This window comes from Colwellia polaris (assembly GCF_002104515.1).
Classification (GTDB): domain Bacteria; phylum Pseudomonadota; class Gammaproteobacteria; order Enterobacterales; family Alteromonadaceae; genus Cognaticolwellia; species Cognaticolwellia polaris.
This window is the reverse complement of sequence record NZ_NBOE01000001.1, coordinates 922742-980412: the sequence shown is the minus strand read 5'-3', so window position 1 is coordinate 980412 and position 57671 is coordinate 922742. Positions and strand designations below refer to the sequence as shown.

General features: G+C 37.6%; 52 protein-coding genes (2 of these 52 running past the window's edge). 18 read left to right on the top strand and 34 right to left on the bottom strand.

What is annotated here, in order from left to right; translation table 11 throughout:
* From B6A32_RS04420 to B6A32_RS04405, 4 genes are all read left to right on the top strand, one after another.
* Nucleotides 1-964, top strand: partial view of a CmpA/NrtA family ABC transporter substrate-binding protein gene (locus B6A32_RS04420; RefSeq protein WP_085301483.1) — the 3' portion only. Its footprint begins 434 nt before the window's first position; 964 of the gene's 1398 nt are visible here — the last part of the coding sequence; its start codon lies off the left edge, out of view; it ends in the stop codon at nt 962-964.
* Nucleotides 965-1090: 126 nt separating this feature from the next.
* Nucleotides 1091-2038 carry an ABC transporter permease gene (locus B6A32_RS04415; protein WP_101685907.1) on the top strand — a complete coding sequence of 316 codons (948 nt, stop codon included), beginning with the start codon at nt 1091-1093 and terminating at the stop codon, nt 2036-2038.
* 7 nt (nt 2039-2045) lie between these two features.
* Nucleotides 2046-2915, top strand: coding sequence for an ABC transporter ATP-binding protein (locus tag B6A32_RS04410; protein ID WP_233131316.1), 870 nt, complete (start codon nt 2046-2048; stop codon nt 2913-2915).
* Nucleotides 2916-2974: 59 nt separating this feature from the next.
* A complete protein-coding gene (locus B6A32_RS04405) occupies nt 2975-4165 on the top strand; it encodes an alginate export family protein (RefSeq protein WP_085301480.1) in 1191 nt (396 codons plus the stop codon).
* A gap of 428 nt (nt 4166-4593) precedes the next feature.
* Here B6A32_RS04405 and B6A32_RS19245 read toward each other — a convergent pair whose 3' ends face one another.
* Nucleotides 4594-4737: a hypothetical protein gene (locus B6A32_RS19245; RefSeq protein WP_158088447.1), complete on the bottom strand. Its 144-nt coding sequence runs from the start codon at nt 4735-4737 to the stop codon at nt 4594-4596.
* Nucleotides 4738-4979: 242 nt separating this feature from the next.
* Between B6A32_RS19245 and B6A32_RS04400 the strand changes: the two genes are divergently transcribed.
* From B6A32_RS04400 to B6A32_RS04380, 5 genes are all read left to right on the top strand, one after another.
* A complete protein-coding gene (locus B6A32_RS04400) occupies nt 4980-6395 on the top strand; it encodes a coniferyl aldehyde dehydrogenase (RefSeq protein WP_085301479.1) in 1416 nt (471 codons plus the stop codon).
* A gap of 68 nt (nt 6396-6463) precedes the next feature.
* Entirely contained in the window at nt 6464-8092 is a 1629-nt protein-coding gene (locus B6A32_RS04395; RefSeq protein ID WP_085301478.1) for an AMP-binding protein, read from the top strand.
* 1329 nt (nt 8093-9421) lie between these two features.
* Nucleotides 9422-10294 carry a LysR family transcriptional regulator gene (locus tag B6A32_RS04390; RefSeq protein ID WP_101685906.1) on the top strand — a complete coding sequence of 291 codons (873 nt, stop codon included), beginning with the start codon at nt 9422-9424 and terminating at the stop codon, nt 10292-10294.
* Between the two features lie 523 nt (nt 10295-10817).
* Nucleotides 10818-11168 (top strand): hypothetical protein, encoded by a 351-nt coding sequence (locus B6A32_RS04385; protein ID WP_198946864.1) that lies wholly within the window; start codon nt 10818-10820, stop codon nt 11166-11168.
* Between the two features lie 385 nt (nt 11169-11553).
* Nucleotides 11554-12054: a hypothetical protein gene (locus tag B6A32_RS04380; protein ID WP_085301476.1), complete on the top strand. Its 501-nt coding sequence runs from the start codon at nt 11554-11556 to the stop codon at nt 12052-12054.
* A 70-nt stretch (nt 12055-12124) separates the two neighbouring features.
* On the opposite strand, the gene B6A32_RS04375 is transcribed toward B6A32_RS04380, so the two are convergent.
* A complete protein-coding gene (locus B6A32_RS04375) occupies nt 12125-13024 on the bottom strand; it encodes a histone deacetylase family protein (protein WP_085301475.1) in 900 nt (299 codons plus the stop codon).
* A gap of 394 nt (nt 13025-13418) precedes the next feature.
* Between B6A32_RS04375 and B6A32_RS04370 the strand changes: the two genes are divergently transcribed.
* Both B6A32_RS04370 and glsB read left to right on the top strand, forming a co-directional pair.
* Nucleotides 13419-13934, top strand: a complete 516-nt coding sequence (locus tag B6A32_RS04370) for a tetratricopeptide repeat protein (RefSeq protein WP_085301474.1) — start codon at nt 13419-13421, stop codon at nt 13932-13934.
* Nucleotides 13935-14386: 452 nt separating this feature from the next.
* Entirely contained in the window at nt 14387-15319 is a 933-nt protein-coding gene (gene glsB / locus B6A32_RS04365) for a glutaminase B (RefSeq protein ID WP_085301473.1), read from the top strand.
* A 179-nt stretch (nt 15320-15498) separates the two neighbouring features.
* Here glsB and B6A32_RS04360 read toward each other — a convergent pair whose 3' ends face one another.
* Nucleotides 15499-17139: a M28 family metallopeptidase gene (locus B6A32_RS04360; RefSeq protein WP_085301472.1), complete on the bottom strand. Its 1641-nt coding sequence runs from the start codon at nt 17137-17139 to the stop codon at nt 15499-15501.
* 50 nt (nt 17140-17189) lie between these two features.
* Nucleotides 17190-17837: a dienelactone hydrolase family protein gene (locus B6A32_RS04355; RefSeq protein WP_158088446.1), complete on the bottom strand. Its 648-nt coding sequence runs from the start codon at nt 17835-17837 to the stop codon at nt 17190-17192.
* 154 nt (nt 17838-17991) lie between these two features.
* Between B6A32_RS04355 and B6A32_RS04350 the strand changes: the two genes are divergently transcribed.
* Together B6A32_RS04350 and ltaE are read left to right on the top strand one after the other, a co-directional pair.
* Nucleotides 17992-18720 (top strand): YebC/PmpR family DNA-binding transcriptional regulator, encoded by a 729-nt coding sequence (locus B6A32_RS04350; protein WP_085301470.1) that lies wholly within the window; start codon nt 17992-17994, stop codon nt 18718-18720.
* Between the two features lie 152 nt (nt 18721-18872).
* Complete coding sequence (ltaE, locus tag B6A32_RS04345; protein ID WP_085301469.1) at nt 18873-19889, top strand: low-specificity L-threonine aldolase; 1017 nt, start codon at nt 18873-18875, stop codon at nt 19887-19889.
* Nucleotides 19890-20029: 140 nt separating this feature from the next.
* Here the strand turns inward: ltaE and B6A32_RS04340 are convergent, their stop codons facing one another.
* The 4 genes from B6A32_RS04340 to rlmD are packed head-to-tail and all read right to left on the bottom strand — an operon-like array spanning nt 20030 to nt 25241.
* The gene (locus B6A32_RS04340) at nt 20030-20830 is read right to left on the bottom strand and encodes an enoyl-CoA hydratase-related protein (RefSeq protein WP_085301468.1); all 801 of its coding nucleotides are present in this window, start codon (nt 20828-20830) and stop codon (nt 20030-20032) included.
* A 32-nt stretch (nt 20831-20862) separates the two neighbouring features.
* A complete protein-coding gene (gene mazG, locus B6A32_RS04335) occupies nt 20863-21669 on the bottom strand; it encodes a nucleoside triphosphate pyrophosphohydrolase (RefSeq protein WP_085301467.1) in 807 nt (268 codons plus the stop codon).
* Between the two features lie 17 nt (nt 21670-21686).
* Complete coding sequence (gene relA, locus B6A32_RS04330) at nt 21687-23888, bottom strand: GTP diphosphokinase (RefSeq protein WP_085301466.1); 2202 nt, start codon at nt 23886-23888, stop codon at nt 21687-21689.
* A 36-nt stretch (nt 23889-23924) separates the two neighbouring features.
* Nucleotides 23925-25241 (bottom strand): 23S rRNA (uracil(1939)-C(5))-methyltransferase RlmD, encoded by a 1317-nt coding sequence (rlmD, locus tag B6A32_RS04325; RefSeq protein ID WP_085301465.1) that lies wholly within the window; start codon nt 25239-25241, stop codon nt 23925-23927.
* A 21-nt stretch (nt 25242-25262) separates the two neighbouring features.
* Between rlmD and barA the strand changes: the two genes are divergently transcribed.
* A complete protein-coding gene (gene barA / locus B6A32_RS04320; RefSeq protein ID WP_233131315.1) occupies nt 25263-28157 on the top strand; it encodes a two-component sensor histidine kinase BarA in 2895 nt (964 codons plus the stop codon).
* A gap of 51 nt (nt 28158-28208) precedes the next feature.
* Here the strand turns inward: barA and B6A32_RS04315 are convergent, their stop codons facing one another.
* The 12 genes from B6A32_RS04315 to rpoE form a co-directional block, all read right to left on the bottom strand.
* Complete coding sequence (locus B6A32_RS04315; RefSeq protein ID WP_085301464.1) at nt 28209-28454, bottom strand: hypothetical protein; 246 nt, start codon at nt 28452-28454, stop codon at nt 28209-28211.
* A 300-nt stretch (nt 28455-28754) separates the two neighbouring features.
* The gene (acpS, locus tag B6A32_RS04310; RefSeq protein ID WP_085301463.1) at nt 28755-29135 is read right to left on the bottom strand and encodes a holo-ACP synthase; all 381 of its coding nucleotides are present in this window, start codon (nt 29133-29135) and stop codon (nt 28755-28757) included.
* Nucleotides 29136-29159: 24 nt separating this feature from the next.
* Nucleotides 29160-29897, bottom strand: coding sequence for a pyridoxine 5'-phosphate synthase (gene pdxJ, locus B6A32_RS04305; RefSeq protein ID WP_085301462.1), 738 nt, complete (start codon nt 29895-29897; stop codon nt 29160-29162).
* Between the two features lie 124 nt (nt 29898-30021).
* Complete coding sequence (recO, locus tag B6A32_RS04300; protein WP_085301461.1) at nt 30022-30723, bottom strand: DNA repair protein RecO; 702 nt, start codon at nt 30721-30723, stop codon at nt 30022-30024.
* Nucleotides 30724-30894: 171 nt separating this feature from the next.
* On the bottom strand, nt 30895-31806 hold the full coding sequence (era, locus tag B6A32_RS04295; protein ID WP_085301460.1) for a GTPase Era: 912 nt from the start codon (nt 31804-31806) through the stop codon (nt 30895-30897).
* Nucleotides 31807-31837: 31 nt separating this feature from the next.
* The gene (gene rnc, locus B6A32_RS04290) at nt 31838-32527 is read right to left on the bottom strand and encodes a ribonuclease III (protein WP_101685883.1); all 690 of its coding nucleotides are present in this window, start codon (nt 32525-32527) and stop codon (nt 31838-31840) included.
* Nucleotides 32528-32529: 2 nt separating this feature from the next.
* Complete coding sequence (gene lepB, locus B6A32_RS04285) at nt 32530-33450, bottom strand: signal peptidase I (RefSeq protein ID WP_085301459.1); 921 nt, start codon at nt 33448-33450, stop codon at nt 32530-32532.
* Nucleotides 33451-33571: 121 nt separating this feature from the next.
* Nucleotides 33572-35362: a translation elongation factor 4 gene (gene lepA, locus B6A32_RS04280; protein WP_085301458.1), complete on the bottom strand. Its 1791-nt coding sequence runs from the start codon at nt 35360-35362 to the stop codon at nt 33572-33574.
* A gap of 88 nt (nt 35363-35450) precedes the next feature.
* Nucleotides 35451-35927, bottom strand: a complete 477-nt coding sequence (locus B6A32_RS04275) for a SoxR reducing system RseC family protein (protein ID WP_085301457.1) — start codon at nt 35925-35927, stop codon at nt 35451-35453.
* Nucleotides 35924-36886: a MucB/RseB C-terminal domain-containing protein gene (locus B6A32_RS04270; RefSeq protein ID WP_085301456.1), complete on the bottom strand. Its 963-nt coding sequence runs from the start codon at nt 36884-36886 to the stop codon at nt 35924-35926. Before B6A32_RS04270 ends, B6A32_RS04275 begins: the two co-directional genes overlap by 4 nt.
* The gene (locus B6A32_RS04265; protein WP_085301455.1) at nt 36883-37476 is read right to left on the bottom strand and encodes a sigma-E factor negative regulatory protein; all 594 of its coding nucleotides are present in this window, start codon (nt 37474-37476) and stop codon (nt 36883-36885) included. The genes B6A32_RS04270 and B6A32_RS04265 overlap by 4 nt, the downstream gene beginning before the upstream one ends.
* 75 nt (nt 37477-37551) lie before the next feature.
* A complete protein-coding gene (gene rpoE / locus B6A32_RS04260) occupies nt 37552-38130 on the bottom strand; it encodes an RNA polymerase sigma factor RpoE (protein WP_085301454.1) in 579 nt (192 codons plus the stop codon).
* 220 nt (nt 38131-38350) lie between these two features.
* Between rpoE and nadB the strand changes: the two genes are divergently transcribed.
* On the top strand, nt 38351-39949 hold the full coding sequence (nadB, locus tag B6A32_RS04255; RefSeq protein ID WP_085301453.1) for an L-aspartate oxidase: 1599 nt from the start codon (nt 38351-38353) through the stop codon (nt 39947-39949).
* A 137-nt stretch (nt 39950-40086) separates the two neighbouring features.
* Here nadB and B6A32_RS04250 read toward each other — a convergent pair whose 3' ends face one another.
* Nucleotides 40087-40341: a hypothetical protein gene (locus B6A32_RS04250; RefSeq protein WP_085301452.1), complete on the bottom strand. Its 255-nt coding sequence runs from the start codon at nt 40339-40341 to the stop codon at nt 40087-40089.
* 187 nt (nt 40342-40528) lie between these two features.
* Nucleotides 40529-40780, bottom strand: coding sequence for an FAD assembly factor SdhE (locus B6A32_RS04245; RefSeq protein ID WP_085301451.1), 252 nt, complete (start codon nt 40778-40780; stop codon nt 40529-40531).
* A 196-nt stretch (nt 40781-40976) separates the two neighbouring features.
* On the opposite strand from B6A32_RS04245, the gene ygfZ reads away from it, so the two are divergent.
* Together ygfZ and B6A32_RS04235 are read left to right on the top strand one after the other, a co-directional pair.
* A complete protein-coding gene (gene ygfZ, locus B6A32_RS04240; protein WP_233131314.1) occupies nt 40977-41942 on the top strand; it encodes a tRNA-modifying protein YgfZ in 966 nt (321 codons plus the stop codon).
* Between the two features lie 8 nt (nt 41943-41950).
* Nucleotides 41951-42439 carry an FKBP-type peptidyl-prolyl cis-trans isomerase gene (locus B6A32_RS04235; RefSeq protein ID WP_085301449.1) on the top strand — a complete coding sequence of 163 codons (489 nt, stop codon included), beginning with the start codon at nt 41951-41953 and terminating at the stop codon, nt 42437-42439.
* 214 nt (nt 42440-42653) lie between these two features.
* On the opposite strand, the gene B6A32_RS04230 is transcribed toward B6A32_RS04235, so the two are convergent.
* The 7 genes from B6A32_RS04230 to guaB all read right to left on the bottom strand — a co-directional run bounded on the left by B6A32_RS04230 (nt 42654) and on the right by guaB (nt 51104).
* Complete coding sequence (locus tag B6A32_RS04230) at nt 42654-44609, bottom strand: RecQ family ATP-dependent DNA helicase (protein ID WP_085301448.1); 1956 nt, start codon at nt 44607-44609, stop codon at nt 42654-42656.
* A gap of 165 nt (nt 44610-44774) precedes the next feature.
* A complete protein-coding gene (locus B6A32_RS04225; RefSeq protein WP_085301447.1) occupies nt 44775-45386 on the bottom strand; it encodes a DVUA0089 family protein in 612 nt (203 codons plus the stop codon).
* A gap of 385 nt (nt 45387-45771) precedes the next feature.
* Nucleotides 45772-46122 carry a RidA family protein gene (locus B6A32_RS04220; RefSeq protein ID WP_085301446.1) on the bottom strand — a complete coding sequence of 117 codons (351 nt, stop codon included), beginning with the start codon at nt 46120-46122 and terminating at the stop codon, nt 45772-45774.
* Nucleotides 46123-46192: 70 nt separating this feature from the next.
* The gene (locus tag B6A32_RS04215) at nt 46193-46738 is read right to left on the bottom strand and encodes a hypothetical protein (RefSeq protein WP_233131313.1); all 546 of its coding nucleotides are present in this window, start codon (nt 46736-46738) and stop codon (nt 46193-46195) included.
* A gap of 12 nt (nt 46739-46750) precedes the next feature.
* On the bottom strand, nt 46751-47326 hold the full coding sequence (locus B6A32_RS04210; RefSeq protein ID WP_085301444.1) for a hypothetical protein: 576 nt from the start codon (nt 47324-47326) through the stop codon (nt 46751-46753).
* A 489-nt stretch (nt 47327-47815) separates the two neighbouring features.
* On the bottom strand, nt 47816-49393 hold the full coding sequence (gene guaA, locus B6A32_RS04205; protein WP_085301443.1) for a glutamine-hydrolyzing GMP synthase: 1578 nt from the start codon (nt 49391-49393) through the stop codon (nt 47816-47818).
* A gap of 238 nt (nt 49394-49631) precedes the next feature.
* Nucleotides 49632-51104: an IMP dehydrogenase gene (gene guaB, locus B6A32_RS04200; protein ID WP_085301442.1), complete on the bottom strand. Its 1473-nt coding sequence runs from the start codon at nt 51102-51104 to the stop codon at nt 49632-49634.
* A gap of 189 nt (nt 51105-51293) precedes the next feature.
* Between guaB and xseA the strand changes: the two genes are divergently transcribed.
* Nucleotides 51294-52631, top strand: a complete 1338-nt coding sequence (xseA, locus tag B6A32_RS04195; protein ID WP_085301552.1) for an exodeoxyribonuclease VII large subunit — start codon at nt 51294-51296, stop codon at nt 52629-52631.
* On the opposite strand, the gene B6A32_RS04190 is transcribed toward xseA, so the two are convergent.
* The 5 genes from B6A32_RS04190 to hisS all read right to left on the bottom strand — a co-directional run.
* Entirely contained in the window at nt 52628-53311 is a 684-nt protein-coding gene (locus B6A32_RS04190) for a flagellar brake domain-containing protein (protein WP_085301441.1), read from the bottom strand. The genes xseA and B6A32_RS04190 overlap by 4 nt on opposite strands.
* A 182-nt stretch (nt 53312-53493) precedes the next feature.
* The gene (gene der / locus B6A32_RS04185) at nt 53494-54969 is read right to left on the bottom strand and encodes a ribosome biogenesis GTPase Der (protein WP_085301440.1); all 1476 of its coding nucleotides are present in this window, start codon (nt 54967-54969) and stop codon (nt 53494-53496) included.
* 144 nt (nt 54970-55113) lie between these two features.
* Nucleotides 55114-56316, bottom strand: coding sequence for an outer membrane protein assembly factor BamB (bamB, locus tag B6A32_RS04180; RefSeq protein WP_233131312.1), 1203 nt, complete (start codon nt 56314-56316; stop codon nt 55114-55116).
* A gap of 18 nt (nt 56317-56334) precedes the next feature.
* Nucleotides 56335-56973, bottom strand: coding sequence for a YfgM family protein (locus tag B6A32_RS04175; RefSeq protein WP_085301438.1), 639 nt, complete (start codon nt 56971-56973; stop codon nt 56335-56337).
* Nucleotides 56974-56982: 9 nt separating this feature from the next.
* Nucleotides 56983-57671: the 3' portion of a histidine--tRNA ligase gene (gene hisS, locus B6A32_RS04170; protein ID WP_085301437.1), read on the bottom strand. The gene runs 586 nt beyond the window's last position; only the last 689 of its 1275 coding nucleotides appear in the window; its start codon lies beyond the right edge, outside the window — the gene reads right to left on this strand; it ends in the stop codon at nt 56983-56985.

Below are 57671 nucleotides of genomic sequence, written 5' to 3'. Positions count from 1 at the left end.
TAAAATGGCTGATGGTAGACCTGTTCACCCAATTAAAGCTGATTCATTAGTGCCGGTTATTGAAGCACTTAAAGATGATGGTAAACCATTCAAAATGGGGATGGTATTTCCGGTTTCTACCCATAACTATGAATTACGTTATTGGTTAGCTGCTGGTGGCATCCACCCTGGTTACTACGCACCTCATAAAGGTGACACATCAGGCCAAATTGATGCACAAGCATTGCTTTCTGTAACACCGCCACCGCAAATGCCATCAACCATGGAAGCCGGTACTATTCATGGTTACTGTGTGGGTGAACCTTGGAACCAACAAGCTGTTTTCAAAAATATCGGCGTACCTGTTGTTACAGATTATGAGATCTGGAAAGACAACCCAGAAAAAGTATTTGGTATTACTGAAAAATTCGCTGAAAAATACCCCAATACCACTATTCGCTTAACCCGTGCACTTATACGAGCGGCTAAATGGTTAGATGATAACAGCAATGCTAACCGCCCTGCTGCCGTAAAAATATTATCTCAATCTAACTATGTTGGTGCAGATTATGATGTTATTGCTAACTCAATGACAGGTACTTTCGAATATGAAAAAGGCGACAAACGTGCCGTGCCTGACTTTAACGTGTTCTTTCGTTACAACGCAACTTACCCATACTATTCAGATGCCATTTGGTACTTAACGCAAATGCGTCGTTGGGGACAAATTAGCGATGATAAAAGTGACCAATGGTACAAAGACCTTGCTGCAAAAGTTTACCGTCCCGACATTTATGAAAAAGCGGCTAAATCTTTAATTGCTGAGAAAATAATTCCTGCCAATGAGTTTCCTAACTTCGCTACCGAAACAGGTTTTAAGCCACCTCAACAACACTTTATTGATGACATTGTATATGACGGTAACAAGCCAAATGCTTACTTAGAAAAATTTAAAATTGGTCTTAAGCAAGGTGACAAGCTTTAAGTCATTTGTGTGCTAACCCTGATTAAACTCATGGTTAGCATCAACACTTAACGTAGGTATTTAGAGGAATTAAACATGAGTTTAACAACCGCAACCATCAATCGTTTAACGGTCAATGAGAAAATAATGAAAACCTTAAAAGGCGTACTTAACACAGTATCAAACGCACTACTTTTACCCGCTGTCGGTATTGCTATATTTTTAGCATTATGGTCTATAACAGCGCAAAGTATCCATACATCTTTAGGGGAATTCCCAGGCCCAAATGCCGTTGTTAAACAATTTTCTACACTGTACGACGAACATATTGCTGAAAGAAAAAAAGCTGAAGCTTTCTATGAAAGACAAGAAAAACGCAACGCGAAAAAACTTGAAAAAAACCCAGATGCTGTTGTAAAAATCAGAGCATACACAGGTAAAGAAACATTTGTTGACCAAATATTTACCAGTTTAGTTACCGTAACCAGTGGTTTTTTAGTTGCTGCAATTATTGCCATACCGCTAGGTATATGGATGGGACTCAGTGCCAAATTAAACTCTGCCATGAACCCTATAGTACAAATATTTAAACCGGTTTCACCACTAGCCTGGTTACCGCTGGTCACTATGGTTGTCAGTGCGCTTTATGTCTCAGACGACCCTTTAGTATCTAAATCATTTCTAACCTCATTAATCACCGTTAGCTTATGTAGTTTATGGCCCATGGTAATTAATACCTCGATCGGTGTTTCTTCAATCGACAGTGATCTACTTAATGTCAGTAAGGTTTTACGTCTACCGACATTAACGCACATTAAAAAAATAGTATTACCTGCTTCAGTGCCCATGATTTTTACCGGCATGAGATTGTCTTTTGGTGTGGCTTGGATGGTATTAATTGCGGCAGAAATGCTCGCACAAAATCCTGGTTTGGGTAAATTTGTTTGGGATGAATTCCAAAATGGCAGCTCAAATTCACTAGCACGCATTATGGCCGCAGTAATCGTTATTGGCTTTATCGGCTTCTTGTTAGACCGAATTATGCTGATGCTACAACGCAAAGTATCTTGGGATAAATCAAGCGCAACGGTTTAAGGAAATTATGATGACTACAACACACAATTCAGAAGAACATTTTTTAAATATTAGCCGTATTGATATGGAATTTCCGACACCAAGCGGTAGTTTTACTGCCTTAAAAGATGTTGATATTCAAATTAAACAAGGCGAGTTTATTTCACTAATTGGCCATTCAGGCTGCGGTAAATCTACCGTTTTAAATATTGTTGCTGGTATTCACCAAGCCACTAAAGGCGGAGTATTACTGAAAAATAAAGAAGTGAATGAACCGGGCCCTGAACGTGCCGTCGTGTTTCAAAACCATTCATTATTGCCATGGTTAACATCTTATCAAAACGTTGAGCTAGCCGTTGACCAAGTTTTTCGTAAAACCATGACAAAGGCTGAGAAGAAAGATTGGATTGAACACAATTTAAAATTAGTGCACATGGATCACGCCATGCATAAACGTCCAGATGAAATATCAGGAGGCATGAAACAACGTGTTGGTATTGCGAGAGCATTAGCAATGCAACCTGAAGTATTACTGATGGATGAACCCTTTGGTGCTCTTGATGCGCTTACCCGTGCACACATGCAAGATTCGTTAATGGAAATTCAAAAGGAATTAAACAATACCGTAATTATGATCACCCATGACGTAGATGAAGCCGTTTTATTATCTGACCGCATTGTGATGATGACCAACGGACCAGAGGCAACCATAGGTGAAATTTTAGAGGTTAATTTACCGCACCCAAGAAACCGTTTAGCACTAGCCGAAAACCCTGAATATAACCGACTTCGCTCCGCCGTTTTAAAATTCTTATATGAAAAACAACGCAAAGTTGAAGTAATACCGACAACTACAACAGCCGAAGAAGACCAAGAAAAAACACCCAATGTTGCGTAGACAACAGCAAAATAAAAAATAATAAACCAATTTAAAAATAAAATATTAAGGGATAAACCATGCAATCAGCAGATAAACTTTCAAAAATTAGCCTATTAATTTTATTGGCAAGCACCAGCATTTCGGCTAACGCAAATAGCGAGACTGAAACCGAAGCCAACACTAGCCTAGATTTAAACTTACGCTATGAAGCCGTTGATCAAGACAATGCATTAAAAGACGCTTCCGCATTAACATTAAGAACGCGTTTAACCCACACCACTGCTAGCTACAATGGCTTTACCGGTGTTGTAGAGTTTGAAGATTCACGCCAAGTTTTTGGTGTAGACAACTATAACGATGCCACTGGCAATAATACCCAATACTCAGTCGTTGCCGATCCAGAAACCACTGAATTAGATCAAGCCTATATTCAGTATAAACAAGGTAAAGTAACCGCTAAAGTGGGTCGCCAAGTAATCACCCTAGACAATCACCGTTATGTCGGTCATGTAGGATGGCGTCAAGATAGACAAACTTTTGATGCAGCAACCATAGTTTATAAGGCATCAAAGCATTTAAAAGCTAGCTACAGTTACCTCACTAAACGTAATCGTATTTTTGGCGAAGTTAAAGATATAGATTCAAAAGATCATTTACTAAACCTTTCTTATAAAACAGATCTCGGACAATTAACGGCATACAGCTACTTATTGGAAGTTGATAATGGCACCTCAAACAGCTTAGACACTTTTGGTGCTAACTTTAAAGGCAAAAAAGATAAATTCTCATACTACGCTGAAATTGCTACGCAAAATGCTGACAGTAGCACAACAGACTATTCTGCAACCTATATGGCGCTTGAAGGCGGCTACAGCTTTGATGCAGTAACCGTTAAATTAGGTGCTGAAATACTGGGCAGTGATGATGCAATGTTCGGTTTTTCAACACCTCTAGCGACTTTGCATAAATTCAATGGTTGGTCAGATCAATTTTTAGGCACACCAAAAGAGGGTTTAGTCGATTTATATGCCTCAATTTCAGGCAAAGCATTTGGTGGCGGCTGGACAATTGCCGTACATGATTTTTCTGCTGACGAGGCAACAGAAAATGTTGATGATTTAGGCACCGAAATTAATGCGGTTTACGCGAAGAAGTTTGCGAAAAAATATAGTGCAGGTATAAAGTACGCCGCATATTCTGCAGGAGACTCAACCGCAGGTAAAGTTGATACAGATAAAGTTTGGCTTTGGGTAGGTGCTAAGTTTTAATCAAAGAGTAAAGCATTAATCTAGCCTCAGTTTACTGTGTTATATAAAAAGGGGTTTTGAGGCGCTAAAAAAAGCATATTGCTTAATTAATTATCTGGAATTTAGTAACCGATAAATAATAACCCGCAGTTTACCAATATATGCTGTTTTGATATTTTTTTTAGCAATGCTAATCTAGCGCCATTTAAACGTTAGATTAGCATAACTAACTTAGCTTATTGATTTAACGCCTAATATTACAAAAATTTAGTTTGTATACGAAGCGCATTTCTTATACCTCAACCCCCTTAATTGAATGCCAAAATATATCTGATCATTTCAAATTATTTTTAAACGCTTTAATATAAAAACAGCAAAACATCTCTCAATATGCATAAAGTTATAACAGCTAAATATTATATTTGAGCTATATCGGCAATCTTTCCTCGCTAAGTACAGTAACTAATACCAATACAGAAACAGCCAATAAAATCGCCGTTAAAAGTACCTGCCTCTAAAATACTTTCGCTGAGATATATTCCATTGTTATTAATTACTTGAAAACTTTTAGAAATAACCGCATTGTTATTCATATCAACACCACATGTATTTGAAATATGACTATAAAAGTTTGTATAGATTTTAAGTGCGAGGTAAATATCTCCAATACTGCGCTAACAGCGCTTAAGCATGAATGACATTATTTGAATTTATAGTTCAGTTAAGAAGATATTTAGGCGGGAAAATTCGTAATACCTAACAAAATGTTAGGCTCGATAACACTTATAGCTAATACATAACTAGTCAAAACAAGTGCTAAACAGGATAAAAAGTAATGACCGAAATAATAACAAAAACAGCGTTTACAGATACTTTTTTACAACAAAAAGAATACTTTGCCAGTAATACTTACCCAAGCTACCAAACTCGCATTAGCGACTTAAAAAAATTAAAAGCACTACTGATAAATAACCAAGAGGCTTTTATTGAAGCCATGAGCCAAGACTTTGGTCATCGCAGCGCCACAGACTCAAGAATAGGCGATATTCTTACCACGGTAATGGGTATTAACTATGCGATTAAAAAACTCAAAAAATGGATGAAGCCCGAGAAAAAACATATCGGTATTTTATTTCAGCCCGCTAAAGGTGAAGTAGTTTATCAACCTAAAGGCGTTATCGGCATTATTGCGCCGTGGAACTATCCTATTTTTCTTACCTTAGGGCCATTAACCACAGCACTTGCCGCAGGTAATACGGCAATGATAAAAATGAGTGAATATACCCCAAAAACCAATACGTTATTAGCCACCTTATTGGCTGAGGTTTTTCCCCAACATAAGGTCGCTATTGTGTGTGGCGAAGCTGATATGGCGGCGACTTTTTCAAGTACCTGTTTTGATCACATTTTTTTCACCGGTTCTACGGGCGTAGGCAAATTAGTGATGAAAGCCGCGGCTGAAAACTTAGTACCGGTTACTTTAGAATTAGGCGGTAAATCACCAACAATTATTGATAACGACATTGATATAAAAACCGCTGTTAACCGTTTAATATTAGGAAAAGTATTAAACGCAGGACAAACCTGTGTGGCACCTGATTATATTTTCTGCCCAGAAAACAAGGTCGATGAACTAAGCGAAGCTTTTAAAACCGCTTACCAAAGCATGTACCCAAACATTGCCGAAAACGACGATTACAGCTGCATAATCAATGACGGTCAAAAGTCACGTTTAGATAGCTTATTAGCTGACGCTAAAGCACAAGGGGCAAAGGTTATGCCTTTAGCTACAAACACAAATGACAAAATGCCCCGAAAAATGCCTTTAACGCTAATGACTGATGTTAATGACGATATGACCGTAATGCAGCAAGAAATATTTGGTCCGCTATTACCGATCATAAGCTATAAAGACCTTGACGAAGTGATTAGTTATATCAATAGCAAACCACGTCCACTGGCTTTATATATTTGTAGTTTTAATAAGTCTGTTCAACAAAAAATATTATTGAATACCCATGCTGGTGGGGTTTGTATTAACGAAGCAGCGTTTCATGTTGCCGTAGACGACTTACCTTTTGGTGGCATAGGTGCATCAGGCATGGGGCAGTATCATGGTGATGAAGGTTTTAAAACGTTCTCACATGGCAAGTCGGTATTTTCACGCGGAAAGATAAGCTTAGGGTCATTATTATTCCCACCATTTGGTAATAAAATTCACCAGCTTTTATTTAAACTATTTATTCGTTAATTAACTTACTTTGCTTGTTTAACTTTAGTTTTCAAGCCTAAATGCAACCCGTTGCGAAAGGAAATAACATGACTAAACCTTGGATGGAAAATTATCCAGAAAACGTAGCGCATGAAATCGATTTATCGCGTTACGATTCTTTATTAGACTTATTTCATAAAACAACCACTAAGTATGATCAGCAAACCGCCTACAGTAACTTTGGCACTGAGCTTACCTTCAAGCAAGTTGACGAACTTTCACGTAATTTTGCCGCCTACTTGCAAAATAAATTAGCTATTGCCAAAGGTGAACGTGTCGCTCTAATGTGTCCGAACACACTATGTTTCCCCATTGCTATGTGGGGCATAATACGCATTGGTGCGGTGCAAGTTAACGTAAACCCTTTATACACGGCTAGAGAGTTAACACATCAACTTAACGATGCCCAAGTTGATACGATAATTATATTTTCTCAATCAAGCAAAATGTTAGCTGACATACTTGATCAAACCCAAGTGAACAACGTTATAACGATAAATTTAGATGATTTAGTTGATAAATGTTTACCTTGTGCTCCGCTCGACGAACGCTTAACCAATACCATTAAATTCACTGACGCCTTAACACAAGGTGAACAACTTGAATTGACAGCGCCAGCAATAACACATAGTGACTTACTATTCCTTCAGTACACTGGAGGAACCACAGGGCTTTCTAAAGGCGCTATGCTTAGTCATGGCAATTTAATTGCCAACATTTTGCAATATCAAGAGTTTACTAAAAAACATATCGACCATGGTAATGACATTGTTATTACCGCGATCCCGATGTATCACATCTTCGCGTTGATGGCGAACACACTCGCTTACTTCTGTTTTGGGGCTAAAAATGTACTCGTTACTAACCCTCGCGATATGGAAAGTTTTGTTGAAATTTGGAAAAACACCCGAGCGACAACCTTTACAGGCGTAAATACTTTATTTAACGGTTTGCTACATACCCCAGGGTTTGATCAAGTCGATTTTTCAGCCTTAAAAGTGTGCGTAGGTGGCGGTGCTGCAGTTCAACAAGCCGTAGCAGATAAGTGGCAAGAAGTTACTGGCGCTAGACTATATGAAGGCTATGGCTTATCTGAAACCTCACCAGTGCTCACCTTAAACTTTGGCAATAGTGATCAAAGTCAATATATTTCAGGTATTGGTGTGCCGATGCCCAATACTGACATTTCGATTCGAGATGACAACGGTAATATCGTCGCCGATGGCGAGTCAGGTGAATTATGCGCTAAAGGTCCACAGGTAATGCAAGGTTATTGGAATAACCCCACTGCAACTGCCGAATGTATGACAGCCGATGGTTACTTTAAAACCGGCGATGTTGCCATGCTTGATGATGACGGTTTCTTTCACATTGTTGATCGTAAAAAAGACATGATTAATGTTTCTGGTTTTAATGTTTACCCAAATGAAATTGAAGCTGAGGTTGCCAAAATGCCCGGCGTGTTAGAGTCTGCTTGTATTGGCGTACCTGATGAAAGAACAGGTGAAGCCGTTAAGCTTTTTGTCGTAAAAGCGGAAAAAAAAATAACTGAAGAGGATATTATTGCGCATTGTCGTCAAAGTCTTACCGCTTATAAAATACCAAAGCATGTAATATTTATTGACGAAATACCAAAGTCTACCGTCGGTAAATTATTACGAAGAGAGTTAAGGTAAAGCGTTTTAAAACAAAGATTAAAGATGAAAATTAAAGGGAGTTTTTATTTTTAATTAGATGAATTTTTTTCACCTGTCAAATGAATTTATCTCGTTTGCCGCTTGAAATAAATCACTCTAAGATGAACTTGTTTTTGGATCTTCCCCGATTCGACACAACGTTTTTACATAGTTAATTTGTTTCATTTCAAGGACACCGTTTGGTGTCCTTTTTTTATGCTTTTTTTTAACGTTCCCACACAAAAAAATAACCAATTAAATTCAATAGATAAATCACCAAAAAACTTATCTGTTTAATTTTCCCTAAATAAACAAAGCAAAAAGTAACGTAAAAACAATATCGTATGATTTATCGACAAATTAATTTAATTCATCTATAAGATGAAATTATCTCGTTTGCCGAGCCGGGAAAGTGCCCTTAAGATGAACTTGTTTTTGAGTCTCCCCCGATTCTACAAAACGCACTTTACATAGTTAATTTTGTTTCATTTTAAGGACATCGTTTGATGTCCTTTTTTTTTATGTATTTTTTATATGTTTACCAAAAAAAATCACCATTTAAATTCAATAAGTAAATCACAAAAAAGAAACTTATCCGCTTTCCGCTCATATAGAAAAAAGCAAAAATTAACGTAAAAACAATATCGTATGATTTATCGACAAATTAATTTAATTCATCTATGAGATGAAATTATCTCGTTTGCCGAGCAGGGAAAGTGCCCTTAAGATGAACTTGTTTTTGAGTCTCCCCCGATTCTACAAAACGCACTTTACATAGTTAATTTTGTTTCATTTTAAGGACATCGTTTGATGTCCTTTTTTTTTATGTATTTTTTATATGTTTACCAAAAAAAATCACCATTTAAATTCAATAAGTAAATCACAAAAAAGAAACTTATTCGCTTTCCGTTCATATAGAAAAAAGCAAAAAGTAACGTAAAAACAATATCGTATGATTTATCGACAAATTAATTTAATTCACCTATGAGATGAAATTATCTCGTTTGCCGAGAACGAGAAGTGCCCTTAAGATGAACTTGTTTTTGAGTCTCCCCCGATTCTACAAAACGCAATTTACATAGTTAATTTTGTTTCATTTTAAGGACATCGTTTGATGTCCTTTTTTTTATTCTTTTTGTAAGTTAAATTAAAGTATTTAATTCAATCGCTATTACACCTTCATTTTGGTGCAAGCACACTATTATGGTGCACCCTAAAGCTTCAAAAAGGCACAACAATAAAATAAAACCCTTAAAAACAGCAAGTTAAAAGTCGGCTTGAGTTTTGCAATTGTATTCATGTCTTCATTAAAAAATATTAACTATGTCTATCCAAACTCCTATACGTGGCCTTCGCTCTTTTTGCGTAGCATCAAAATGCTTAAGCTTTAAACATGCCGCATCACAATTATTTTTAACGCCTTCAGCTGTTAGTCATCAAATAAAACAACTCGAAACACAGTTAGGTATCGTGTTATTCAATCGAGGTACACGCACCATTGAGCTTACCAGTGCAGGAAAGCAATTTTACCAATCTATTCAACCCATTATTACCCAGTTAGAATCGACTATAACTGAGTTCACCCAAAAGCAACAAAACCAAACTATTGTGATTAGTTTGCCGGAATTTTTTGCTAGTGAATTATTTATTCCTCGGTTATCACAATGGTCTGAAGAAAACCCCACCATTAACTTACAGCTAGAAACGGTAAAATCAGGCAGCGAGCCTTCACAGTCGGCAGACTTATCTATCGTACTTGCTAATGGCAAACCTAACGCGAAAATAGTGGAAGAGCTATTCCCTATTCGATATGCCCCTGCTTGTAATAAAAAACTGTATAAAAAATTAAAGAACTCTGGTTTTGACGCCTTAAAAACTACACCATTAATTTTACATAGATCTCGCCCATGGTCTTGGCATCAGTGGGCTGATAAAAATAATATTGATGATTTTGATCCTAAGCAGATCATTCAGTTTGATAGCATGTTTGGTGTTGCAAGAGCTGCACAACAAGGCATGGGTATAGCACTCGTTCCTTTACCAATGAGTAAAGCCTGGTTCAGTGAAGAGCTATTAGTAAAATTGTTTGACGAAGAATTAAATACCAATGACAAGTATTACCTTATTCAACATGAAAATATGGACAACCATGCTGAACTCACCTTATTCGCCAAGTGGGTAAAAGAAAGCTTTTCGATTTAATTTTTACGCCTATTCTCAATTCAGTAACTAACTACTGAACGCCATAAATAAAGAGAGACGGGTCAGCGATCGGGTAATTTAACGCATTAGTTACTGTTTGAGACTCGTCTAAAAGTTTAATAATCTGTTTTGCTATCTAAGCGATTCTTCATCATTAAATGAATAATGCTAGCTTTATGCGTAATGTAAAATTTGCTTGAAATTTTTATCCTATATTTTCTCATGAATTTTGCGTGTCATATTACTGAGCAGTCTTAATAAAACGAATCGACCAGTAAAACACTTACTTTAAATGATTGAAATTTAAGTAATTAGCATGACATTTCTATTAGGATAGAAATGTAGCTACTCAGTAATATCCAAATTCTAATAAAAGTAAGTTTTTTTAGTTTATAAAGCGCTGAAGTTATGGAATATTATGTAAATTAAACAAATTTTATGGGACTTACGTTATTAAAAACGTGCCATAATATGCTGTTATATAAATAAGTCTGGCAGCACTATCTCTTAGGGCGCAATGTGAATGAATAAATCAGAAGCATTATCAAAAATAAAGTCTTCGCTAAAAGGAGATGCTCAAGTCATCACGCCTAAGGGCGAGACGTACGAAGATTATGTCGAAAGACTATCAATAAAATTATTGGAAAATGTTATAGATCCCCTAGAAGCAAAAGTAGTATCTACGTGCGCAAAGAATGGCGATTTTGAAAAGTATAAAAATTGTAAGGTTTGGGCAATTGCTAAAAATAAAAATAGCTGGCTTCTAACTTTAGATAACAAAAATGAGTTTGCTTTAGGCTTTGGTGATGATCCTAATCAAATTATGATGCATGGCTTTTCTTCTTCAGATGTACTAGGAGAGTGGTATACATAACACACATGATATACACTTAAAACAAAACAAAAACAGTTAGTTAAACGACCGTCAGGTTAATAAGGGGGGCACATTGAAGTGTCCTCATTGCTCCGAACAGTATAAATTTTTTATAAATTTTAAAGTGGCTGCCATTTTATTTATAGCTGATTTTGTATTATCGTTATTTATTTTAAAGCTATTCATCATCTCACTTGGCCTCATTGGGTGTATCTCTACAGGTATTATGGGTGGGTTACTTATTTTATTATCTAGGCGTTTTAAGAAGTTAGATTAACCTAATAAAATCAACAAGGACTAACAGTTTTCTCGGTTCTGCTTCGCTTCATATTTTAGCAAACCATTAATCAGCCCCTTAACTTGTATAGCCTTCCAGGAGAATGTGGTGAAATTCATATTATTTATTCTTATTTTTACCTCTGTTATAGCTCATGCTGATATGCCATTGCCTGAACCTTCAAGTTATCGGACTTGCGATACTTTTATAAATTTTTGTGCATATAGTGAAGTTGATAAAAAGACTACTATTTATGCTGTTAACGGTAAGTTTAATATTAAGGAGCTATACCAAATACCTGGATGGCATCGCTCTATATTTATATCTCAGACAGGGAGATATGTCGCTATCGGATACTCCGGATTAAACTTAGTAAATAAAGATGTAACCTCTCAAGAAGTAATGCTTACAATTTATAAAAATGGAAAACTAGTCAAAGAGTACACATTGGGTCAGTTACTTCATACAATGGATTCTTTAAAGCCAACAAGTTCACATTATCATTGGGGTAGTGTTATAGACATTGATGATTATGGTGTGGAACTCGAAACTGTCGAAGGTTTAGTTGGAATTGAACATAGCACTGGTAAAATCTATTTACCATATTAAGTAGGGTCAAAAATTAAATTAGGTCAGCTACACATTATTTCTTATCGAGCTACTCAGAATAGTTGGAACCCTATTTAATAACACCTGCAGCGATAAAAAGTTGAAGGTGCACATTAACTAATGCGTCAATATCTCTTTGATAACCACCACCAATAACTGCAGCGATTGGTATACCCTTACGCTCACAGTAATCAAATACTAGTTTGTCACGTGTTAAAACACCTTGGGTAGAAATATCAAGATGACCAAGATCATCATTACAGTGAATGTCTACCCCTGCATCGTAAATTACTGCATCAGGCTTAAAGCTAGTAAAGGCTTCGTTCAAAGCATTTTCTACTGTTTCCAAATAAAGCGCATCTGTTGTGCCTTTTGGCAAGGCAAAATCTAAATTTGAAACTTGTTTACGGTGTGGGAAGTTTTTTTCACCATGAATTGAAACTGTAAACACATTCTGGTTATTTGATGCTAACTTTGCTGTTCCGTCACCCTGATGTACGTCAGCATCAAATATAAGTACTTTGTTGATATTATCATTTTGTAACATGGATAATGCGGCTAGATATAAATCGTTAATCATGCAAAACCCAGAGCCAAAGTTAGCAAAAGCATGATGATAACCTCCGGTTAAATTTAGAGATTTCCCATGTTGCAAGGCTAACTGTGCCGTCATTATTGTTCCTCCAACAGCAGTCAGCGTTCGTTCAATCAATTGTTGAGACCAAGGAAAACCTATTCTTCGCATCGCTTTAGGATCTAATTGATTATTTATCAACTGATGGATATAGGTAGGATCATAAACAGTTTTTACATTATCAGTATTAACCGGTGTTGGTTTTTTAAACCAATCTTTAGGAACCCCATTAGCAGCAAGTGCATTTCGTATTCCAACATATTTTTCTATTGGGAACCTATGTCTAAAAGGTAATTCAAGTTGGCTATAAATAGGGTGAAATACTAAAGGTGTCATAATTTAACTTATAGAGTATTTAAAAAGCGTTAATGATAATAACTAAAATGTTGCCTATTTTCGATATCTAAAGCTACGCAAGAACTGTTTAAAAAAACGTAGCCATTTGCTTCGACACTTTTTTGTGAATTCTATTTATTGGTTATTAGATCACTGAAAAATCATTATGTCAGCGAGATAACTATTCATAGCCTATGGTTTTACCATGAATCATATCAATAAATTGTTGTTTATTTCATCAAAACAAAGCATTCAACCTGTTCTCTTAAGCTATTGAAGTACAGATGAATTATATTCACTTGATGGGTGTAATCTAATCGTTTGTCAGTAAGGGGGCTGGACTCTATATTGATGCTGTATCGATTTGATACGCAACTAATATAGAGAAATGAAAATGAAAAAATCAATGTTAACAAGCACACTATTAGCCACTTTGTTATTAAGTACAAGTTACTCAACTTTGGCCAGCAACTCGATATTTCAAGTAGCTGTTGTTAAAGGCGCTGTAGGTACTACTGACTTAACAGAAGGCAAAGTAGAGTCAGGTATAAAGAAATTAACCTCAAGTGAAAAAACTCAAGACTTTTATGCTAATAAAATGAATTTATGTGTGGCTTACTTGCAATCTGATCTTAGTCATAGCAACAAGTCTGAATCAGCCTGTACCGACGCTATTAATACCTTAGAGTCAGTAAAACGCCAAAGTAACAAGGTGAAATTTTTAACTGCATTAAATTACAGTAACCGTGGTGTTGCTCGATATAGACAAAACCAATTAGATGCTGCATTAAGCGACTTTGAACTTGCTGTAAAAATTGATGACAATGAAATTACAGTTAAAAACTTACAAAAGATCAAGCAACTTTTACCACTTGAACAAGTTGAGACAATTGCAGAGTTAGCTGATTAATACGTCTATATTAACTATCAATTTAACTATCAATTTAATTATCTTTTTAACTAAACGGAGTTTTACATGATTAGTAACATAGCAAGCACCATCAACGAAACCATCTCTTTCTTAATTGAAATAAAACATATCTCAATTAGTCAGTGGGACGTTGAATAACACTAGCGCATTACTCATTTTTATAGCCAGTAACGCTATCATCAGTTTAATGAGTAATGCTGCCTTTCATTAATAACGCAGTTAAGTAAACATCAATAAATTTTTATTTAATTGCGTTGCAACGCTATTCATACCAGCTAAATCCTCATCACTTCAGAATAAATAAAAGAATGTGCGATTCCATTACATGCAACACAGCACTTACAAACCATTGGGTATTGAAGTCTTTTTGTGCATAATGAGGTCCCTACAAGTTTACTTCAGCGCTTATAAAGACAAAACAAGTTCTATTTATGATCAAAGACATTTCTAATTTACAGATAAAGTTACAAACATTACTTGCCGAACAACAGGGTTTTTATACTCAAGGAAAAGTTGCCGACTACATTCCAGCTTTAGCGGAAGTTAGCCCTAAAAAGATGGGGGTTTGTGTAACAACTATTGACGGTAAAACAGCCGGCGCTGGTGATTATCAAGAACCTTTTTCGATACAAAGTATTTCTAAAGTTTTTGCCTTAGTAATGGCAATGAAACGCATTGGCGATGATTTATGGCAACGTGTAAATATGGAACCATCTGGGCAACCCTTTAATTCTATTATTCAATTAGAATGGGAGAAAGGTATTCCTAGAAATCCGGTGATAAACGCTGGTGCTTTATTAGTTGCTGATGTGCTAACTAGCCATTTTTCTGCCAGTAAATTAGCCTTTTTAAGTTTTATGCGAAAATTAGCGCATGACGAGTCAGTGTTTATCGATAATCATGTTTTTCATTCTGAATTGGCTCACGGCAACAGAAACGCGGCATTGGCTTATTTGATGAAAAGTTTTGGTAATATTCAAGCAGAAATACCTGACTTATTAAGCCATTACTTTACCCAATGCTCGGTAGCAATGAGTTGCGAACAGCTAGCAACTAGTTTGCTTTTTCTCGCCAATAAAGGTGTTGACCCACTAACCAATAAAGTTATTTGCAGCCCAAGAGATGCACACCGCGTTAATGCGATATTATCAACCAGCGGCATGTACGACCAATCGGGGCAGTTTGCTTTCTCTATTGGTTTGCCCGCTAAAAGTGGCGTTGGTGGAGGTGTTATTGCCATAGTGCCTAACTATGGTGTTATTTGTACTTGGAGCCCGCCTTTAAATTCATTCGGCAACTCTGTTATCGGTACAAATTTAGTGGCGAGCCTAGCTGAAGAATTGGGCTTATCTATTTACCACTAACACGTTAAACATCCGATTAAATTATAGTTAGCGTGCAGCTTTATGACTTTACATTACTGATAAAAATCGAGGTATTTAAAGGTAATAAGTATTTTAAAAGCTAAAATCAATTGACCTTAAAGTGCTAACTATAGTCTGTTAGCACTTAAACCCTTAATGGCCTGCAGCAATTAACCTACTTACTTTTGATCTTGCATTCTTCGCTTTTTAAAATCAGAATCTGCTTGCCATTTAGGCCAGTCATTACTGTTGGCCAATGTACTGGCAATATCAGCAATAAGTTTTATGTCTTGCTCCATGCCGCCCAACGACCATGAGGCAGAATAGTCATCTTCTTCTTTATGATAACGATGCGCTATATAGTCTGGGTCTGTATCACCTAAACTCATAAACAATAAACTGGGTACACCTTGTTTTGCTAATGAAAAGTGATCAGAGCGAAAAAACAAACCATTTTGCGGTCGAGGGTCCATTTTAACTTCACGCTGTTGTTTCGCAGCAGCATCAGCTAAATAGCCTTCCATTTCTGACATGCCTTTACCGTATTGCAAAATATAATCAACCGCGTCTAACGCGTTCATACCGTCAATATTTAACATGGCGACCATATTTTTAGTCGGAACAATAGTACCTAAAGCAAATAACTCTGAGCCGATCATTCCGGTTTCTTCAGCGGTGAAATTAACAAATAAAATCGAACGCTGAAACGGTTTGATTTGGTGTTGCTTCATCAAAATACGTGCTAGTTCAACCGTTGCAGCACTGCCCGTGGCGTTATCAATTGCGCCATTATATATTTTCAGGCCTTCCGCTGTTTGCTTAGTGCCAAAATGATCCCAATGGGCGCTGATCACAATATATTCATCAGCTCTGCTTTCACCTTTAATCATTGCAACAACATTATTAGATTCAGCATTTTCGATTGCACTTTTTAACGTTAAATTAGCGGTTTGCTGCAAGTTAACCGCTTTAAAGTTTTTATTTAGGGCAAAAAGTTGCATGTCTTCAAGTGATAAACCAGCTGAGGTAAATATTTTATCGGCCACAGCGTGTTGTATCCAGCCCATAACTGGTAGCTTACTGACATTGTTTTCGTTATCTACTAAGCTATATTTACTGCCAGTATTTGAACTTTCAACAACGCTCCAAGGGTATGCTGCTGGCGCTGTTTCGTGAATAATAAAAACGGCCTTCGCACCTTGTCGAGCTGCTTCTTCGTATTTATAAGTCCAACGGCCGTAATATGTCATTGCATTACCGGTGAACAGCGCATTATCTTGGGTTGCAAAGCCGGGATCATTAACCAATACCACGACAGTTTTGCCTTTTACATCAACATTTTCATAGTCATTCCATTGGTATTCTGGTGCGTTAATACCATAACCAACAAATACCACATCAGAATTGGCTAATACAATATCGCCATTAACTTGCTTTGTTCGTGCGGTAAAATCTCGACCGGCAACAAAGCTATGTTCACCAATAACCAACTGCATATTTTGATCAGGTGTAACTTTTGCCATAGGCACTGCTTGATAGAAGCTGTTTTTATTTCCAGGTGCTAGCCCTATTGACTGGTATTGTTTTGCTAAGTATTCAATGGTTAATTTTTCGCCGGCAGTGAGTGGGCCACGGCCTTCAAACTCATCAGATGCTAGCATTTTAATATCTTGGTGGAGGTTCTTTAAGTTAACCTCTACACTACTCGCTGCCTCGGTATTCGCTACCTCAGTATGCGTTATCTCGGTACTCGCTTGTTCGCAAGCACTCAATCCTAGCAAAGCCAAAACAGCGAAGGGAAATACGATTTTAAATTTCATGATTTACTCTATGGTTAATGTCGATACTTTAGGTAATACAGCTTTACAGATTATTTGGCTGCGGTTGAAGTTGATGATTGCTCTGTGATGAACTGGTTATATTTTATTGATAATAAATCAGTTAGCCTTTTAATGTAATGTTGATACGCATTACTATCATAGTTCGGCGATAACGCATTCATAAAACCATGCAACTTTCTGCTTTGTTCAATAGTAATGTTTGGTTTTTTTTGTAAAACGCTGCACATTTCTGCAACCGAGAAATGTTCCTCACTAATAGGTAAAATAAGCCTAGTCTCAATATTCGGTGTTAACTGCATCATATGTCTAATTTGACTACTATAAAAGCAAGTAGCCAACACATTTTGCTTAGCAGTATTTTCTGCACATAACTGCCAAACAGCGCTGCCTCCAACACTAAAACCCACCAGGAAATTGATACCTGATATTTTAGAAAGTTCTGTCTTTAGGTGCTTAACGTAGCCTTGCAAAGTCACTGTTTTTGTAAAGTACTGATAAGCGTCTTGTTCAGAGTTGAACAGCTTAGGTTGCTTTTGATATGGCCCTATTAAGTGGCATTCAACATTAACTGAGTTTTTAAGGTTAAGCACTTGCTCAATATTAGAAGTTATTTGCTGACATAACGCCTTAAATTCTTCTGTACGGCCAAAAATATCGGCAACAAATATAATATTCAAATAATTACTCAAATATGCACGGCTAATAGGTAAATATTTGCATGTTATTATAAAATTTGAAAGCTCAAATGAGCTCAGCACTAGAAATAGCCGACACTACCCGTTAGAATCTAGCGCATAGAAATTTTAATCATTAGCAACGAGACGTATTCAGATGGGCAGAGCATACCAAAACCGTAAATTATCAATGGCCAAAACTGCGGGTCAAAAGACTAAAGTTTATTCAAAGTACGGTAAAGAGATTTACGTATTAGCTAAAAATGGTGGCGTTGACCCCGATAGTAACCTTTCATTGCGTCGTACAATTGAAAAAGCTAAAAAAGATCAAGTGCCAACGCATGTTATTGAAAAAGCAATTGAGAAAGCATCAGGTGTTGGCGGTGAAGATTACGTTGCCTCACGTTACGAAGGTTTTGGCCCTGGTAACTGTATGGTAATTATTGATTGCTTAACCGATAACGGCAATCGTACCATTAAAGATGTTCGTCAATGTTTTACCAAAACTTATTCAAAAATTGGTTCGTCTGGCACCGTTTCTCACATGTTTGATCACCAAGCTGTTTTCGCTTTTAAAGGTGAAGATGACGAAGTTGTACTAGAAAACCTAATGATGGCCGATATCGACGTAACCGATGTTGAACTTGAAGACGGTATTATTACCGTTTATGCACCGCATACTGAGTTTTTTAAACTAAAAACTGAATTTGCAGAAAACATGGCTGATGTTGAGCTTGAAGTAGAAGAAATTACGTGGGTACCACAAACTTATACTGAAATTTCAGGTGAAGATGATTTAGCCAACTTCGAAAAATTCATCAACATGCTTGAAGATTGTGACGACGTACAAAATATTTATCACAATGCTGAGCTTCCAGAAGACTAAGCAAATTATCAATGACTAAAACTAAGGCATCAATATGATGCCTTTTTTATATTAAGAACAAAATGGATTGCGCGTTCATATAAATACGAAGTTTTTTGCTGCTGCACGCCATTAATACTCTGTCTATTTCAAATTAATTAAAAAGGTACACCATGATTGATTTTCGCTCTGACACCGTAACGCGCCCTAGTAAAACAATGCGAACTGCTATGGCAAATGCAGAAGTAGGCGATGACGTATACGGTGATGATCCTACGGTAAACGAACTTGAATCTTGGGCAGCTAAACGTCACGGCTTTGCCAGTGCTATGTTTTGTAGCTCAGGTACACAAGCAAATTTATTAGCCCTAATGGCGCATTGCCAACGTGGTGATGAATACCTTTGTGGCCAACAAGCCCATAATTATATGTTTGAAGGCGGCGGTGCTGCGATACTAGGCTCTATTCAGCCACAACCAATCGCCAATGAAAAAGACGGTGCACTATGTTTTAAGAAGCTGGCGGCCGCTATAAAACCTGATGATGCTCATTTTGCTCGCACTACATTACTCAGCATTGAAAATACCATTAATGGTAAAGTGTTACCTTTAGAGTATATGTCAAAAGCCCGCGCCTTTACTCAGCAACATAACTTAGCATTACATTTAGATGGTGCGCGTGTTTATAATGCGGCCACAGCATTAAATGTAGATATTACAGAGATTTGCCAACATGTAGACTCAATGTCTATTTGTTTATCGAAAGGCCTTGGCGCACCAATAGGCTCAATACTATTAGGCTCAGAAGCGTTAATAAAAAGTGCTAAACGCTGGCGAAAAGTTGTTGGTGGAGGTATGCGCCAAGCAGGCATTATTGCCGCTGCAGCTAAAATAGCTTTAGAACAAAACCCGAAAAAACTAGTATTAGATCACGAAAATGCAAAATATTTGGCTAACGCTCTAAACCAGTTACCTAATGTTTCAGTTAACCTTGAGCACGTTGAAACAAACATGGTTTTTGCTACTTTTGCAGCAGCAGTCGATGTAGTGAGCTTAGTGGAAAAATTAAAGCACCAAGATATATTGCTAACCCCAGGTAATCCTATGCGACTAGTGACACATTTAGATATTGATAAAACTGACATCGATAACTTTATTCGGCAGTTAAGCCACGCTTTAAAAGCAAGTTAAAGAACAACTTAGATAACGCAATAAGTAGCTCATTTTAAGTCATTACAAAACTAATACAGGTTAAAAGCGGCAACTGACTAGCTGTCCCTTTTAAATAATTTTTTAATAGCTTTTAATAGCGTTTAATATGTCTAACTAAGTTATTTAGCCAATTTCTCAATCATGGTATTTACAGCCGTTAAATGTTCAGGGTTGTTATGACACATGCCCTGAAATACGGCGCATATATCAAGAAAGTCGGGTAACTCTGTACGTTGTGCTAATTTCATTAATCGCTTAGTTAACCGTAAGGAAGCAACAGGCTTCACCGCCATTTCATTCGCGAGTTGGTTTACTCTTTCGATTAATTCATCAGGCGCTACAACTTCTAAAACAATACCTATTTCTTTTGCTTCTTGGGCATTAATAACACGCCCGGTAAATGTTAACTCAGCCGCTTTTTGATAACCAATTAAGCGCTGCATAAACCAGGCACCACCGTCACCAGGAATAATCCCTAAGTTGACAAAAGTTTCGCCAAATTTAGCTTTAGTTGAGGCAATTCTAATATCGCACATATTGGCAATATCAAAACCTGCGCCTATAGCTGGTCCGTTTACCGCCGCAATAACAGGCACTTCTAACTTATGTAGCGCTAGAGGTATACGCTGAATACCTTCTCGATAACGTCGCTCAAGTGCTTGTACATCACCAGCAAAGTCGCCAGCACGTTCAGCCATATCTTTAATATTGCCACCTGAAGAAAAAGCAGAGCCATCGCCAGTTATAATCAATACCGCTATTTCAGGTGTTTTATTAATCCATTCAACTGTGTTTACAATATCATCTGCTATTGTCGTACCCGTTAACGCATTTCGCACATCGTGGCGATTAAAAGTTAAGGTAACAACTTTATTATGTAGTGTTATTTTGCTGTCGACTAACTCAGGTACAGAATTCATATTTACCTCAAGGTGTGGGTTGAATAGTGATGCTAATACGATGGTTTTTCAGAAACTTTCACTTGTTGCCAAAATGCTTCAAGTTCATCTAGCGTGTGTTGCTCCATACTTTTATCAGTATTATTTACTTGTGCTTCAACACCATGAAATCGCTTAGTAAATTTGTTATTCGCTTGGCGTAATAATACTTCGGGATCTTGCTTAGCATGGCGACATAAATTAACTACAGCAAACATTAAGTCACCTAACTCTTCTGCCAAAGCGCTATCATCTTGATGCAGCTCTGCCTTGACCTCTAAAACCTCTTCTTCTACTTTCGCAAAAACATCATCAATATTGTGCCAATCAAAACCAACATGTGCACAGCGTTTTTGAATTTTTGCCGCTTGCGATAATGCCGGTAAATTACGTGGAATATCAGCCAAAATACTTAAATTATTATCATTGTTTTTGTCTTGACGTTCTTTAGCTTTCTCATTTTCCCAATTGGCTTTAATTTCAGCATCAGATGTAAAGTCACTACTGGCAAACACATGAGGATGGCGGCGAATTAATTTTTCACAAATGGCGCTTACAACGCTGTCGAAATCAAATCGCTTTTCTTCTGCGCCAAGTTGGCTATAAAACACCACTTGAAACAGTAAATCACCTAGCTCTTTTTCAAGCTCAGTAAAGTCTTCTTGCTCAATGGCATCAACAACCTCGTAAGCTTCTTCAATCGTATGCGGAATAATAGAAGCAAAAGTCTGTTTTAAATCCCATGGACAGCCAGTTTCAGGGTCACGTAACTCTGCCATTATCCAACGAAGTTTATCTATTGAGGGTTTTTCGTTTAACATTATTTTAAATATTCCGCCTATAATCTTTTAACTTCAGTAACATCATCTAACTGTTTAAGTTTTGCTAATAATCGCGTTAAAGCTTCATTGTTAGCAATTTCTACTTTGATGGTCATGCTCATGCTTTGCTTGGCGTTATCAGTGTTACTTTCAATACCAATAATACTGACTCTTTCATTAGAAATAATTGTTGATATATCCCTGAGTAGGCCTTGGCGATCGCCACCGATAATATTAATGCTAACTTGATAACTTTTATTATTACTACCACCCCATTGCACTTCTACTTCACGCTCGGGTTGCTGGTTCAGCGAATTAGCAAGTTGGTCACAATCAACCCTGTGTACAGAAATGCCGCGGCCTTGGGTAATAAAACCGAGTATTTCATCACCTGGCACCGGCTGACAGCATTTAGCCATGTGGGTTAATAAATTGCCGACACCAGAAACTGTAATACCATTACTATCGCCCGTTTGCGTATCAGTTTGTTGTGGCTGACGAATTAAGCTTTGCGGATCAATCTCTACTTCAGGTTTTGATTTTTCATCTTGCTGCTGTAAACAATGAACCACTTGTAACAAACGGGTATTGCCTGAGCCTATTGCTGCAAATAAATCATCATTAGTGGTTAAATTAAAACGCTCTGTTGCTACTGACAAATCAACTTTTGCTAATGACAGTTGTAATTTACCTAACGCGGTTTCTAACATTTCTTTACCGGCAGCGAGGTTTTTATCTCGGTCAAGTAATCGGAAAAAGTGCTGAACTTTTGCCCTAGCGCGCGAAGTATGCAGATACTTTAAACTTGGGTTTAACCAGTCTCGACTTGGGTTTAGGGTTTTACTGCGAAGAATTTCAACTTTATCGCCAGTACGTAATATATGCGTAAAGGGTACAATTCGACCAAATACTTTTGCGCCAATACAACTGTGGCCAACGTTTGAGTGAATATAGTAAGCAAAATCTAACGGTGTAGAACCGCTTGGTAAATCGACTACGTCGCCGCTTGGGGTAAAAACATAAATACGGTCTTCAAACACTTGGCTACGTAACTCGTCAAGTAACTCGCCACTTTCTGAAACATCATCTTGCCACTGTAGAATTTTTCTTAACCAGCTTACTTTTTCGTCAAAACCTGAAGTTTTGCCACTGGCACTACCTTCTTTGTAGCGCCAATGGGCTGCAACGCCCAATTCGGCATCGTCATCCATTTGCTGGGTTCTTATTTGGATCTCTATCGTTTTACCTTCAGGGCCAATAACAACAGTATGAATTGACTGATAACCATTACTTTTTGGTGTCGCGACATAATCATCAAATTCTTTTGATAAATGATTCCAGCTGGTATGTACTAAGCCTAATGCGCCATAACAGCCCTGTAACTCATCAACAACAATACGTACGGCTCGCACGTCAAATAACTGTTCAAAATCCAGTGACTTTTGCTGCATTTTTTTCCAGATGCTGTAAATATGTTTTGGTCGGCCATAAACGCAGCCTTTTATGCCGCTAGACTTCAGCTGTTCTGCAATATTAGCAACAAAGTCAGTCATGTACTGCTCTCTGTCGAGACGTTTTTCATCTAGCTGTTTTGCAATGCTTTTATATACTTTCGGGTGTAAATAGCGAAAAGAAAGATCTTCTAGCTCCCACTTTAACTGACCAATACCTAAACGATTGGCTAAAGGTGCATAAATATTACTGGTTTCTTTCGCAGCAAGCACACGGGTTTCTTCATCACTATTTTTAACTAAACGTAGATGGCACAAACGTTCTGCCAATTTAATAACCACAGCACGAACATCTTCCACCATGGCTAATAACATACGGCGCACATTATCAACTTGGTTAGCACTTACTCGGCTAGATTGTGATTGGTTCAACGCTTTAATTGCTTCCATTTGGCTTACGCCCTTGCAAAGCAAATATATTTTTTTTGAAAAATTTTCTTCTATATATTCTAAGCTAATACAGTTGTATTCATACAAAGGGCAAATAAAGGCGGCACATAATGAATCGGTATCAAGGTTTAAAGCAGACAGTATTTCTACCATCTCTAAAGATTTAGTTTGGCAAGGAGTACTCGCATCAAATAAATCGTTTACTTTCGCATACAATTTTTCTAATGCTGCTTTCTTGTCATTATCTAATTCAAGCGCAACTAGCCACTGTTCAAAACTTGCTTGTGACATTTGATGCGACTTACGTACAGAAACCATGAAACTCCCTACCTGTGATTCAATGTTAGATCCGTTTTATAAGCTAAACATTACCATAGTTTCAACATGCTTTGTTTGCGAAAACATATCCATTAAGGCAATTTTTTCAATTTTATAACCATGTTCAATCAATAACTTTGCATCACGTGCTAAAGAAGCAGGATCGCAACTAACATATAACACTGTTTCGACTTTAAAAGTAAGCAATTGTACTAACGCTTCGTAAGCTCCTGCACGCGCGGGATCAAGCAAAACCTTGGTATATTTTTCTTTTACCCAGGCATGCTGCTGCCAATCACTGTTAAGGTCTGCTTGATAGAAACGACAATTAGTAATGCCATTTTTTAAGGCATTTTCTTCTGCCTTATCTACCATAGTGCTAACACCTTCAATGCCAACAACACGCTTAACTTGCTGAGCAATCGGCAAACTAAAGTTACCTAATCCACAAAACAAATCGAGTACAACGTCATTTTCATTTAATGCTAACCAAGCTTGAGCTTGCGCTATCATCTTTTGATTAACGTGATGGTTTATTTGAATAAAATCTTGCACGGTAAAACCAATATTTAAAGTATCGGTTAGGGCATAATTTAAGGCTAAATCTTCGAGTAATGGCGAAATGCTTTTTCCATCATCAAAATAGACTTGCCATTGGTTGTTACTGGCAAAGTGAGTCCAAACCTTTCTGTCTGCCGCTGTAATGTTAACCAGCTGTCGAATAACAACTACATTAACGTTAGCTGAAATCACTTCAATGTGCCCAACCGCATTTTTTCCTGAGAGTTTAGGCAAGGTTTTCTTTAACTCGGCAAAAACATGGTCAAAATCATTAACAAGAACAGCGCATGATTTAATTTCTGTTAAATGGTTACTTTCACGTTGGCGAAAACCAATAATAGGTTCGCCTCGTTTATTATATTGCACCCCTATTCTTGCTTTACGGCGATAATGCCATGGCTCACTCACAATAGGTGCTTGCCATGGTAAGTTTTGTTCGAGTGCTTGACGAGAAAACAACTGTGTTATTTTATCTTGCTTATACACCAGCTGTTGCTGGTAAACCATATGCTGTAAATTACACCCGCCGCACTGGAAAAAATGCCGGCACTTAACCTCGGTTCGATCATCACTCGCCGAAACAACCTTGAGCAGCTTAGCTTTGGCGAATTTACTTTTTTGCTCAAATACTTTTACTTCAACCGTTTCATTCACCAATACACCATCAATAAAAACCGGTTTTTTGTTATGAAATGCAACACCACAACCTTGATGATCTAAATGGCTTACTTTCAACGTTAAGTTTGGTTGAGCTGTTACTTTTTTGGGGCTTGCTTTAAAAAAATTTGCCATAGTTATCTTAGTTTGCGAACAATGAGAAGCATAAATTACCCATTTGCTGTTATAGTAAACGATTATCTATTTGGTATTGATCTTAATTGTGCCATTATAGCGTTATTAACCCGAAAATTTCACACTAAAGTTCAGCAAAAAATGCATAAAATAAGCCTGAAAGAGTGGGTAATTTTACTTACCATCTTTCCGACAGTCATACTCAGTTTAATTATTGCCGGCTATCTGTCTTATAGCCGCTATAGCGAACTCGACCAGTTTATTTACCAACGTGCTACCAGTATTATTTCTCCGCTAGCTATTAGTAGTGCTGAACCGTTAAGAGAGAAAAAAAGAGATGACTTAAGGACCTTAATCGGCTTTAGTCATCGCAGTCAGTCAGACATTATCAAAAGTATTGCGATATTTACTAAAGACAATCAAGTTTTTGTCACGAGTGCGTATCATGGCGATACGCATACTTTACGCATAAGACCAGGGCAAGGTTTACCCAAACGCATACAGTTTGATGAACAAGGTAATTACCTTATCTTTCGTGCGCCTATTATTGACGAATTTTCAACTGAAAACTCAGCGATTACATCTGATATGAATATTGTCGGTTATATTGCACTTCAAATTGACACAAGTACCATTAAGTATGCTCAACAACAGCTACTTATAACGGTATTTTTTATTTTACTCGTTGGTTTTATTATCAGTGCTCTTTTTGCCTTTAAACTGGTTAACAGCGTTACTCGGCCAATATCTTCAATGGTGTTAGCTATAGATCGTATTAGAGAAGGCAAAATCGAGAGCCGCATTAGTGGTCAACTTGTTGGCGAGCTAAACTTTTTAAAAAATGGTGTTAATGCCATGGCGCAATCTCTTGGCGATTACCAAGACGAGATGCAACGCAGTATTGATCAAACCACTATCGACTTACGAGAAAGTTTAGAGCAGTTTGAAATTCAAAACGTTGAGTTAGATATTGCCAAGCGCAAGGCACAAGATGCCAATAAGGTTAAATCTGAATTCTTAGCCAATATGAGCCACGAGTTGCGTACGCCACTTAATGGCGTTATTGGTTTTACACGCCAAGTTTTAAAAACGCCATTAAGCGATACACAACGTGATCATCTGCAAACGATAGAGCGCTCTGCCGCGAGTTTACTTTCTATTATTAATGATATTTTAGATTTCTCTAAGCTTGATGCTGGCAAAATGATTATTGAAAACATTCCGTTCTCAATCCGTGAGTCTGTTGAAGAAACACTTACCTTACTCGCGCCGAGTGCCCATAAAAAGAATATAGAACTCTCATTGCGCGTGAGTCCACAAATTCCAGACTCACTTATTGGCGACGCTATGCGTATAAAGCAAGTCATGGTTAACCTAGCCAGTAACGCAATTAAGTTTACTGATAAAGGCGCGGTTGATATTAACCTTGAAGGAAATGTTACTGAAAATAATCTCTATAAAATCAGAGTTACAGTACAAGATACGGGTATTGGTATTCCTGGAGCGCAACAAAATTCAATTTTTGAAGCTTTTGGTCAAGGTGATAAAAGCGTTACGCGAATTTATGGCGGAACGGGGTTAGGTTTAGTTATATCACAACGTTTAGTGTCAGAAATGCAGGGGAATATTGGTTTTGAGAGTATGGAAAGTGAAGGCTCTACCTTTTGGTTTACCTTTCAGTGTGAATTAAACACGATACCAACTATACAAGTATCAGCGCCTGAATGCTTAATTGGAAAATCAATACTTTATTACGAACCGCATGCCGCAAGCCGTTTAGCTACCAGCGAAATATTAGCAAGTTGGCAGATGCAAACAACAGCGGTTCAATTACGTAGCGATTTAGACGAAATTCTTCAGGATAAAGCCGCATTAGCTTCTTTTGACTTCGCATTAATAGGCCATGATGTTACGCCTGTAGCCCTTAATGAAGCAAAAAAATTACTCTTTACGCTCAAAGATATTATCCCATCAGTGCATCTTGCGATTAATAGTAATTCACCTAGTTTACATGAAGCGTTAATTTCAAGTGGCGCTAAAACTTGTATTAGTAAACCCATTACAGTTCAACGCCTGAGTAAAACACTGGTGCCTTCAGCAACAATACAAGGTGGCCATATTATTGAAGTATCAGACCAAAAAGTACCGATCAAAGTACTCGCCGTAGATGATAACGAGGCCAACTTAAAATTAATAAAAGAATTACTTCTCGAACAAGTCGTTGATGTTAGTACAGCAGTAAACGGTGCTGAGGCTGTTGCTCTTTGCCAAAATGAAAGGTTTGATCTCATTTTTATGGACATACAAATGCCTGTGCTTGATGGCATTTCTGCATTAGGTATTATTCGTCAACAAACACTTAATGAGCAAACGCCTATAATTGCTGTAACAGCGCATGTTTTTGGTGAAGAAAAAGATAAAATCCTCAGTAATGGCTTTAATTCATTTATTACCAAACCCATAGATGAAGCTATGTTACATCATAGTATTTATGAATACTGTGATTCAACTCAACTAGCCAGTTCTCCAAAGCTAGAGTTACCGCTTATCGAAACTATTGCGAGTAATAGGCCCCAAATTATAGACTGGAAATTAGCGCTGCAACGCGCTGGTCAAAAGCAAATGTTAGCTAAAGATATGTTTGTTGGTTTGGTAAATAGCTTACCTGAAAGTAAAGTTAATATATCTGAAGCACTTATATCTCAAGATATAGAACAACTGAAGGTACTCATCCATAAACTTAATGGCGCGTGCTGCTACTCTGGCGTGCCGAGTTTAGGAAAAGTAACCCATGAACTTGAAACAGAATTAAAACGAGGGATTGGCTTAGATGATTTACAGCCAGAATTTTTTGAGTTTTTTGAACAAATAGATTTAGTGCTAGAAGATGCTGAAGAGTTTATCAAAAAGATTTAAAGAACCAGAAATATTCAACGGAAATATTCAACGGAAATATTCAACTAAACCTTATCGAACTTTAATATCTGGTGAAGTATTAATATCGCCATCTTCAGTAATAACAGCAATACCGGAATTGCACATGAGTACCGCTAAACTATGCCCTTCATTATTGCGAACAAAACATAATTCGTAACCAAATTTTCCAAGGCTGCTCGCGGAAAACTTTTGCGCTAACGAGAGTTTATACCACCATACTGATTGCTCAGGGGGCTCTTCTCGTCTATCAACGATTGGGTATTTTTCCGTTTCCATTTCAACTCCTGAATCAACAGCAACAATTCAAAAAATCAATCAGCGTAATTCAAGTATAGAACATATATGTTTACAAAGACTAAATTTATTATTAAATAACCTGAACGCTGGATAAGCAGCACTTGCTCAATGCTCCCTTTGAAGCATTGATGATGTCTATTCGTGATGTTCACCCTGCTATAGCATTTACTTTACCACTTAAGCTTTTAAGCTTTTGGTTCACTTGAGTATCAAGTACTCATTATCCAGTGTTCAGGTTAACTAGAGTAAATACTTTTATAAGAGGCTTATTTTTAAAAGCTATTTTGATAAAACAACGAAAGCAGTAGCATATTTAACTTCATCTGAAAGTGATATATGCCAAGAAGTAGCAGCTAACTCATTCGCTAACGTTAGCGCCTGTGAAGTAAGTTCGAGAGTAGGTTGGCCTGATGCTAAAGATACTATTTCAATATGTTGAAATGAAACACCATTGGCAATTCCAGTCCCTAATGCTTTAGCTACCGCTTCTTTGCCAGCCCAACGTTTAGCAAGAAAACGTTCAGGCTGTTTGAGAGTTAAATAATGTTGAAACTCTTTTTTCGTTAAAATTCGATTTGCCAGACGCTGCTGAGCATTGCTAGACATTTTAGCAATACGGCGAATATCAACAATATCGTTACCAATTCCAACTACTGACAAATTATAACCCTCTATGGTGCCAATTTAAGCTAAACCGCGTGCTTCAAGCATTAGGCGCTTCATATCGCGTATTGCTTTATCTAAACCATCGATAACCGCACGGGCGATAATGGCATGGCCAATATTCAGCTCTATTATTTCAGGAATAGCTGCAATAGGTTTTACATTAAAGTAATTAAGACCATGGCCAGCATTCACTTTTAAGCCTAAACCATGGGCATATTCTATACCTTCGATTAGACGTTCCAGCTCTAGCTTTTGTTCTTGCTCAGTTACTGCTTCTGCATATTGCCCGGTATGAATTTCAATATAAGTCGCTTTACTCAATAGTGCCGCGTCAATTTGCTTTTTATCGGCATCAATAAATAAACTTGTTTGAATACCTGAGTCAGCCAAACGTGCTACCGCAGCATTAATTTTATCTTGTTGACCTGCAACGTCTAAGCCACCTTCAGTGGTTAACTCTTCGCGTTTTTCAGGCACTAAGCAACAAAAAACAGGTTTTACATCGCAGGCAATATCTAACATTTCATCGGTAACGGCCATTTCAAAATTCATGCGAGTATGCAAAGTCTGTTTTAATACATAAATATCTCTGTCTTGAATATGGCGACGGTCTTCACGTAAATGTACCGTAATGCCATCAGCACCAGCATGCTCAGCAACCGAAGCCGCATAAACAGGATCAGGATAGTTTGTGCCACGGGCTTGTCGTAAGGTGGCTATGTGGTCTACGTTTACGCCTAATAAAATATCATTCATGCTTAATCTCTTCTTAATATTCTGAATTCGGTTCTGATTACTTTTCTAAAAACTGCTCTAAAAACTAAACTGCTTTATGCTGCTGATATTAATTAGTATTTTAAAAGCACTTTGCGCTTTATATCTACATATTCAGGTTTGTAATTTTTTTACTAAATAGTTTTCGACTATTTAAAGGTACACCATTGAGCAAGTGATTTATAACTTGCCTCATTAAGGCTTTAAATGTACTGAGTATTTCAGGTGACGACAAGTCGTTTTGAGCAATAGCGATTAAATGCTCACGGTTATAACAGGTTTGTTTTAAAGCGGTATAAGCGGGTATAAAACCTTCGTCGGGTAAATAATAAAAACCTTGAGCGCTTTGTTCAAATACTAACGAAAAATCAAATGAAACACCTAATTCTTCCATTAGCGTTAACTCAAACTCTCGCAAACAAACTTCAATATTGCTGGTTTGGGCTAAAGTCTGAAGACTCGTTTGATATTGCTGAAATAGATCGCCGCAAGCAATATTATCGCCCAGTAATTTCACTAATAATTCATTGATATAAAATGCGCTAAATAAGGCATTTTGCTTTAACAAGTATGACTTGCCAATCGGCTCTACACGGAGCAAATTTTTAAGGCTACTCTGCCCTTTTAAGGTTATGCTAATCGGTAAAAATGGCTGTAGCAAGGCTTTACGACTAGATTTAGCAGAGTGCCCAATATAACTTAATGCTGCCAGCTTACCGTCATGCTCAGTCAATAAATCAACCAATAACTGGTTTTCTCGATATGGCCGAGTATGAAGTACAAAAGCTGATTGGGTAATTTCTTGCATTAGTATCTGCTATCTAAGTTGGTTCAAGGCTATCGAACTATTTACTCAGTGAGAATATGGAAGTTGAACACAAAAGTTGCTTCGTTGATGATCAGATCTAAGCAACTCTAATGTTCTGAGATAATAAAAACTATTAATCTATGCTATCGAACTTAGGTTAGTCTCTGACAACTAACCTGAATAATCATCACCGTAACCTAAACTTCTTAACGCTCGTTCGTCATCTGCCCAGCCTGATTTGACTTTAACCCACGTTTCTAAAAAAACTTTACGTTCAAATAAGTTTTCCATATCGCGTCTTGATTCTTGGCCAATAACTTTTAATTTTTCGCCTTTATTACCAATAACCATGCGTTTTTGGGTTGCTCTCTCAACTAAGATTAAGGCGTTAATATGCAAAACACCTTTATCATCAATCTTAAACTGTTCTATTTCAACAGTAGTTGAGTAAGGTAACTCATCACCTGTAAAGCGGATCAGTTTCTCGCGAACAATCTCTGATGCCATAAAACGACTTGAACGGTCGGTAATATAATCTTCTGGGAACCAGAAATCGCCTTCAGGTAGTGCTTTAAAACAAATATCTTTAATTGCAGCAACGTTGTCACCTTTACTGGCGGAAATAGGCACAATATCGGCAAAATCATGCAAAGCACCTAACTTTTGTAAATGTGGCAGCAAAGTGTCTCTATCTTGAATATTGTCAATTTTGTTCACCACTAAAACACATGGCGCACCACTGTTTTTAATTTTAGTGAGTACCATTTCATCGTCTGTAGTCCAATGCGTCCCCTCAACTAAAAATACCACGGTTTCAACTTCAGCTAACGTACTGCTTGCTGCACGGTTCATTAAACGGTTAATGGCTCGTTTTTCTTCTGAGTGAAGTCCAGGAGTATCAACTAATACAGCTTGGTTATTACCTTCAGTTAATATACCTAGTATACGATGGCGTGTCGTTTGCGGTTTACGCGAGGTAATACTTACCTTTTGACCAAGCAAAGTATTAAGTAATGTAGATTTACCAACATTTGGTCGACCAACGATAGCGATAAGACCGCAATGGGTTTGTTCTGTAGTCATAATTAAATTATCAACTTTATTGTCAAAAAAGCTATTTAGCTTTTTCGATTAATGTAAGCACTTGCAAAGCCGCTGATTGCTCAGCTTTACGACGGCTAGTGCCTTTTGTAATTACTTCATTTTCAAGCACACTGGTTGTGCAACGAACCGTGAATTGCTGATTATGCGATTGCCCAGTGGTATTAATTACATCATATTGTGGCAATGGAATTTTTCGCCCTTGCAAGTATTCTTGCAAACGCGTTTTTGGGTCTTTTTGCTCATTACCTGGTTTTATATCGGCTAATCGCTTCTCAAACCAACTTAAAATAAGTGCTTGGCAGGTTGGTAAGTCTGAATCTAAATAAACAGCTCCAAGGATAGCTTCAATTGCATCTTCAAGAATAGAGTCTCTACGATGACCACCACTTTTAAGTTCGCCTGGACCTAAGATTAAATACTGTCCTAAATCGAAGGAGCGACCCACTTCTGCTAAGGTTACGCCTTTTACCAAGCTTGAGCGCATACGTGTTAAATCGCCTTCAGCTTGTTTTGGAAATTTTTGATACAGAGATTCAGCAATAACAAAACCTAAAATTGAGTCACCTAAGAACTCTAAGCGCTCATTGTGAGCACCTTTAGCACTTCGGTGCGTTAACGCTTGCACCAATAAGTTAGGCTCTTTGAAAGTATAGCCAATTTTTTTTGATAGCCGCGCAATCGCGGTAGGATTAAGTAACACAGCTATTCAATTCCGCCGATTCGAGAAAAACGCACATTGGTTGGTATCCAACTTGGTAAAAAGCTGTCTGTTGAACGCTCGAAATCAAAGCTCATCCAGATAGCAACAGCCTCTCCGACTAGGTTTTCTTCAGGTACAAAGCCCCAAAATCGTCCATCTAAGCTATTATCACGATTATCACCCATAACAAAGTATTGCCCTTTAGGAACAACAAATTCATTATTTTGAGTGCCACCTTGTCTAAAATAGTGTTGAACGCGCGGTAAAATTTGCTCATTAACTAATAAGTCATGCGTTTTCTCACCCATGGTTGAGGTGTAACGTGATAACGGCATGCCTTGGTCGTTATAATCAGTTTTATTTTTAAAGGTTTGTTCTACTTGTTCAAAGTCAGGACATTTATCATCTGACACTGTACATGCAGGCTTAATGTATAAAATTTTATTTTTATAAATTACCCTATCACCCGGTAAGCCTACTACGCGCTTAATATAATCAATTTGTGGGTTTTGTGGGTATTTAAATACCACAACATCGCCACGCTCAGGCAAACCTACTTCAACAAACTTATTACGTGCCACAGGATCGCGTAAACCGTAGTTAAATTTATTGACCAAAATAAAGTCACCATCAAGCAAGGTTGGCATCATAGAACCAGACGGAATTTGGAATGGCTCGTAAATAAATGAACGTAGTATTAAAACAAAGGCAATAACAGGAAATATTTGTACTGGCGTATCAATAAAAGCAGGTGCTTCTACGATTTTTCTTACAACATCATCACTTAATTCGCCATCACATTGTGCTTGTGTTGCTGCTAATTTAAGCTGCCTTTGCGGTGCTAAATAAAACTTATCCGCAAGCCATACAATACCAGTAACTACGGTAACAATGACTAGAAAAATTGAAAAGTAAACTGCCATATTATTCCTATTTATTCGTTCTTCACTAAGATCAAACTGATGAGTAAATGACTTACTTGGTTACTTTTAAACACTGTAAAGTAGCAAAAAAGTCATGTTAGTAAGTCACCGGTTTGATTAATTATTTATCCAGTTTAAGTACAGCTAAAAACGCTTCTTGAGGTACTTCAACATTACCTACTTGCTTCATGCGTTTCTTACCATCTTTTTGTTTTTGTAATAATTTTTTCTTACGCGAGATATCACCACCGTAACATTTTGCGGTTACGTTTTTACGCAATTGCTTAACGGTTGTACGCGCGATAACATTGTTACCAATAGTCGCTTGAATAGCGATATCAAACATTTGTCGATGAATTAATTCTTTTAGCTTCTCAACTAACATACGACCGCGAGGAACTGAATTCGCGCGATGCGTGATCATAGCTAAGGCATCAACTCTATCACCGTTAATCATGACATCAACACGCACCATGTCAGCGGCTTGGAAACGTACGAAATGATAATCTAATGAAGCGTATCCGCGACTGGTTGATTTTAACTTATCAAAAAAGTCCATGACTACTTCAGCCATTGGTAATTCATAAGTTACCGCAACTTGATTGCCGTGATAAATAATGTCTTTTTGTACCCCACGTTTTTCAATACATAAAGTAATAACATTACCTAAATGTTCTTGTGGCACTAAAATATTCGCTTGTACAATTGGCTCACGTATTTCATCAATATTATTTGTTGCTGGCATGTCGCTTGGGTTATCAATAGAGATAACGTCACCATTAGTACAGGCTATTTCATAATTTACTGTAGGCGCAGTGGTGATTAAGTCAAGGTCATATTCACGAGCTAGTCGCTCTTGAATAATTTCCATGTGCAGCATACCCAGGAAGCCGATTCGGAAACCAAAACCAAGCGCTGATGAATTTTCAGGTTCAAAAAATAACGAGGCATCGTTCAAACTTAATTTATTCAAAGCATCACGAAAATTTTCATAATCGTCAGAGCTTATTGGGAAAATACCTGCGTACACTTGCGGTTGAACGCGTTTAAATCCAGGTAAAGCTTTATCAGCTTCTTTTTTAAGAATAGTGATAGTGTCACCTACAGGTGCACCATGTATTTCTTTAATACCGGCAATGATAAAGCCAACTTCACCCGCTTTTAAGATACCAGTATCGGTTTGCTTAGGTGTAAAAATACCTACTTTGTCGATAATATGGTTTTGTCCTGTCGACATAACCACCATTTTATCGCCTTTTTTAACCTGGCCATTCATGATTCTTACTAAAGACACTACCCCTTGGTAATTATCGAACCATGAGTCGATAATAAGCGCTTGAAGTGGTGCGTCTGAATCACCTACCGGCGGTGGTATATTTTCGACTATAGTTTCTAATACATCTTCAATACCTAAACCTGTTTTCGCTGAACAAGTCACAGCACCCGTTGCATCAATACCAATAATGTCTTCAATTTCTTCACTAACGCGCTCAGGATCGGCTTGTGGTAAATCAATTTTATTTAGGATTGGAATAACTTCTAATTCCATTTCGATGGCGGTATAACAATTCGCTACCGTTTGCGCTTCAACACCTTGACCGGCATCTACAACTAATAGCGCACCTTCACAAGAGGCTAAAGAGCGTGATACTTCATAAGAAAAATCAACATGGCCGGGCGTATCGATAAAGTTAAGTTGGTAAGTTTCACCATCCTTCGCTTTATAGTCTAGTGTTACACTTTGCGCTTTAATGGTAATACCACGCTCGCGCTCAATATCCATAGAATCAAGTACTTGAGCTGCCATTTCACGTTGTTGTAGACCACCACAATGTTGTATTAGGCGATCTGATAGCGTTGATTTACCGTGATCAATATGGGCGATAATAGAAAAATTTCGAATATGTTTCATAAATGGGAAGTCAAATAAGCTTGTAGTTAATTCAATTATGGCGAGATTTTAACGAATTTAGCGCGTTGGGGCTATCTTTTGTTGCGAATCAATCAGTGATTTCTGTAATCGCGATGTTTTGAGGTTCTTTACGGATTATTTTTGGTGCTAGTTTTGCGCAGGTAGCACTTTTTATTTGTTGCTTTTTAGCTAATAAAAATCCGCTATAACCACCAATAAAGCCAAAAATAATAGCGAAAATTTCATGAGGTAAAATGGCGTTGTTTACTAACCACTGGCCAAACCAAGACGATATTATTAAGCCTAACAGTGGCCATAAATAAACTTGCCAAGCTGATTGTAATAAAGCACTTTCATTCAAACCTAAAATAACATGGTCACCCAATGCGAGTGCTAAGGGTGACTTTATCGTTAAAGTTAGTTTTTTTTGTGGAAATGCTTTCGCTACCTGGCCACTGCCGCAGTTATCAACTTGCTGACAACCACCACAAGCTGATTTGATTAAACTAGTGACAGTAACGTTATCATTATCGATGGCGACTACTGTCGCCTTTTCTTCAATCATGGCAGTTCTTTAGGCGTGAAAATAACAGAGTCAGCAATCGCTTTTGCCGTTTTGGCTGGAATTTTACCCACTACGCTTACTTCAAAACCGTTAATAACTTGGTTTAATACAACGGTTGCGCCGTCCATAACGTAATCGGTTGCTCTTTGTCTTTCTTCTGACTGGTTAACATAAACTGAAACATCAACTAAGCCATCATTAAAAAGCATAAACTCAACAGGCTTTTTAGTCGAAGACATACGATGACGGTTCGCATTTAATCGCGTGAAGCCCTCAGGTAACCACTTCACTTGCCACTGAAGCACTTGTTCTTGATAACCGTCTGGTATTTCAATCACAGCAGGCAAGGCGGTTTGCTGAAGTTGCATTAAGCTTTCGCTTAAATCATCGGTAATATCTAAATGCGTAAATTGAATTTGTTCCAGTAATTGCCCAGTACGGTTTGCTAAGGCCAATTTCAATAACATACCGGTTTTTTGATCTAACCAAAGCCAATGACCATATCGATAAACGTCTTTAGAAACAATACGAATTAATTGAGCTGGTCGCCCTAAAACACGGCTACGCCCTACAGAAATAAAGTCATAAGTTTTGGCCAGTTGTGTAACACCTTCACGTAAAACAGCTGGAATAGGACCCGCTATTTGTTGTGAAGATACTGAGTATGGAGGTGCTTCAGGTTCAATATAACTTACCGTATTGTGCTTACGTAATACATCTCGTCGAGGGCCATTTAATAAAGACAATATTTCTAATTCGTTGCCACTTTCATCAACACCATGAAACCAATGATAAGGCTCAGCTTGATTATTTTTAACAACAACAAATGAAGTACTAAAGTTTAGCGTTTGTAAGGATTGTGCAAGGCGTTCAAGCCAAGGTTCTGCTTGTTCATTTTCATTGGCTGCTACTGATGTGCTAATGGTGACCAATAGCAGCAGACTTGATATTAATTTCATTTAGCTGATTCTGCAGCCTTATCTTGTTCAGTTGTTGAGTTTACATCAACTGAGCTTAATTTAACTTGTTGATGATGATCAGACAATAACGCTTGAAAACGTCTTTGCTGTTCAATAAACGCTTGTTTTTCACTTGTACGACTGGTTTGTTGGAAGTTTAAACTTACCGGTTCTGCAACGCCACCAAATGGCATGGTTTTTACAACTTGAGTCTCTGGTAATAAAACATCGTTGTCTGCTGAGTTTTGCTGAACTCCCATAACCATAAGACCTGCCGCAGAAGCAGCAATGGCCATTTGACCAAAAGGCTTAGCAAACTGTACAACTTTTGCCTTTAATTTATCAACGACATTATTATTTGCACGAGGTGCTAAAATTGTTGGTTCGTCAGCAATAGCGGAAGCTATAGTTGAAGAGAGATCAAGATTAATAACATCAGAAGTATCACCGCGCATAACATCACCCATTAAATGGTAGCGCTGCCAGGTTGCTGACAAGTGTGAGTCGTTGAGTATTTCATCAAACAATTCATCTGTTTGCTGATAATTATCAACAACCGACGATACATTCTCAAACTTATTTTCACTCATAAATATACCTTAAAATCTAATACTTCATTCATCACTCAAAAAAATAATTGAGTAATACTCTTTGTACTTGCTTTGCTATTCTTGCAATAACGGCCTAATTTTTTTATCTACTGCATCACGCGCTCTAAATATTCTTGAGCGCACAGTACCAACAGGACAATCCATAATCGTTGCAATTTCTTCATAACTTAAGCCTTCCAACTCTCTTAAGTTAATTGCTGTACGTAAATCTTCTGGCAATTGCTCAATGGTTTTAAATACAACCTGCTTAATTTCAGCTGTTAGTAATAATTTCTCAGGTGAGGCATTTTCTCGTAAAGCTTCGCCTGAATCATAAATTTCTGCATCTTCAACATCAATATCTGAGCCGGGAGGTTTACGTCCTCCTGCGACTAAATGATTCTTTGCACAATTAACCGCTATTCGATAAAGCCAAGTATAAAAGGCACTGTCGCCTCTAAAATTAGGTAAGGCGCGATAAGCTTTAATAAATGCTTCTTGTACTATATCAGGTACATCACTATGGTTTTTAACATAGCGTGAAACCAAATTTGCTACTTTATGTTGGTACTTAGTTACCAGCAGGTTAAATGCGTTTTTATCACCACGTTGCACCCGCTCAACCAACTTTTGGTCAACGTTCTGTTCGCTCATTTGAGCCGTATCTCCTACTCACCATTATTTAACTTATCTACAACTGGTTTACATCTGGCTCATGGCAAACGCTACAAGTAGGACTAGCCTTGTGTTAAAAAGTTCGATAAATATTGAAAAAAATTAATTTTTATTTATAAAAATAGTTTAGTGCTGTTCTGTAACTGCAATAAAAGCTAATATTGAGCTATCAATTATTGTACCTCAATTTCAAAAATATATGAATCAACAACACAATTGTGACGTTTTAATTATTGGCAGTGGCGCCGCAGGACTATCATTAGCTCTTCATTTAGCAAAAAATGCTGATGTTATCATACTGAGTAAAGGACAAATAAATGATGGTTCAACCTTTTATGCTCAAGGAGGCGTTGCCGCAGTATTCGATGAAAATGACAGTGTGGCTTCTCATGTTACTGACACTTTAATTGCCGGTGCAGGTTTATGTGATGAAACCGCAGTACAATATACTGCTGAAAATGCGAAAAAGTGCTTAGAATGGTTAATTGATAAAGGTGTAAACTTTGATCAAGACGAACCTGGTGAGAATGGAGATGTTCATTATCATTTAACCCGCGAGGGTGGTCATAGCCACCGACGAATTTTGCACTCTGCTGATGCAACGGGTCAAGCAATTCAAACTACGCTGGTTTCTCAAGTAAAAAATCATAGCAGAATACGTATATTTGAACGTTACAATGCCATTGACTTGGTTTATCAAGATAATGAATCGATTGCAAAACGTGAATGTATAGGCGCCTATGTATGGAATCGTAATGACGAACATGTAGAGCGTGTTTTTGCCAGAAAAACAATTTTAGCTACTGGTGGCGCAAGTAAAGTTTATCAATACACATCTAATCCAGATGTGGCCAGTGGTGACGGTATTGCGATGGCTTGGCGTGCCGGTTGTCGTGTTGCCAACATGGAGTTTAACCAATTTCATCCTACCTGCTTATTTCACCCCAAAGCAGGTACCTTTTTGTTAACAGAAGCATTACGCGGTGAAGGTGCAGTGCTTCTTCGCCCTGATGGCACTAGGTTTATGCCTAGTTTTGATGAACGAGCAGAGTTAGCACCAAGAGATATCGTAGCGCGTGCAATCGATTTTGAAATGAAACGCTTAGGCGCTGACTGTATGTATTTAGATATAAGCCACCAGTCAAGTGACTTCATAAAGCAACATTTTCCAACCATTTATGAAAGAACATTAGCATTAGGTATTGATATTACCAAGCAGCCTATGCCTGTTGTACCTGCAGCGCATTACACTTGTGGCGGTGTCATGATAAACCAACAAGGTAAAACAGACATTGAAAATTTATATGCCATAGGTGAAGTTGCTTACACCGGTTTACATGGGGCAAATCGCTTGGCAAGTAACTCATTATTAGAATGTCTTGTTTTTGCTCGTGCAGCCGCCATTGATATTGAAGAAAACATTAATTTAAATAAACCTAACATTGAGTTACCGCCATGGGATGAAAGTCGCGTAACTAACTCAGATGAAGAAGTAGTGATTCAACATAATTGGCACGAGTTACGATTATTTATGTGGGATTTTGTTGGCATCGTAAGAACAACCAAACGTTTAGAACGCGCCTTGCATCGCGTTGAATTATTACAAAGTGAAATTGAAGAGTATTATTGTAACTTCAGAGTAAGTAACAATTTATTAGAGTTGCGTAACTTAGTACAGGTAGCTGAGTTAATTATACGCTCTGCATTAGAAAGAAAAGAAAGCAGAGGCTTACACTACACGCTTGATTACCCTGATTTACAGGCAGAAGCTAAGGTAACGATTCTAAAACCTGAGTAATTAGTTGATTAGCTTTAGCTGAGTTTATTCAAGTGTGTTTTCAGACTTAATGTCATAGCTACTGTTTCATCGCTACTGTTTCATCGCTACTGTTTCATCGCTACTGTTTCATCGCTACTGTTTCATCGCTACTGTTTTTAGCCATACTTCTTCACCCTTAATATGGTACGAGCAATACGTGCCTGATCTTGTCTTGATATGCTGTCTTTAAAAACAAAATGTTTTTTCAAGGCAGCATCACTTTTTGTAAATACTAGCCAATACCCCCATAAATTAATCTGAGATTTTGCTGATATTTGCAGAGTTTCTTGGCTATTAAATTGGCACTCACCGGTATCTGTTAAAAAAAAGTTGCCTAATATTGAATGATCAATTGAAGTATTGTGACTCAAGCTTGGTTGGTTTGAAAGCAGTAGAGAAATCTGGCGATGAAAATAATTAAGAAAAATTAAACAGCTAACGCATAAAAGACTTAACCAAAGATAAAAGCCGAATAGCACTGTTATCGTAAGATAGATAAAAACCGTATAAAATAACCAATTAAAAATCGCCCTGTGCTTAGAGGGCGATACTTCAATATTATACTTTAACGCGCTGTAATATAATTTGGACCATGGCGTTGAGTTCTTTGTCTTCACAAATTTCGTGTCCCATAAACCAAGCAAACAACTCAGGATCTTGGCAAACTAATAAACGTTCGAAAATAGCTTTGTTTTCAGCTGAGAGATCATCGTAGGCTTCTTCAACAAATGGCATAAATAGTACATCTAACTCTAGCATGCCGCGTCGACAAGCCCATCGTAATCGAGGTTTATTATCTGTTAATGTCATACATAACTCTACTTAGGAAATATTTTTATATATTCTAACAAATCCGCAGTAAAAATAGCCACGAATTGATCATTAAATTCATCCTATGTCTTATCAAAATAGCAGAAAAATAACACCTGTGGTTGTAATTTGAATAAATGTCCTCACTTTACTTGTTAACAGACTTTTTCAGCCTTATTGCCGGATGAACATCATCATGAATAATAACTTACCAAGTTATAACGAATTACCTGAAGTATTTGCGATTAATCTCAATAGTATTGGAGCCATAACATTAACGGGTGAAGAGCAAATAAAATACTTACAGGGCCAAGTAACTTGTGATGTTGCTAATTTAGAGCAAGAGAAGTTGCTAACTGGTGCTCATTGCAATGCTAAAGGTAAAGTCTTTTCTGCATTTCGATTACTTGAGCGCGAGGGTAAATTTTTTCTTATTCAACCTAAATCATCGATTCAACAGTCGTTAGCTGAATTAAAAAAATTTGGTGTTTTCGCTAAAGTTGAAATAGCTGAAGATACTGAACAAGCTTACTTAGCAATTGCCGGGCAACAAGCCCCCGCAAAAATGGCCGCTTTATTTCAGCAAGTACCTGATGCACAAACCCCTGTTATTCATCAAGATAATACAACGTTAGTTTATATCGCTGGCAATATGAATCGCTACCTTATTATTGATAATGCGGCGAAACTATCAACTTTTACAGCAACACTAGATTGTACTGTTTATAATGATGCTGTTTGGAGCCTACTTGAAATTAGTGAAGGCTTCCCACAACTGGCTCAACAAACCATTGCTGAATATGTGCCGCAAATGCTTAACTTACAGGCGATTAACGGTATTAGTTTCACAAAAGGCTGTTACTTAGGTCAAGAAACCGTTGCCCGTATGCAATATCTAGGTAAAAATAAGCGGGCACTTTTTGCGTTATCAGGTGAAGCAACTCAAGCCAATGTAGGTGATATTATAGAGAAGAAGTTGGGTGAGAACTGGCGTAAAGCTGGTGATGTATTAGCCGCTTATCAAGCAAGTAATAATCAAACTTATATTCAAGGTGTGTTAGCTAACGATGTTGACGAAAATACCGAATTAAGAATTAAACAACAGAGCTCAAATTTAGCCATACTCCCTTTACCATATAAAACAAACACAGACATAGCATAGGACTCAATATGAAAATTACCGACAATAAAGTGGTTGTACTACATTACGCCGTTTCTGATAGCGAAGACACCTTAATTGATAGTTCATACGATCACAGCCCATTAGCGGTAATTCAAGGTTCACATTATCTTATCCCTGGTTTAGAAGAAGCATTAGTTGATCACCAAGCAGGCGATAAGTTTGAAGTTGAAGTTAGCGCAGACAATGCCTATGGTCAACGTGAAGACGGTTTTGTACAAACGGTACCAAAAGAAATGTTTGGTGGTATTGAAGATCTAGATGTGGGTAGCCAACTACGTGCAACGACCGATGATGGCGAACAAACGGTGATAGTAATTGACGTGCAAGACGATGAAATTACTGTTGACGGTAACCACCCGTTAGCTGGCATTGATTTAAAGTTTGATGTTGAAATTTTAGAAGTTCGAGATGCCACTGAAGAAGAGTTAGCTCATGGTCATGTCCATGCAGAAGGCGGTTGTGGCCATAGCCATTAATTAGTTTACGCTACACTTGAAGATCAAGGCACCTATTATACCAATTGATTTAATGAATCGATCAATTTTAAACGAGGATAAATTTTCAGTAGCAAGGCGCTTGATTGAGCAATAGCAGGCTATTGGGATTGAAAGCAACGTAGGTACTGGATATTTAAACCGCTTTAGAATGATCGATTGTTTATATCAATTGGTATTAGGTGCCTTTTTTGTTTTAAGGCAATAACTTAAAAACTTCTTTTTTTATCTCTGCATAGCGCATGGTTTGACAAATACCGAAATAACTTAATTTCCTGACTTTCGCACGCGTAAATAGCGGTATCGACATGCCTGATAAAAATCGACATATTGTTTCTATAGATACTTGCTGAGGTTGCTCATGAACAGTGGTTTTTAATGTAGAAAAATGCTGTTGTAATTGCTTAATGGCAAGTTCAATTGTTTCTGAACTTACGGCTTGAACAGTGTTTGAATAACCTAGTTTTGCTATCTGCCCGCGACAAACCGAACAATGGCCACAGTTTTTAGGCGCTTGCTGATCATCAAAGTAATGACAAAGCGCTTGCGTTAAGCACTGCTCACTTTGAAAAAATGACACTAACTTATCAATACGTTTAATTTCTGATTGCTCTTTTTCATGAAAATAATTAAACAACCTATTCGCTAAAGTATTATCATTTAATACAGTTGTATCAACACTATAGACTTCAGTGGCCTTTTTCGTTTCCAATACAATATGCTGTTGATCTGCTAAATACTCTAATGCTGCAACAATTCGTTTTCTAGGCGCTTGATAACGGCTGAACATTACATCGAAATCTGGCTCTCCCCAGATTTTTTTCATTTTAGCAGCACTAAAAACTTGCGTTAAAAAAGTATTTCGTTCGGTATTAAAGGCGCGAATTATATTTTCTTTAGGCGTGATGAATTTAAACTTAAAGTCAGCAAAATAACTAAACTTAGCACTAATGACACCAAGTAACTCTAATTGCACCAACAAGGTTTTTAGTGCTAATTGCTTAATGTTACTAGCATTTGACAGACTGAGTACTTGTAACTCCCATTGCCCATTATGCATTTCATTGCGAATATTGTTTAGCACATACTCAATACTGCTTTTTTCGGGGGTATCGGCATAAACAAAATTTTCTACGGTATGTATTCCATCAAGATTAGCCAATGTATAGCAAGCTGAGTTGTTGCTATCTCGACCTGCTCTGCCAATTTCTTGGCTATAGTTTTCAATCGACTTGGGTAAATCGTAATGTATAACAAAACGAATATTAGATTTATCTATCCCCATTCCAAAAGCAATAGTCGCTACAATTACCGGGGTATTACCTTGCATAAAATCTTGCTGAATCTGCTTACGTACATCATCTTGAAATCCGGCATGATAAGCCTTCGCAACTATGCCTTGTTGTTGCAGAAAATCAGCTACTTTTTCAGCACTTTGCTGCAAGGTAACATAAATAATACCGCAGCCTTGGTGATGTTGAATTAAATCAACTAGGGTTTTATTTTTAACTACTTCTGCAACAGGTAAAACCGATAAGTCTAAGTTACTACGATAAAAACCAGTTTGTATTATATGCTCAGGCTTAATGGCAAACTTAGCAGCCATATCCTGTTTTACTTGTTTCGTGGCTGTTGCGGTAAGTAAAAGCACTAACGGAATATTAAGCTCTTGACGATAACGTGGCAGTTTTAAGTAATCAGGGCGAAAGTTATGCCCCCACTCCGAAATACAATGTGCTTCGTCGACTACTAGCATTGAAATAGCAATTGACTCAATAAACTGACGAAAACGTTCATTTTTAAAGCGCTCAACCGAGACCATTAGAATTTTAATTTTCCCCGAACGTACATCACGATTAACTTGCTGGCTTTCTTCGAACGATAGAGTGGAATCAATACTAGCGGCGGCAATTCCTTTGCTGTGTAAAAAAGCTAACTGGTCTTTCATCAAGGCCAATAAAGGTGATACAACTAAGGTTAAATGCGGTAAATTTATTGCCGCTAATTGATAACAAAGCGACTTACCTGCGCCGGTAGGAAAAATAGCAAGTGATGACTCGCCATTAAGCAACTGCCGAACAGTTTGTTCTTGACCTATTCGAAAACTATCAAAGCCGAAGTGTGTTTTTAACGATTGCTGAAGGGGCAACATATCTAGCCTAATTATTTATTCTTTATACTAGTGTACCGAATAAATTTTATAACAGCATATATTACAATTAATTATTTTATGAATACGAACTTTAGATAACAGATATAAAAAAGCCTTACTCATAAGTAAGGCTTATTACTGATAAAATTTATTATAAGTAAAAATTTACTTTTTAAATTTACGACGGCCAACAATACCAAACAAAGCCATACCTAATAAGGCAAGAGATGCAGGCTCAGGTACACTAGTAGTTTGTGTTACATTGAAGCCAAGGCCTCTAACATTTGCTAAATCTTCGCCTGAAATATCAAATGCGTAATTAGACGTACGGCCATCAAAGTCTACTTGGCCGGCGTTACTCCATTCACCTTGAAATAAGTCACCTGACTCATAATCACTATCATACTGTGTTAATACAGCAATGTACGAGCCTATATTTAAACTACGTTCAATTAAAGAATCATAAGCAATACCGTTTGACGCTGATCTCACGCCTGAACCATCATCATCACTTTCAATTAATGAACCCGCTGAATTAAATAAGAATAATTGAGGATCAAAACCACCATCTTCAATCGTTGTACCAAATAAGTTTACGCCACCAGCATAACCCAAAGTAATTAACTCAACATCGGTGTTATCTACGGTTACATCAAATGTAATGTAATAGCGCGCATCGTTATCATCAAAATTACCCGTAAAAGACTGTGTTATCAAACCAGCGTTAGCAGCGGTTGATAGTCCAAATGCAAGAGCAATAGCGAAAAGTTTTTTCATTGTTATTCCTTTAATAAATATATAAAAAATGTGTACAAAACAACAAAGAGCAAAAAATAAGCCAACATAAAATTAAACTTAAAATACAACAAGTTACATTACCATACAAAAACTAACTGATCCGACTTGTAAAATAACCTGACAATTTTATCTATATAATGCAATGACTTACAATAATTATGACGATCAAAAAACAACCACAATGCGCTCAAATAACAAACGATAAAAAATGAGCAGCATAAAACGCACTATTTAAAAATAAATAAATGAACACTCGATAATCTAAACCAGCAATCGAAAAATTTTAAAACAAAAAGAAAATTAAACTGCTTAATTGTACGTTATTATTTAAAGTAGCCATCGCATTAATAAATTAAGGACGGCGCTATATTTCAGCGGCAACGACACTTATTTCGACTAGCAGTACATCTCTCGCCATTGCAGCTTCAACACAAGCTCGTGCTGGTGCATGCCCATCTGGAACCCATGCATCCCATACCGCATTCATTGCCGAAAAGTCAGCCATAGTTTTTAAATAAATAGTTGCTGAAAGCATATGTTGCTTTGAACTGCCAGCTTGCGCCAATAAGGTTTCAACCTTGTCTAACATCGTTTGTGTTTGCTCGGTTATATCTTTAGTTGCATCTGCACATACTTGACCACATAAATAAACCGTACCATTGTGCTTAACAATACGGCTCATGCGAGGTTTAGTTTCTAATCTTTCAATAGTCATTTAATTTTCATTCACATATAAAAAAGCCCTGTTAGATGTTAACAGGGCTTATGATTTTTCACACTAATAATTAACGTTGGGTTGCTTTCATAAAGTCAGGATCGGTAAATAAAGCACCACAAAGCTTTTGCACCAATACTGGATAGCTTAATTGGCCATTTGGAATAGCAATATTCCCAATAAATGATGAATCAAATTCGTGGGTTACCGAGATTGATTTTGTAAAGATAACGCTATCCTTATTTGAGACAACAAACTCTACGGTCATGTTACCTTCACCTACTGAGAAACCAGAAACATCAATATCATTTTCAATGAGTTTTCCATTAATAACGATTGAAGAAACACCAGAATAAAGCTTAGCTGCAGTCAACTCACTCTCTAGTGCTAGCTCTAAATAATCTCCAAAAGATTTATTATTCGGGGAAACTAAACTAGAACCACGAAGAGAAATAGAATTTACTTTTTTGCTATCTTCTATATTTCCAACAGCGACTTCTTGCATAGCACTTCGCTTTAAATGTTGTAAATTATCCATTGAATTTTTATATGGCGGTGACACCATAGTACAAGCAGATAGTAACAACACCAACAAAACGGCTAAATATTTCATCATGATCCCTCAGTATTATTCTGTAATATTGTTAAGCTCTTCAACAAGCAAGTTAATGGCTTGTTCTGAAGCGCGGCGTGCTGATAAGGAAAAGTCACTCTTAAACTCATCAAACTCTGCATGACCAGCAGACTCAATGGTTTTCTCCCAAACTAAGTCACCACTAGCAGAGATAGCTTTACATGTTAATTTGATTGAAAAGTCAGTGGCAGGCCAAGTCATAATACTATCGGAGCTTGAATCAGTTTCTATTTCTGGTACAAAAATTAATGAAATACCTTTCTCTTTAATAAAGCTACTTTCATCTAGTGACTTTACAGAGTAAACATCTTTGTATTTATTTGATAGAGCAGTATAAAAAGCGCTTTCTAAGTCGCTATATGGCAGATAAGAAATTTTATCGCCACCGCCGCCTGGTGTTGTTACTTTTTTCTTTTTGTTTTCTTCTGAAATGAAATAACCAACTATTTTATCACTTTTATTTTCTACTTGTTTAATATTTGCCATGTCGGGGTTAATTTCAATTTGATGCGCACAACCAGTAATTAGTAACGCAAGTAATACTACAATGCTTTGAATGTATGTTTTCACTGTGAATCCCTTTCAATTTATTATTTTTAATTGTTATAGTTTTGTTAACAAAGTTAACGAGCACAATGTACATATTTTTCTGCGTATTATCAATAATTAACTCTAATCGTTAATGAAAACAGCTAAGACCCAATAAGTAATATAATGTCGTGACTAATATTGAATATCGCCCATAAAAAAACCTGCTGATTACAGCAGGTTTTAAGTTTATAAACTTCATTACTTAGCAGCAATGCCACTTGAAAATAACACGTAAGCCTACTCACACTATCTTCACGCTTAAGCGCAGGTAGAACATTCAAGTTCAAGGCGGTAGCACGGAGCCTAGGTTACTAGGTGAGTACTTCCAATCGACAAATCGATTGTTACCGTAATTCACGCTTAAGCGCAGGTAGAACATTCAAGTTCAAGGCGGTAGCACGGAGCCTAGGTTACTAGGTGAGTACTTCCAACGCCGAAATTGGATGTTCTAACAAGCTTAAGGTAGGGTTACTCCCATTCAATTGTTGCGGGCGGCTTCCCTGATATATCGTAAACAACGCGAGAAATACCATCAATTTCGTTAATAATACGGTTAGACACTAAGCCTAAGAAATCGTAAGGTAAATGTGACCAGCGTGCAGTCATAAAGTCGATAGTTTCTACACAGCGTAGGCTTACAACCCAGTCATATTTTCTTGCATCGCCCATAACACCGACTGAACGTACAGGTAAAAATACCGTGAAGGCTTGGCTAACTTTTTTATATAAGTCATGTTTGTGCAATTCTTCAATGAAAATATGGTCGGCACGGCGAAGTAAGTCTGCGTATTCTTTTTTCACTTCACCTAAAATACGAACACCTAAACCTGGCCCTGGGAAAGGATGACGATAAAGCATGTCATAAGGTAATCCAAGCTCTAAACCAATTTTACGCACTTCATCTTTAAACAATTCGCGTAGGGGCTCTACTAAGCCTAACTCCATATCTTCAGGTAAACCGCCAACATTATGGTGCGATTTAATCACATGGGCTTTGCCAGTTGCAGACGCAGCTGATTCAATAACATCTGGGTAAATAGTACCTTGGGCTAACCATTTAGCATTCTTAAGTTTACCGGCTTCTTCGTCAAAAATTTCAACAAAAACATTACCAATAATTTTACGCTTTTTCTCAGGATCGTTCTCATCAGCTAGTCGGTCTAAGAAACGATTCTCGGCGTTAACGTGAATAATATTTAAACCGAAATGGTCACCAAACATATCCATTACTTGCTGGCCTTCGTTTAAACGGAGCAAACCGTTATCAACAAAAACACAGGTCAACTTATCGCCAATTGCGCGATGCAAAAGCATAGCAACAACAGATGAGTCAACACCACCAGACAAACCAAGAACAACTTCGTCATCACCGATTTGTGTTTTCATTTTCTCGATTGCATCTTCAATAATTGATGCTGGTGTCCACAACTTTTCACACTGACAAATATCAACAACAAAATGCTCAAGAATTCTTAAGCCTTGCTTAGTATGAGTAACTTCAGGATGAAATTGTACACCGTAGAATTGCTTGTCTTCATTTGCCATTGCCGCGTATTTACAACTTGGCGTTTGGGCAACAGTAACAAAACCTTCAGGAATAGCTGACACTTTATCGCCATGGCTCATCCACACATCTAATAATGCATTGCCGTTTTGACTGACATTATCTTCAATAGCATTAAAGAGTGCTGATTTTGCGATAACTTCTACCGCTGCATAGCCGAATTCTTTATGTTCAGAACCTTCTACACCGCCACCTAATTGTTCAGCCATGGTTTGCATGCCGTAACAAATACCCAATACTGGCACACCCGCATTAAATACATATTCAGGTGCACGAGGAGAGTTTTGTTCGGTAACTGACTCAGGTCCGCCCGCTAAAATTATGCCAGTAGGATTAAAACCTTCAATTTGTTCTTGAGTAACATCCCAAGCCCATAATTCACAATAAACACCAATTTCTCGAACACGACGAGCGATTAGTTGAGTGTATTGCGAACCAAAATCTAATATCAGTATGCGGTGATCATGAATGTCTTTACTCATGTTGTTTTCCTACTTTTATTTAACTATAAAATGAACAGGCTGAGCTTGCTCAAAATGAGATAGCGCTCAGCCTATTTGAATTTCTTTAGATGAGTAAAAAATCATCTTCAGTTTTATTTTTCTAACAACAAAACGTTGAGAGTATTTAAGTTCAAGTTCAGATCAAAGTACCTGTTCAACATTCGTCAATAGGTGCTCACCGAATACAAACTTAATTTAAATAACTCTACCGCTCTTACTAGCCCATGCGATAATTTGGCGCTTCTTTAGTGATAGCAACATCATGAACATGAGACTCACCCATACCGGCAGAAGTAATTTTCATAAACTCAGGTTTAGTACGCATGATTTCAATGGTAGCAGAACCCGTTAAGCCCATTGATGAACGTAAGCCACCCATTTGTTGGTGGATAATAGCGGCAACTGGACCTTTATAAGCAACACGTCCTTCGATGCCTTCTGGTACTAATTTATCGGCTTCGCCATCAGACTTTTGGAAGTAGCGATCACTTGAGCCTTCTTTCTGACTCATGGCGCCTAAAGATCCCATGCCACGGTAAGATTTGTAGTAACGGCCTTGGTATAACTCTACTTCGCCGGGTGCTTCTTCAGTACCAGCAAGCATGCTACCAACCATCACACAATGCGCACCAGCAACTAATGCTTTAGCAATATCGCCTGAAAAACGAATACCACCATCGGCAATAACCGGAATTCCGGTCCCTTTTAATGCTTCAACAGCATTAGAGATAGCGGTTAATTGTGGAACACCTACACCGGTAACAATTCGAGTAGTACAAATAGAACCTGGGCCTATACCTACTTTAACAGCATCAACACCAACATCGGCTAAAGCCTTAGCACCTGCAGCTGTAGCCACGTTACCGGCAATAATTTGTAAATCTGGGTATTTAGCGCGAGTTTCAGCTACGCGATCAAGAACACCTTGTGAGTGGCCATGTGATGTATCAATTAATAAAACATCAACACCTGCAGCAACAAGTGCATCAATACGTTCATCTGTGCCAGCGCCAACACCAACAGCAGCACCAACGCGTAAGCGACCTAACTCATCTTTACAAGCATTAGGTTTACTTTCAGCTTTTTGATAATCTTTAACGGTGATCATACCTTTAAGCGTAAAAGCGTCGTCTACCATTAGTATTTTTTCAATGCGATGTTCGTGCATTAAACAAAGTATTTCTTCTCGTGATGCACCTTCTTGTACTGTGACAAGTTTGTCTTTCTTGGTCATCAATGCCGATACTGGCTTAGTTAAATCAGTTTCAAAGCGTAAATCGCGCCCTGTAATTATGCCAACAAGCTTATTTTTTTCGTCAACAACCGGGAAGCCTGAAAAACCAAGTTCATCAGCTAGGCGCATGGTGCCTTCAATTGTTGCTGTTGGGTTAACCGTAACAGGATCTGAAACAATGCCGCTTTCATATTTCTTAACTTTAGAAACATTTTTAGCTTGTTCAGCAATGGTCATATTTTTGTGAATAAAACCTACACCACCTTCTTGAGCTAAGGTAATAGCTAAACGTGCTTCGGTCACTGTGTCCATCGACGCAGAGATCATTGGAACATTTAAGTTGATCTTTCGAGTTAATTTAGTTTTTAAATCGGCAGTATGGGGCAGTACCTTAGAATGAGCAGGTACCAGTAAAACATCGTCAAACGTTAACGCTTCTTGGGCAATTCTTAGCATCGCAACATCTCTCTAAAATGAGTGGTTAGGGAGGAAATATTGCGGCAGAATTTTAACCGCTTTCACGACTAAGGTAAACTTATAATTGCGATAAAACGAAAATAAACTGCCGATTATGGGTTAAACAAATATATAATGGTCGGCAATAACATTTTGTTACCTCTTAATCATATAGAAAGTAAAATATTTATGGCTCAACAGCATATTCTACAAGTTAGTGAACTCACCAAAAAAGTACGTTTTATTCTAGAGAGTGAGTTAAATACTGTTTGGTTATGTGGCGAAATATCTAATTTTATTGCCGCAAGCTCTGGACATTGGTATTTATCTTTAAAAGATCAAAAATCGCAAGTTCGCTGCGCTATGTTTAAAGGTAATAATCGTAGGGTTAGCATTCAGCCACAAAATGGCCAACAAGTTCTAGTGCGAGCTAAAGTATCCTTGTATGAGCCGCGTGGCGATTTTCAACTGATTATTGAGCAAATGGAGTCTGCCGGAGAAGGCTTACTACGACAACAGTATCAATTATTAAAAGACCAGTTGCATAAAGAAGGTTTATTTGAGCTTTATCATAAGCAAGCTATACCTAAATTAATTGAAACAGTCGGCATCATTACTTCGCCGACGGGTGCGGCAGTAAAAGATATTATGAACGTATTAAAGCGAAGAAACCCGCTCTTAAAAGTTATTGTTTATCCGGTGTTAGTTCAAGGTGAACAAGCTAAATATGATATTACCCATGCAATAACGTTAGCAAACCAACGCAATGAAGTAGATGCATTATTAATAGCTCGAGGTGGAGGTTCTTTGGAAGATTTGTGGGCTTTTAATGAGGAAATTGTAGCACGAGCAATCTTCCAATCGGCATTACCAATAATTAGCGGAGTAGGTCATGAGATAGATACAACGTTATCTGATTATGTAGCAGACTTAAGGGCCCCTACGCCGTCTGCTGCTGCAGAGCTTGTTTCTGCTGATACAGAAGAGCGTATCAAAAACCTTCTTTCTCTTTCTAAGCGCGCGCACATAGCTATTGGCCAACAACTAAAACGCTCAAGCCATTTGTTGGGGAGTTTAAATCATAGGTTGAGCCAAGTTCATCCTGAACAACAGTTACGAAATAAACAACAAAAATCAGACGATCTCACGCTTCGTTTACAAGGGCTTATTTCGAGGAAGTTAAATCAAGTTAAACATCAGCCAACATACCTTGAGCAGCGTCTTATTAATGCTAGCCCGGCTAATAAAGTAAAACAAAAACTTCAGTATGCAGCGCAATTAAATACACAATTGATCAGAGCCCAACAACGGCTATTAATGGCTAAACGTGAAGTTTTTTCTCATCAATGCGAACAGCTTCATATTGTTAGCCCATTAGCGACTATTGCTCGTGGCTATAGTATAACTCGAACTGAGCAAGGGAAAATGGTTAAAAGTATTAAAGATTTAGAAATTGAAACCAGTATTAAAGTGGAAGTTTCTGATGGTGTAATCGATGCTAAAGTTTTAGCAGTAAAAGCCAATTAGCTCGATGAAATTACCGCTTCATGTAATAATTTAGTCACTTCGCTTTTACTTGAATCGTTAAACTTAACCCCGAGCAATACACCAGCGGTTTGTATTCTACTATTACAAATTTCAGCCGCTAACTTGAGGTTCTTTAAACCTTGGAAATCTTCAATAATGATTTCTATCGGCTTATCCTCAGTTAATGTTAGCTTTTCACCATTTGTGATCATGAGTTTACAGCCAGAAACAGAAATATCAGAAATTACTGAGCCCCAATATTCCTCTTTAATTTTAGTTTTAGCTTTAATATAGGTTTCAATGCGCATTGAACCACGAAGATTCTGTAAGCTTACTTCCCTTGGAAATTCAAGTACTAAAATACGAGAAGGAATTTGAATAGCCATTTTAATATTAGAAATGAATGCTACTACCGCTCCTTCGTGTCCCTCAATTAAACCACGAACAGTTACGCCCATTCCGGGAGCAATGTATTTCGCGAAGGTGCCCATTTTTGAGCTATCAGGATATTGCACTAAAACATAATGCTTTTGTAAATAACCAATAAACGTTGAACGAAACTTACCTCGTTGCCCTGCAGGGGTCGACATATCTAGTGTTACAACAGAACCAGGGTGTAACAATGCTAAATTTTTATTTAACCGTTCTACTGTTTCAATCTTTGCAGAGGGATCAGACATAAGTTTCCAAAAGTTTAATCTTAATAGAACAAAATTATTCTGTTAAATAAGTTGCTTAGGGTATTTAACATTAGCGGAATACATTAACTAAGGCAATATCAATCGTATTAAAAACAAGCAAAAAATACGGATAAAAAAACTGACATTGAGTTGTCAGTTTTTTTATCACTTAAGCGAAATACTTAGTCTTTTTTATAACCTTGAGTTGCTCGGGCAAGTTTCTTTTGCTCGGTATAATTTAGTTTTTTCTTACCCGCAAATGGATTAGAGGTTTCTCTAAATTCAATTCTAATTGGTGTTCCCATTATTTTTAATGACTTACGGTAATAGTTCATTAAATAACGTTTATAAGATAACGGTAGGTTTTTCGCTAAGTTGCCATGAATCACAATAATAGGTGGGTTGTAACCACCGGCATGGGCATATTTTAGTTTTATGCGACGACCTTGGTGCATAGGAGGTTGGTGGTCAAACACCGCCATATCTAAAATTTTAGTTACCATAGAAGTAGAAATACGTTTAGTTGCTGAAATAAACGCTTCTTCAACTGACTCATATAAATGTCCTACACCTGTGCCGTGTAGCGCTGAAATAAAGTGAATTCGAGCAAAATCAATAAAGCCTAGGCGACGATCTAATTCAGATTTAATTCGCTCTTTAACGTGGTCATCTAAACCATCCCATTTATTCACTGCTAATACCAATGAACGCCCTGCTTCTAAGATAAATCCAAGTAAACTTAAATCTTGATCACTAATGCCTTCTTGAGCATCAATAATCAACAAACAAACATTAGCATCTTCAATCGCGCGCAACGTTTTAATAACCGAGAATTTTTCTACGATGTCAGTAACATTTTTACGACGACGAATACCTGCCGTATCAATTAAAGTATAAGGACGACCATTGTGCTCCATTGGAATATAAACGCTATCACGCGTTGTACCCGGCATATCAAATACTACGACTCTGTCTTCACCTAAAATACGATTAGTTAAAGTCGACTTACCTACGTTAGGTTTACCAATGATCGCTAGTTTTATAGTGTCAGTTTCTTCTGGCGCTTCTTCAATATTCTTTTTATCGAGAGCTTCAGAGTCTAAGTGTTCTTCGAAATCACCGTCAAATTCGTCATTTTCTTGTGCTTTGGGTTTACCTAACTCTTCAATGTGGGGTGTTAAGGCTAACGTTAATAGTTGCGTAACACCACGGCCATGAGCCGCAGCAATTTGATGTACTGCATCGCCTAAACCAAGTGAGTAGAAGTCAGCAACCGCAGAGTCAGCATCGATACCGTCGACTTTATTAGCAACCAAAAATACTTTTTTATCTTGTTTACGTAAATGGCTAGCTATACCTTGATCTGCAGATGTTAAACCTGCTCTTGCATCAACCATAAATAATACGGCATCGGCTTCATCAATAGCAATTAAAGACTGTTCAGCCATTAAAGCATCAATACCCTTCTCATCACCTTCAATACCACCGGTATCAATAACAATAAATGGATGCTCTTCAACTTCCGCTTTTCCGTATTGGCGGTCACGCGTTAAACCAGGGTAGTCGGCAACTAAAGCATCTCTGCTGCGTGTTAATCTGTTAAATAGTGTTGATTTACCGACATTAGGTCGCCCAACGAGTGCTACTACAGGAAGCATGTTCACCTCAAATTTCTTTTACGCTAATATGATGTTAGCGTTATTAATAAACAACGGCTCCAGCACATTTTGCACTGGAGCCGTTTATAATTTTAGTCTAAATATTTAGTTAGTCAGAATTTTTTAACTGACTCATTAAATTATTTATTTTGGAATAGTAATCGCTTCTAAATCACCATTACGTGCTTGGCTATACAAAACGTTATTTTCAACTGTTGGTGTTGCATGAATTCCGCTGCTATCCACATGATGGCGAGAGACTATTTCGCCGGTATCTTGATCTAACCAATGTAAATAACCTTCAAAATCACCAACAACAACATAGTTACCTTGAGGAACCGGTCCGGTTAGGCCACGGTTAGTGAAAGATAACTGGCTCCAAAGCTCTAAGCCATTATTACGGTCAATTGCGTATACATGACCTTTAACATCAGTTAAAAATAAACTGTTACCGCTGATCGACACTTCACGATAAGATGAATATTGACGCTGCCATAATACACGACCTGAACGTAGTTCAACGGCACTTAAATTGCCTCTTGAAGATACGCTATAAATGTTATCACCGTAAATTAATGGCGTTGAGTCAACATCAATAACACGTTCTAATTCGGTTGAGCCTGCAGCTTCACCAATATCTACCGTCCAACCTTGGCGGCCTTGTTCAAGTAAATAAACAGATAATGAACCGTCGGCAGAGCCAACAATAACACCACCGCCAGCAATAACAGGAGCACTAATACCACGTAATGTTAATGGTGGTACATCTTGCTCTATTTGCCAATCGTCTTGACCGTTTGAGGCATTGAATGCTTTCATAACACCCGAGGCGGTATTTACAACTAGCTTACCTGAGTCTAGTGCTGGTGCAGCTATAACTTCACCTTTAACTTTACCTTTCCAAGCAAGTTCGCCATTTTCAATATCCAGTGCGAAAACTTCACCATTTTCACTACCAAAAAAAGCTTTGTTAATACCGGCAACAACACCGCCACTAATTAAAGCAGGTTCTTTGTCGTCAAAAAAGCCGCGCTTATTTTCTATGTCGCTTAAATCAGCATGCCAAACTTGATCACCGCTTTGTTCGTCAAATGCGTAAGCTTCACCTTCGCGACTTACACTAACCACTTTGCCGTAAGCAACTACCGGTTGAATACGAGAGAAGTAATCTCCCACACCATTGCCAACGCTTGCATCCCATTTTACATCAGGTTCAAACAATGCTTTTATTTCAGTTAATTCTGCAACCTTTAGATCTTCGTCTTCATCATCAGTTGATGAACACGCAGAAATTCCTAGTGCTAAAAAACAAATAACAAGGAGTTTTCTATTAAAGCGTTTACTCATAAACATGCTTATCGCTCTCTATTTGTTTAAGTTAATAACTTGCGCTAGATTATCTAGTTTCATCTGTAAAGCTGGGTTGCTGCTATCATCTGCGCTGTCGATGGCCGCTTGATAAGCAGTACGTGCTAATTCAGACTTACCTTGTTTAAAGTAAATATCACCTTTAATTTCTTCAACACTCGTATCGAACGAAGCAGGTAATTTAGGAGCTAATGTTTTCAACGCTAGTTCAAATTTTTCTAACTGTAACTGCACACGCGCTAAACGCACTGTGGCTATTGCTTTAATACCGTCATCAACTGATTTTTCAATCGCTGTGCTTAGATATGTTTCAGCTTTTTCCCAGTTTTGGTTTTCAGCAGCTTCTTTAGCTAAGGCAATTGCCGTTAGCATGGTATAGCTAGAGCTTTCATTTTCAGCAATAAAAGCATTACCAGCTACTTCAAAATTAGCACCTTCTTCAGTCGAAGCTTCCATCATTGCTTGATAAGCTTCTGAAGTATTAAGTTCTTGTTGTAATTTATAATCGTTATAGTAATTAAGACCTATAAATCCTGAAAAACCAATAACTAAACCAGCAATAATTGCGTTTCCGTTGTTACTCCAAAACGTTTTGATTGCTTCTACTTGTTGTTCTTCTGTTTGATGTATATCCAAAACTAACCCTTAAAGTAAATTTGTTAAAAGGCTTGCTACTTGCTCAAGTGGCAAACTTTGTTGTTCTTGTTGTCCGCGCAAATATTTTACGGTTACCATTTTTTGAGCTACTTCATCTTCACCAAGAATCAATGCTATTTGGGCACCTGATTTATCTGCACGCTTCATTTGTTTCTTCATATTGCCACCACCACAGTGACATTGTAATCTTATTTCTGGTACTTGATCGCGCCATTGCTCAGCTAAGCCATTACCCGCTATTTCAGCTTCATCGCCCAGCATAATAACGTAAGCATCCACTTGGGCTCTAACATTATTCGCTTTTTCTAAACTGGTTAACATTAGGACTAAACGTTCAATACCCAATGCAAAACCAAAACCAGGTGTTGATTTTCCACCTAATTGTTCTACTAAACCGTCATAGCGACCACCGGCACAAATAGTACCTTGTGCACCTAAGCTAGATGTAACCCATTCAAAAACAGTGCGATTATAATAATCTAAACCACGAACTAAGCGATCATTAATTACATACTTTACGCCAGCAGCGTCTAAACGCTGACAAACTGAAGCAAAGTGTGCACTAGATTCTTCGCCAAAGTAATCGGCTAATTTAGGCGCGCCCGCTAATGCTGCTTGTACATCTGGGTTCTTACTGTCTAGCACACGTAATGGATTAGTGTGCATTCTACGCTTGC

What these genes read in the sequence shown, in the direction of transcription:
- B6A32_RS04225 (WP_085301447.1), bottom strand. Translation starts at nt 45,386, where the DNA reads ATGAAAAAACTTTTCGCTATTGCTCTTGCATTTGGACTATCAACCGCT.
- B6A32_RS04375 (WP_085301475.1), bottom strand. Translation starts at nt 13,024, where the DNA reads ATGACACCTTTAGTATTTCACCCTATTTATAGCCAACTTGAATTACCT.
- B6A32_RS04215 (WP_233131313.1), bottom strand. Translation starts at nt 46,738, where the DNA reads ATGATGAAATATTTAGCCGTTTTGTTGGTGTTGTTACTATCTGCTTGT.
- B6A32_RS04340 (WP_085301468.1), bottom strand. Translation starts at nt 20,830, where the DNA reads ATGAATTCTGTACCTGAGTTAGTCGACAGCAAAATAACACTACATAAT.
- barA (WP_233131315.1), top strand. Translation starts at nt 25,263, where the DNA reads ATGAGAAGCATAAATTACCCATTTGCTGTTATAGTAAACGATTATCTA.
- der (WP_085301440.1), bottom strand. Translation starts at nt 54,969, where the DNA reads ATGCTTCCTGTAGTAGCACTCGTTGGGCGACCTAATGTCGGTAAATCA.
- B6A32_RS04270 (WP_085301456.1), bottom strand. Translation starts at nt 36,886, where the DNA reads ATGAAATTAATATCAAGTCTGCTGCTATTGGTCACCATTAGCACATCA.
- era (WP_085301460.1), bottom strand. Translation starts at nt 31,806, where the DNA reads ATGACTACAGAACAAACCCATTGCGGTCTTATCGCTATCGTTGGTCGA.
- recO (WP_085301461.1), bottom strand. Translation starts at nt 30,723, where the DNA reads ATGCAAGAAATTACCCAATCAGCTTTTGTACTTCATACTCGGCCATAT.
- B6A32_RS19245 (WP_158088447.1), bottom strand. Translation starts at nt 4,737, where the DNA reads ATGAATAACAATGCGGTTATTTCTAAAAGTTTTCAAGTAATTAATAAC.
- ltaE (WP_085301469.1), top strand. Translation starts at nt 18,873, where the DNA reads ATGATTGATTTTCGCTCTGACACCGTAACGCGCCCTAGTAAAACAATG.
- B6A32_RS04400 (WP_085301479.1), top strand. Translation starts at nt 4,980, where the DNA reads ATGACCGAAATAATAACAAAAACAGCGTTTACAGATACTTTTTTACAA.
- xseA (WP_085301552.1), top strand. Translation starts at nt 51,294, where the DNA reads ATGGCTCAACAGCATATTCTACAAGTTAGTGAACTCACCAAAAAAGTA.
- mazG (WP_085301467.1), bottom strand. Translation starts at nt 21,669, where the DNA reads ATGTTAAACGAAAAACCCTCAATAGATAAACTTCGTTGGATAATGGCA.
- B6A32_RS04235 (WP_085301449.1), top strand. Translation starts at nt 41,951, where the DNA reads ATGAAAATTACCGACAATAAAGTGGTTGTACTACATTACGCCGTTTCT.
- B6A32_RS04190 (WP_085301441.1), bottom strand. Translation starts at nt 53,311, where the DNA reads ATGTCTGATCCCTCTGCAAAGATTGAAACAGTAGAACGGTTAAATAAA.
- B6A32_RS04415 (WP_101685907.1), top strand. Translation starts at nt 1,091, where the DNA reads ATGAAAACCTTAAAAGGCGTACTTAACACAGTATCAAACGCACTACTT.
- B6A32_RS04265 (WP_085301455.1), bottom strand. Translation starts at nt 37,476, where the DNA reads ATGAGTGAAAATAAGTTTGAGAATGTATCGTCGGTTGTTGATAATTAT.
- nadB (WP_085301453.1), top strand. Translation starts at nt 38,351, where the DNA reads ATGAATCAACAACACAATTGTGACGTTTTAATTATTGGCAGTGGCGCC.
- guaA (WP_085301443.1), bottom strand. Translation starts at nt 49,393, where the DNA reads ATGAGTAAAGACATTCATGATCACCGCATACTGATATTAGATTTTGGT.
- B6A32_RS04220 (WP_085301446.1), bottom strand. Translation starts at nt 46,122, where the DNA reads ATGACTATTGAAAGATTAGAAACTAAACCTCGCATGAGCCGTATTGTT.
- B6A32_RS04410 (WP_233131316.1), top strand. Translation starts at nt 2,046, where the DNA reads ATGATGACTACAACACACAATTCAGAAGAACATTTTTTAAATATTAGC.
- glsB (WP_085301473.1), top strand. Translation starts at nt 14,387, where the DNA reads ATGATCAAAGACATTTCTAATTTACAGATAAAGTTACAAACATTACTT.
- relA (WP_085301466.1), bottom strand. Translation starts at nt 23,888, where the DNA reads ATGGTTTCTGTACGTAAGTCGCATCAAATGTCACAAGCAAGTTTTGAA.
- B6A32_RS04245 (WP_085301451.1), bottom strand. Translation starts at nt 40,780, where the DNA reads ATGACATTAACAGATAATAAACCTCGATTACGATGGGCTTGTCGACGC.
- pdxJ (WP_085301462.1), bottom strand. Translation starts at nt 29,897, where the DNA reads ATGAATGATATTTTATTAGGCGTAAACGTAGACCACATAGCCACCTTA.
- bamB (WP_233131312.1), bottom strand. Translation starts at nt 56,316, where the DNA reads ATGAGTAAACGCTTTAATAGAAAACTCCTTGTTATTTGTTTTTTAGCA.
- lepB (WP_085301459.1), bottom strand. Translation starts at nt 33,450, where the DNA reads ATGGCAGTTTACTTTTCAATTTTTCTAGTCATTGTTACCGTAGTTACT.
- ygfZ (WP_233131314.1), top strand. Translation starts at nt 40,977, where the DNA reads ATGAATAATAACTTACCAAGTTATAACGAATTACCTGAAGTATTTGCG.
- guaB (WP_085301442.1), bottom strand. Translation starts at nt 51,104, where the DNA reads ATGCTAAGAATTGCCCAAGAAGCGTTAACGTTTGACGATGTTTTACTG.
- B6A32_RS04350 (WP_085301470.1), top strand. Translation starts at nt 17,992, where the DNA reads ATGGGCAGAGCATACCAAAACCGTAAATTATCAATGGCCAAAACTGCG.
- B6A32_RS04315 (WP_085301464.1), bottom strand. Translation starts at nt 28,454, where the DNA reads ATGGAAACGGAAAAATACCCAATCGTTGATAGACGAGAAGAGCCCCCT.
- B6A32_RS04405 (WP_085301480.1), top strand. Translation starts at nt 2,975, where the DNA reads ATGCAATCAGCAGATAAACTTTCAAAAATTAGCCTATTAATTTTATTG.
- rlmD (WP_085301465.1), bottom strand. Translation starts at nt 25,241, where the DNA reads ATGGCAAATTTTTTTAAAGCAAGCCCCAAAAAAGTAACAGCTCAACCA.
- lepA (WP_085301458.1), bottom strand. Translation starts at nt 35,362, where the DNA reads ATGAAACATATTCGAAATTTTTCTATTATCGCCCATATTGATCACGGT.
- B6A32_RS04275 (WP_085301457.1), bottom strand. Translation starts at nt 35,927, where the DNA reads ATGATTGAAGAAAAGGCGACAGTAGTCGCCATCGATAATGATAACGTT.
- B6A32_RS04395 (WP_085301478.1), top strand. Translation starts at nt 6,464, where the DNA reads ATGACTAAACCTTGGATGGAAAATTATCCAGAAAACGTAGCGCATGAA.
- B6A32_RS04385 (WP_198946864.1), top strand. Translation starts at nt 10,818, where the DNA reads ATGAATAAATCAGAAGCATTATCAAAAATAAAGTCTTCGCTAAAAGGA.
- B6A32_RS04230 (WP_085301448.1), bottom strand. Translation starts at nt 44,609, where the DNA reads ATGTTGCCCCTTCAGCAATCGTTAAAAACACACTTCGGCTTTGATAGT.
- B6A32_RS04360 (WP_085301472.1), bottom strand. Translation starts at nt 17,139, where the DNA reads ATGAAATTTAAAATCGTATTTCCCTTCGCTGTTTTGGCTTTGCTAGGA.
- rpoE (WP_085301454.1), bottom strand. Translation starts at nt 38,130, where the DNA reads ATGAGCGAACAGAACGTTGACCAAAAGTTGGTTGAGCGGGTGCAACGT.
- B6A32_RS04370 (WP_085301474.1), top strand. Translation starts at nt 13,419, where the DNA reads ATGAAAAAATCAATGTTAACAAGCACACTATTAGCCACTTTGTTATTA.